Source organism: Vibrio sp. 10N.286.51.E5, assembly GCF_041469125.1.
GTDB classification, from domain to species: domain Bacteria; phylum Pseudomonadota; class Gammaproteobacteria; order Enterobacterales; family Vibrionaceae; genus Vibrio; species Vibrio crassostreae_C.
Map to the genome: position 1 here is coordinate 43,355 of NZ_JBFRJZ010000018.1, position 57,671 is coordinate 101,025.

Annotated in this window: 49 protein-coding genes; 24 read left to right on the forward strand and 25 right to left on the reverse strand. The window is 44.8% G+C overall.

Going from position 1 to position 57,671, the window contains the following annotated elements:
- Nucleotides 1-167: 167 nt before the first annotated feature.
- The 3 genes from AB4161_RS05965 to AB4161_RS05975 all read right to left on the reverse strand — a co-directional run bounded on the left by AB4161_RS05965 (nucleotide 168) and on the right by AB4161_RS05975 (nucleotide 4,217).
- On the reverse strand, nucleotides 168-1,379 hold the full coding sequence (locus AB4161_RS05965) for a tetratricopeptide repeat protein (RefSeq protein ID WP_372083028.1): 1,212 nt from the start codon (nucleotides 1,377-1,379) through the stop codon (nucleotides 168-170).
- 352 nt (nucleotides 1,380-1,731) lie between these two features.
- On the reverse strand, nucleotides 1,732-2,334 hold the full coding sequence (locus AB4161_RS05970; protein WP_048609831.1) for a response regulator transcription factor: 603 nt from the start codon (nucleotides 2,332-2,334) through the stop codon (nucleotides 1,732-1,734).
- An 11-nt stretch (nucleotides 2,335-2,345) separates the two neighbouring features.
- Nucleotides 2,346-4,217, reverse strand: coding sequence for a PhnD/SsuA/transferrin family substrate-binding protein (locus AB4161_RS05975; protein WP_372083003.1), 1,872 nt, complete (start codon nucleotides 4,215-4,217; stop codon nucleotides 2,346-2,348).
- A gap of 221 nt (nucleotides 4,218-4,438) precedes the next feature.
- Here AB4161_RS05975 and dsrO point away from each other — a divergent pair, with 221 nt between their 5' ends.
- From dsrO to AB4161_RS06000, 5 genes are all read left to right on the forward strand, one after another.
- Nucleotides 4,439-5,245: a sulfate reduction electron transfer complex DsrMKJOP subunit DsrO gene (gene dsrO, locus AB4161_RS05980; RefSeq protein ID WP_372083004.1), complete on the forward strand. Its 807-nt coding sequence runs from the start codon at nucleotides 4,439-4,441 to the stop codon at nucleotides 5,243-5,245.
- Nucleotides 5,242-6,390: an NrfD/PsrC family molybdoenzyme membrane anchor subunit gene (nrfD, locus tag AB4161_RS05985; RefSeq protein WP_372083005.1), complete on the forward strand. Its 1,149-nt coding sequence runs from the start codon at nucleotides 5,242-5,244 to the stop codon at nucleotides 6,388-6,390. Before dsrO ends, nrfD begins: the two co-directional genes overlap by 4 nt.
- A gap of 14 nt (nucleotides 6,391-6,404) precedes the next feature.
- Nucleotides 6,405-9,497, forward strand: coding sequence for a tetrathionate reductase subunit A (locus AB4161_RS05990; protein WP_372083006.1), 3,093 nt, complete (start codon nucleotides 6,405-6,407; stop codon nucleotides 9,495-9,497).
- Nucleotides 9,498-10,023: 526 nt separating this feature from the next.
- Nucleotides 10,024-10,665, forward strand: coding sequence for a cytochrome c (locus AB4161_RS05995; RefSeq protein WP_372083007.1), 642 nt, complete (start codon nucleotides 10,024-10,026; stop codon nucleotides 10,663-10,665).
- A gap of 9 nt (nucleotides 10,666-10,674) precedes the next feature.
- Complete coding sequence (locus tag AB4161_RS06000; protein WP_372083008.1) at nucleotides 10,675-11,736, forward strand: c-type cytochrome; 1,062 nt, start codon at nucleotides 10,675-10,677, stop codon at nucleotides 11,734-11,736.
- Between the two features lie 143 nt (nucleotides 11,737-11,879).
- On the opposite strand, the gene AB4161_RS06005 is transcribed toward AB4161_RS06000, so the two are convergent.
- Nucleotides 11,880-12,809, reverse strand: coding sequence for a LysR family transcriptional regulator (locus tag AB4161_RS06005; RefSeq protein WP_017070613.1), 930 nt, complete (start codon nucleotides 12,807-12,809; stop codon nucleotides 11,880-11,882).
- Nucleotides 12,810-12,835: 26 nt separating this feature from the next.
- Nucleotides 12,836-13,276 (reverse strand): Lrp/AsnC family transcriptional regulator, encoded by a 441-nt coding sequence (locus AB4161_RS06010; protein ID WP_009845852.1) that lies wholly within the window; start codon nucleotides 13,274-13,276, stop codon nucleotides 12,836-12,838.
- Nucleotides 13,277-13,416: 140 nt separating this feature from the next.
- Here AB4161_RS06010 and AB4161_RS06015 point away from each other — a divergent pair, with 140 nt between their 5' ends.
- Complete coding sequence (locus AB4161_RS06015) at nucleotides 13,417-14,001, forward strand: LysE family translocator (RefSeq protein WP_017058847.1); 585 nt, start codon at nucleotides 13,417-13,419, stop codon at nucleotides 13,999-14,001.
- A 52-nt stretch (nucleotides 14,002-14,053) separates the two neighbouring features.
- Here AB4161_RS06015 and AB4161_RS06020 read toward each other — a convergent pair whose 3' ends face one another.
- Nucleotides 14,054-14,443 (reverse strand): DUF1294 domain-containing protein, encoded by a 390-nt coding sequence (locus AB4161_RS06020; protein WP_136979052.1) that lies wholly within the window; start codon nucleotides 14,441-14,443, stop codon nucleotides 14,054-14,056.
- Between the two features lie 156 nt (nucleotides 14,444-14,599).
- Here AB4161_RS06020 and AB4161_RS06025 point away from each other — a divergent pair, with 156 nt between their 5' ends.
- The 3 genes from AB4161_RS06025 (at nucleotide 14,600) to AB4161_RS06035 (ending at nucleotide 21,186) form a co-directional block, all read left to right on the forward strand.
- A complete protein-coding gene (locus AB4161_RS06025; protein ID WP_102394258.1) occupies nucleotides 14,600-16,372 on the forward strand; it encodes an alpha-amylase family glycosyl hydrolase in 1,773 nt (590 codons plus the stop codon).
- Nucleotides 16,373-16,725: 353 nt separating this feature from the next.
- Entirely contained in the window at nucleotides 16,726-20,424 is a 3,699-nt protein-coding gene (pulA, locus tag AB4161_RS06030; protein WP_102398417.1) for a pullulanase-type alpha-1,6-glucosidase, read from the forward strand.
- A gap of 432 nt (nucleotides 20,425-20,856) precedes the next feature.
- A complete protein-coding gene (locus tag AB4161_RS06035; RefSeq protein ID WP_017058851.1) occupies nucleotides 20,857-21,186 on the forward strand; it encodes a hypothetical protein in 330 nt (109 codons plus the stop codon).
- A gap of 102 nt (nucleotides 21,187-21,288) precedes the next feature.
- On the opposite strand, the gene AB4161_RS06040 is transcribed toward AB4161_RS06035, so the two are convergent.
- Both AB4161_RS06040 and lamB read right to left on the reverse strand, forming a co-directional pair.
- Nucleotides 21,289-22,116, reverse strand: coding sequence for a MalM family protein (locus AB4161_RS06040; RefSeq protein WP_017058852.1), 828 nt, complete (start codon nucleotides 22,114-22,116; stop codon nucleotides 21,289-21,291).
- Between the two features lie 165 nt (nucleotides 22,117-22,281).
- A complete protein-coding gene (gene lamB / locus AB4161_RS06045; protein ID WP_017058853.1) occupies nucleotides 22,282-23,502 on the reverse strand; it encodes a maltoporin LamB in 1,221 nt (406 codons plus the stop codon).
- Nucleotides 23,503-23,936: 434 nt separating this feature from the next.
- Between lamB and glgX the strand changes: the two genes are divergently transcribed.
- From glgX to AB4161_RS06060, 3 genes are all read left to right on the forward strand, one after another.
- Nucleotides 23,937-25,931 (forward strand): glycogen debranching protein GlgX, encoded by a 1,995-nt coding sequence (gene glgX, locus AB4161_RS06050; RefSeq protein ID WP_372083009.1) that lies wholly within the window; start codon nucleotides 23,937-23,939, stop codon nucleotides 25,929-25,931.
- A gap of 231 nt (nucleotides 25,932-26,162) precedes the next feature.
- Nucleotides 26,163-27,905 carry a diguanylate cyclase gene (locus AB4161_RS06055; RefSeq protein ID WP_372083010.1) on the forward strand — a complete coding sequence of 581 codons (1,743 nt, stop codon included), beginning with the start codon at nucleotides 26,163-26,165 and terminating at the stop codon, nucleotides 27,903-27,905.
- 131 nt (nucleotides 27,906-28,036) lie between these two features.
- Nucleotides 28,037-28,765 carry a tRNA (adenine(22)-N(1))-methyltransferase TrmK gene (locus tag AB4161_RS06060; protein WP_017072289.1) on the forward strand — a complete coding sequence of 243 codons (729 nt, stop codon included), beginning with the start codon at nucleotides 28,037-28,039 and terminating at the stop codon, nucleotides 28,763-28,765.
- Between the two features lie 105 nt (nucleotides 28,766-28,870).
- Here AB4161_RS06060 and AB4161_RS06065 read toward each other — a convergent pair whose 3' ends face one another.
- The gene (locus AB4161_RS06065) at nucleotides 28,871-29,815 is read right to left on the reverse strand and encodes an acyltransferase (RefSeq protein ID WP_017063993.1); all 945 of its coding nucleotides are present in this window, start codon (nucleotides 29,813-29,815) and stop codon (nucleotides 28,871-28,873) included.
- Nucleotides 29,816-30,146: 331 nt separating this feature from the next.
- Here AB4161_RS06065 and AB4161_RS06070 point away from each other — a divergent pair, with 331 nt between their 5' ends.
- Nucleotides 30,147-30,947, forward strand: a complete 801-nt coding sequence (locus AB4161_RS06070; RefSeq protein ID WP_017058858.1) for a ferredoxin--NADP reductase — start codon at nucleotides 30,147-30,149, stop codon at nucleotides 30,945-30,947.
- Between the two features lie 612 nt (nucleotides 30,948-31,559).
- Nucleotides 31,560-32,552, forward strand: a complete 993-nt coding sequence (locus AB4161_RS06075; protein ID WP_102398419.1) for a 2-hydroxyacid dehydrogenase — start codon at nucleotides 31,560-31,562, stop codon at nucleotides 32,550-32,552.
- Nucleotides 32,553-32,672: 120 nt separating this feature from the next.
- Here the strand turns inward: AB4161_RS06075 and AB4161_RS06080 are convergent, their stop codons facing one another.
- The 3 genes from AB4161_RS06080 to AB4161_RS06090 all read right to left on the reverse strand — a co-directional run bounded on the left by AB4161_RS06080 (nucleotide 32,673) and on the right by AB4161_RS06090 (nucleotide 36,673).
- Nucleotides 32,673-33,545: a patatin family protein gene (locus AB4161_RS06080; RefSeq protein WP_065583767.1), complete on the reverse strand. Its 873-nt coding sequence runs from the start codon at nucleotides 33,543-33,545 to the stop codon at nucleotides 32,673-32,675.
- A 217-nt stretch (nucleotides 33,546-33,762) separates the two neighbouring features.
- Entirely contained in the window at nucleotides 33,763-35,214 is a 1,452-nt protein-coding gene (locus tag AB4161_RS06085) for a catalase (RefSeq protein WP_372083011.1), read from the reverse strand.
- A 286-nt stretch (nucleotides 35,215-35,500) separates the two neighbouring features.
- Nucleotides 35,501-36,673, reverse strand: coding sequence for a glycerate kinase (locus tag AB4161_RS06090; protein WP_372083012.1), 1,173 nt, complete (start codon nucleotides 36,671-36,673; stop codon nucleotides 35,501-35,503).
- A gap of 293 nt (nucleotides 36,674-36,966) precedes the next feature.
- Between AB4161_RS06090 and AB4161_RS06095 the strand changes: the two genes are divergently transcribed.
- Nucleotides 36,967-37,176, forward strand: a complete 210-nt coding sequence (locus AB4161_RS06095) for a hypothetical protein (protein ID WP_009845895.1) — start codon at nucleotides 36,967-36,969, stop codon at nucleotides 37,174-37,176.
- Nucleotides 37,177-37,339: 163 nt separating this feature from the next.
- On the opposite strand, the gene AB4161_RS06100 is transcribed toward AB4161_RS06095, so the two are convergent.
- The 6 genes from AB4161_RS06100 to AB4161_RS06125 all read right to left on the reverse strand — a co-directional run bounded on the left by AB4161_RS06100 (nucleotide 37,340) and on the right by AB4161_RS06125 (nucleotide 42,893).
- Entirely contained in the window at nucleotides 37,340-38,221 is an 882-nt protein-coding gene (locus AB4161_RS06100; protein WP_372083013.1) for an L-ribulose-5-phosphate 3-epimerase, read from the reverse strand.
- Between the two features lie 8 nt (nucleotides 38,222-38,229).
- Nucleotides 38,230-38,877, reverse strand: coding sequence for a 3-keto-L-gulonate-6-phosphate decarboxylase UlaD (locus AB4161_RS06105; protein WP_017064001.1), 648 nt, complete (start codon nucleotides 38,875-38,877; stop codon nucleotides 38,230-38,232).
- 4 nt (nucleotides 38,878-38,881) lie between these two features.
- Nucleotides 38,882-39,703, reverse strand: coding sequence for a pyridoxal phosphatase (locus AB4161_RS06110; RefSeq protein WP_017064002.1), 822 nt, complete (start codon nucleotides 39,701-39,703; stop codon nucleotides 38,882-38,884).
- Nucleotides 39,704-39,811: 108 nt separating this feature from the next.
- Nucleotides 39,812-40,510 carry an L-ribulose-5-phosphate 4-epimerase gene (locus tag AB4161_RS06115; RefSeq protein WP_017064003.1) on the reverse strand — a complete coding sequence of 233 codons (699 nt, stop codon included), beginning with the start codon at nucleotides 40,508-40,510 and terminating at the stop codon, nucleotides 39,812-39,814.
- 10 nt (nucleotides 40,511-40,520) lie between these two features.
- Nucleotides 40,521-40,988: a PTS sugar transporter subunit IIA gene (locus tag AB4161_RS06120; RefSeq protein ID WP_017064004.1), complete on the reverse strand. Its 468-nt coding sequence runs from the start codon at nucleotides 40,986-40,988 to the stop codon at nucleotides 40,521-40,523.
- A gap of 66 nt (nucleotides 40,989-41,054) precedes the next feature.
- Nucleotides 41,055-42,893: a PTS ascorbate-specific subunit IIBC gene (locus tag AB4161_RS06125; RefSeq protein WP_372083014.1), complete on the reverse strand. Its 1,839-nt coding sequence runs from the start codon at nucleotides 42,891-42,893 to the stop codon at nucleotides 41,055-41,057.
- 339 nt (nucleotides 42,894-43,232) lie between these two features.
- Here AB4161_RS06125 and ulaR point away from each other — a divergent pair, with 339 nt between their 5' ends.
- The 4 genes from ulaR (at nucleotide 43,233) to AB4161_RS06145 (ending at nucleotide 46,152) form a co-directional block, all read left to right on the forward strand.
- Nucleotides 43,233-43,988 (forward strand): HTH-type transcriptional regulator UlaR, encoded by a 756-nt coding sequence (gene ulaR / locus AB4161_RS06130; RefSeq protein WP_017064005.1) that lies wholly within the window; start codon nucleotides 43,233-43,235, stop codon nucleotides 43,986-43,988.
- A 120-nt stretch (nucleotides 43,989-44,108) separates the two neighbouring features.
- The gene (ulaG, locus tag AB4161_RS06135; RefSeq protein WP_102394249.1) at nucleotides 44,109-45,176 is read left to right on the forward strand and encodes an L-ascorbate 6-phosphate lactonase; all 1,068 of its coding nucleotides are present in this window, start codon (nucleotides 44,109-44,111) and stop codon (nucleotides 45,174-45,176) included.
- Between the two features lie 67 nt (nucleotides 45,177-45,243).
- Entirely contained in the window at nucleotides 45,244-45,486 is a 243-nt protein-coding gene (locus AB4161_RS06140) for a hypothetical protein (protein ID WP_017064006.1), read from the forward strand.
- A 204-nt stretch (nucleotides 45,487-45,690) separates the two neighbouring features.
- Nucleotides 45,691-46,152: a hypothetical protein gene (locus AB4161_RS06145; RefSeq protein WP_017069722.1), complete on the forward strand. Its 462-nt coding sequence runs from the start codon at nucleotides 45,691-45,693 to the stop codon at nucleotides 46,150-46,152.
- A gap of 43 nt (nucleotides 46,153-46,195) precedes the next feature.
- Here the strand turns inward: AB4161_RS06145 and AB4161_RS06150 are convergent, their stop codons facing one another.
- The 4 genes from AB4161_RS06150 to AB4161_RS06165 form a co-directional block, all read right to left on the reverse strand.
- Nucleotides 46,196-48,427: a hypothetical protein gene (locus AB4161_RS06150; protein ID WP_372083015.1), complete on the reverse strand. Its 2,232-nt coding sequence runs from the start codon at nucleotides 48,425-48,427 to the stop codon at nucleotides 46,196-46,198.
- 431 nt (nucleotides 48,428-48,858) lie between these two features.
- A complete protein-coding gene (locus AB4161_RS06155; RefSeq protein ID WP_372083016.1) occupies nucleotides 48,859-49,197 on the reverse strand; it encodes a Fis family transcriptional regulator in 339 nt (112 codons plus the stop codon).
- A gap of 199 nt (nucleotides 49,198-49,396) precedes the next feature.
- Nucleotides 49,397-50,371, reverse strand: a complete 975-nt coding sequence (locus tag AB4161_RS06160) for a Gfo/Idh/MocA family protein (RefSeq protein WP_102394247.1) — start codon at nucleotides 50,369-50,371, stop codon at nucleotides 49,397-49,399.
- A gap of 3 nt (nucleotides 50,372-50,374) precedes the next feature.
- The gene (locus tag AB4161_RS06165) at nucleotides 50,375-50,698 is read right to left on the reverse strand and encodes a putative quinol monooxygenase (protein WP_102320689.1); all 324 of its coding nucleotides are present in this window, start codon (nucleotides 50,696-50,698) and stop codon (nucleotides 50,375-50,377) included.
- Nucleotides 50,699-50,804: 106 nt separating this feature from the next.
- On the opposite strand from AB4161_RS06165, the gene AB4161_RS06170 reads away from it, so the two are divergent.
- Nucleotides 50,805-51,662, forward strand: a complete 858-nt coding sequence (locus AB4161_RS06170; protein WP_017069718.1) for a LysR substrate-binding domain-containing protein — start codon at nucleotides 50,805-50,807, stop codon at nucleotides 51,660-51,662.
- Nucleotides 51,663-51,690: 28 nt separating this feature from the next.
- On the opposite strand, the gene AB4161_RS06175 is transcribed toward AB4161_RS06170, so the two are convergent.
- From AB4161_RS06175 to AB4161_RS06185, 3 genes are all read right to left on the reverse strand, one after another.
- Entirely contained in the window at nucleotides 51,691-52,899 is a 1,209-nt protein-coding gene (locus AB4161_RS06175; RefSeq protein ID WP_372083017.1) for a winged helix-turn-helix domain-containing protein, read from the reverse strand.
- A gap of 34 nt (nucleotides 52,900-52,933) precedes the next feature.
- Nucleotides 52,934-53,581, reverse strand: coding sequence for a DsbA family oxidoreductase (locus AB4161_RS06180; RefSeq protein WP_017060931.1), 648 nt, complete (start codon nucleotides 53,579-53,581; stop codon nucleotides 52,934-52,936).
- A 180-nt stretch (nucleotides 53,582-53,761) separates the two neighbouring features.
- On the reverse strand, nucleotides 53,762-54,559 hold the full coding sequence (locus tag AB4161_RS06185; protein ID WP_372083019.1) for a Cof-type HAD-IIB family hydrolase: 798 nt from the start codon (nucleotides 54,557-54,559) through the stop codon (nucleotides 53,762-53,764).
- Between the two features lie 262 nt (nucleotides 54,560-54,821).
- Here AB4161_RS06185 and AB4161_RS06190 point away from each other — a divergent pair, with 262 nt between their 5' ends.
- The 4 genes from AB4161_RS06190 (at nucleotide 54,822) to AB4161_RS06205 (ending at nucleotide 57,617) form a co-directional block, all read left to right on the forward strand.
- Nucleotides 54,822-55,985, forward strand: a complete 1,164-nt coding sequence (locus AB4161_RS06190) for a glycosyltransferase family 2 protein (RefSeq protein ID WP_017064013.1) — start codon at nucleotides 54,822-54,824, stop codon at nucleotides 55,983-55,985.
- Nucleotides 55,982-56,644: an START domain-containing protein gene (locus tag AB4161_RS06195; RefSeq protein WP_017069715.1), complete on the forward strand. Its 663-nt coding sequence runs from the start codon at nucleotides 55,982-55,984 to the stop codon at nucleotides 56,642-56,644. Before AB4161_RS06190 ends, AB4161_RS06195 begins: the two co-directional genes overlap by 4 nt.
- Before the next feature lie 31 nt (nucleotides 56,645-56,675).
- Entirely contained in the window at nucleotides 56,676-57,083 is a 408-nt protein-coding gene (locus AB4161_RS06200) for a glycine zipper family protein (protein ID WP_029235181.1), read from the forward strand.
- A gap of 192 nt (nucleotides 57,084-57,275) precedes the next feature.
- Entirely contained in the window at nucleotides 57,276-57,617 is a 342-nt protein-coding gene (locus AB4161_RS06205) for a helix-turn-helix transcriptional regulator (protein ID WP_017064015.1), read from the forward strand.
- Nucleotides 57,618-57,671: the final 54 nt, after the last annotated feature.

Here is a 57,671-nt window from a genome sequence, read left to right on the forward strand (position 1 = left end):
TCTAAGCTCTAAGCTCTAAAAGCAAATAGCACACAAATAAAAAGGGAAGCATTCGCTTCCCTTTTTTGTTGTCTTGATTTTCTAGATTACGGTTAGAAGCTATATAGATTTATAGATTTATAGCTTCAGTCATTTTTGTCTAACTCATCAAAGCTAACCAACACGTTTTAGTGGTTGCTTTTCCAGCTTGGATCCACGGCTGCCTGACTGAAGTCTAGAGGGTCACTATTTGGGGTCGCTTGTCTCTCTGTTGATGCTTGCTCGGAATTAGGTTGTTGGCTGTAATCAACATTCGTATCTTGAGCACTCGCCGTTTGAGTATCTAGATGGCTCGCATCTACTTTTAATGCCTCACCTTCTTCATCAGACGCTTCTTTCACTTTCTTAGGGATCGGTATATTGCGCTTGTAGAGCTTATTGAGCGCTTTAATGATTGAATGCTTAGTGATCGCTTCTTGAGTCAGCTTGGTCATGATCGGTTTAGTCAGTGCTTGTAAGCCCACAACCGCATCGACACCTAGCTCACCGCCCACTTTATCTCTCTGCTGCTTAGCTTCTGAGTAGCCAAAATGAGCAGATAGGAATAGCCAGATATAAGCAATTGCATTACCGTGTTCACCATGGTCGATCCACGCTTCACCCGCTCTAAACATTGCCTCTGCACTGTTCTTTTCTGCTGCTGTCTCAAACCAGTACACAGCCTCACCATGGTTCGGCTCTACGCCAACACCATTTAAGTAACTCATACCCAGTTTGATCTTGCCGTCTAGGTTGTTTTTCTCTGCCGCTTTGCGATACCAATCAACAGAGCTTTCTGCAGAGTAGTCTGGATTTTCTTTGTCTAGGCACCAGTCACCCATGAATAGCATCGCTTCGGTATTACCACCAGCGGCAGACTCTTCAATATAGGTGTAGCCTTTGGGGATGTTCTTCACGGTCCCACGTCCATGAATCAGGGCTTTACCCATCTCAAATTTCGCCGACATATCGTTATCTAAGGCAGAGATCGCAAGCTGCCAAAAGTTGGCTTGTTCTCTCAAGATCAGATCTTCTTTGCGCTTCATACTTAAGCGAACAATGCCGTACATGCCGTTGACGTTATCCAAATGCGCCGCTTTATCGTACCAATATAACGCTTCCTTGATATTGTTACGTTCAGCCTCTTTCGCTAAATATAGAATCGACGGGACATGCCCTGTTTCTGCTTTAAAGTGACGCTCTTTTTGCTCTTGTATGCGCGCTTTTTCAATCGCTTTTCGGTAAGCGACAGCACGAGCCTTACGTTCTTGTTCCAAGCGCTGCTTTCTTAGTGATAAAGAGATCAGCCACACGGCGACAAGTATTAACGAAAGAGCCGTCGCACCAATTGCGATTCCCATTGTACTCATAAAATATTTAACCTAACTCGGCAGATACAAGACTCGACGTTGAGAGTGTGTTCTACCCATAGTGAATGTTATGTTTCGAATTACAGGGAAAAGTGCAGTTACTGGCACGTTCCGCCTTAAAATGAACTTAGTTCAGTATCTCAGGATTACATTGCGATAAGAAGCCTAGGAGGTTCAATCCGTATGCAGTCCATAGACGGTGTGATCTTGCTTCAATATAGATAAATTATGAAGGCTGCCTTTCATCAGGAAAGTCCTAAAGCTTGGTGACTAAATTGATGTTTTTCCCATCAACAATTTCGTGCAACTGCCGTACAACTCTCTTACAGGAATAGCTCTATACCTAGGTCAATTGACCGTATATGTAAGCCAACTCGGCAACCGTCTTCGCTGAGAATTTCTTCATCAAGCTTGCTCGGTGTACTTCCACTGTTCTCATGGCAATGCACAATTCATCGGCTATTTTCTGGTTACGCTTACCGTCGATAATTTGTTTGAGGATGTCTATCTCACGCTCGGTTAACGACGCGTACGCTTGGCGATACACATTCATGTGTAAGTGCTTTTCTGAAGCGTCCAAACCTTGCTTGATCGCCTCAGCTAACTCATTGCCTTTAACTGGCTTTTGAAAGAAATTCACCGCGCCGGCTTGTAAGGCTTCAACTGCCATTGGCACATCACCGTGCCCCGTCAGGTAAATCACCGACAGTGGGCTCTGCGCTTTTACCATCAACTCATGAACTTGCTGCCCTCTCATCTCTGGCATTCGGCTGTCTAAAACCACACAACCCGGCGCACTCAAGTCCACTGAGTCTAAAAAACTGGGGCCATCTTCAAAAGCTGACACAGTGAAATCATGCTCTTCTAATAAGAACACCAACGAATCGCGCATCGACTCATCGTCATCAACCACATAGACAGGAAGCCTTTGATGAAGTTCAGACATAACAAGATTCCTTATGAATCATTTGAAAGAGAGAAAGGCAGTGTCACCGCAACATGACATCCATGTGGGGTGAGTGACGTGATCGTCATTTGACCACTGTGATCTTCAATAACATCTTGGCAAATCGCGAGCCCAAGCCCCAAGCCATTTTCTTTGCTGCTCACAAAGGCTTGAGTCACTTCTTGTTCAGTGAAATCTAAGCCCGTTCCGTTATCGATAATCGACAACATTATTTTATCCGGTTGATACTCGGTAATCACTTTAATTGTCGATGGTTCGTTGTTTTTGTTACCAATATCAGACGTAGCGCTTTGTTCGCGATGCATCTGAGCATTACACGCGTCCGTCGCATTGTTGATCAAATTTACAACCACCTGCTGCAATCCGACGGGGTCAACATGTAGCGTGATAGGTTTACCCACGACATAACGTTCAATGGTTATCTTGTGTTTCTGTAATCGAAATTGCAGTAGCTCGATGGTATCTGTAAGAAGAGCTTCTATATCAGTTTGAGATTTATCTGATGAGCGTTTTTTGATCATGTTTCTTAAGCGCTGGATGATCGCATCAGCACGGTCCACTTGCGACTGGATCTTCTCAAATACAGGCTCTATGTCAGTCAGCGGTTTGTTCTTCGAAATCCGCAGTAAACCACCTTCGCTATAATTCCGAATAGCTGCCAAAGGCTGATTAATCTCGTGTGCCAAGCTACTTCCCAGTTCACCAACTACCGCGATTCGTTGTGAGTGCTCTAGCTGTTCACTCTTACTTTTCAGCTTATAAAGCGTCGCTTCTAGTTGCTTTTTGCTGCGACTGAATTTGTATTCTAGCCAGAAGTGGTAAGCATTCAGAGACACGACAAGAATAAAGAACGCCCATGCCCACTGTTGATTGTACTTGAGCCAGATTAACGCTTCTTTCCACCAAGGTTGTTGCAGTGGATGCATGTCGAGTTGTTGATATAGCTTGTCGATCGCCAGCAAGCTTGTCGGTGACGTCCAACCCGATGCATTCGCTGCAATGGCCGGTGCGCTGCTCTTAGGCATCGCAAATAATACCTGACTCATCTGTTTGGCCAGTGCCGAAGAAGCCCGCTCTGTTTTGGCGAACGACCAGTTGGGGTACAACGGCGTAGACACTTGGCATCGGAATCCTTCTGGCGCTTGATTCTCGATAATTCGATATTGCCCCGCCACCAGCAAACCTTCACTGATCATGTTCTCAACTAAACAGCTTGGTACGACAGCCGCTTCAATGTGCCCTTCACGTAGTTGATACAAGCTGGCGTCGATCGGGAAACCTAAAAATTGGGTGTTAGAGAAAAAGTGGTTGGGATTAAGCCCTTGTTGCATCACTTGGTAACGCATAGTGAGGTAACCACCAAAAGCATTTTCAGATACTGCCGCAATCGGCTTACCGCTGAGTTGTTCGAGAGAGATATAAGGCGACATTCTTCTCACCACTAAGGCGGAACCAATGCTGCGTGTATTACTGGTGCCATGAGCTTCAAAGTTATGACTGGTCATGGTTGCCATCCAAGAAAGCGCGTATTGACGTCCTAAACGCACTGCTTGGCCGGGATTGGTGACAACAAAATCGACCGTGACATCTTTCACCGCTTCCGCCATCTCTTCCAAATTAAAAGGCTTGAGAACAAAGTGCTTACCCGGAATGCGCTCCGACAACCAATCCATTGTCGGCTGCCAACGCTGTTGAGCGGAAAGCTTACCTCGAGTCGCCAACACGCCAACCTCTATGATTTGCTCAGACTCAACAGTGCTTGTCGTTGCAATCTCTTGCTCCGATTGAGCGGCTAAACAGATTCCTGCAGTTAGACTCAACCAACAAAGGCTAACGATTGATATTAGGTTTCGGACTGTCACTAAAATCTCTTTCTCCACACTGATGGCATGTTCACACTCGAATAACGCATTGACGACACGTTAAATAGAGCCTTTAAACAAAGCATAACAGCTAGATTGGTAAAACCACATTTGTTCTAGATCAACTTTGATCTGGGTATGTGGAAATCCACAATACCTCGTGAACGGTCAAAAACTGACAATGAGCCTAACAGATCGAATACCCATTTATAGGTACCTCTATGGACTCATTGAAAAGACGGTTTCTCAGCCAATTCGGTAAAGTTTCCGCCGGCGCTGCGCTCATTCCCATTGCCGGAATCAACACCGCAGTCGCCAGCACAGCCATTCGCAATAACAACCAGCCTGACCGCAAGGGCGAAGTAGGTAAACGCTACGCCATGGCGATTGATTTGCGTAAGTGCGTTGGCTGTCAGGCATGCACTGTTGGCTGCAGCGTTGAAAACCAAGCACCAATTGGCCAATTCAGAACCACCGTAAAACAGTATGAAGTCTCCCTTGATGATGGTTCGACTGCTCAACAAGACGTGAAATCTTTCATGTTACCTCGTCTCTGTAATCACTGTGACAACGCTCCCTGCATCAAGGTTTGTCCAGTTCAAGCGACCTTCCAACGCGAAGACGGTATTGTCATGGTCGACAACGAACGCTGCGTAGCCTGTGCTTACTGTGTTCAAGCTTGTCCTTACGATGCTCGTTTCATTAATAACGACACCCTTACCGCAGACAAATGCACCTTCTGTGCACACCGCCTTGAAGACGGCTTACTGCCTGCTTGTTTAGAAACCTGTGTCGGTGGCGCGCGTGTCATTGGCGACCTTAAAGATCCAAACAGCGAGATCAACCGTCTGCTCAATGAAAACCAAGACGACATCAAGGTGCTTAAGCCAGAGCAGAATACCAACCCCCATGTTTTCTATATCGGCATGAACGAGCGATTCGTTAGTCACATTGAAGGCCAACCTGCGATTTATGATCCAGCCGCCATCGATAACTCATCCTCTAGCAAACAAGGAGAGACAGCATGAATATCACTGAGGTGTTAGTTCCCGCTCAAGAGATCGCTTGGCTACCGTGGGCGGTTCAATATTTCTTCTACATTGGTTCGGCTTACGCGGCCGCTATTCTGTTTTTGATTGCACTGATATTCAAGAACTCAACCAGCCACCAATTTCGTTCTGCCCTTGTGCTTGTGATGGCCATCGGCGCGATTGTTGGGCCATTAGCACTTACTGGTGACTTGCATCAACCCGGACGTGCGTGGCACTTCTATGCTCACATCACACCTTGGTCATGGATGTCATTGGGCTCTCTGTTTCTACCTTTGTTTTCTGGTCTGGCTGTTGCGACTGCTTGGGTTTACCTGCGTGATGACATCGCACAGCTCAAAGAGAGTGAAAACCCACTTCTAAAACGTTTGTCTTGGCTGACGCTAGGTAAATGGCAAATATCATCAAAGCTGATGATTGCACTCGCTGCTGTGACGGCTATTTCGGGCCTAAGCATCGCGCTTTATACAGGCGCAGAGATTGCGATTTTGGCGAGCCGACCGCTTTGGCATCAACCGGCTTCTCCACTACTTTGGTTCACGACCGCATTCTTTGCTGCTACAGGTTTAACGCTGTTGATTTGGGCTCTGCTGCCTTCAAGCAAACCAAGCTTAAAACCAACAGACCTAGCTCTGATACAAAGAACCATTACCTTAACTGGTGGCCTTGCCATCATTCTCACGTCGATTTGGGCATCTAACCATGGTCACTTCAGCCTGTATGAGAACGACGCTTGGGGCATCAATTTAGGCATCATGACCACCAGCATTTTGCTGTGCATGATCTTGGTTCTACCACTGCAACGCCTATCGCAAAGTAAGCTAGAAATTATCTGTGTTGCGCTTGCGACCATAGTTTCTGCATGGGCGGTACGTTGGGTCACCATGATGGAAGTTCAAACCATTCCACGTTTCGATGTTGGCCCATTCCCTTATGAACTGCCGATGGGTAGCGCAGGATTACTCGGCATTGTTGGTATGTGTGGTCTTTGGTTAGCACTTGCGTTGTTCGCCTCTGAGATCGTGTCTACTGGTTCTACACGAACAACTGGTTCTGCACCAAAGACAACATCGAAGCCAAACCAAAATACACCTTCACCACTTAACCGCTCACATAGCTTGTAGTCTGAGGAATCATCATGGATAACAAACGTCGTCAATTTTTGAAAACAGGCCTTGCTGCCGGTGGTGTTGGAGCTTTTGCTGCAGGTTATGCGACAACCACAAAACACATGGTTCACGGTGCTCTTGATGGCACCGCGGGTAAGAAAACCAACCACATCCACCACGGTAATTCGTTAGAGACGGAATACAGTGTCGATGAACAAGATAAGATCTCGCCGAATCCAAATCAGCGCGTAGCACCATCAATGTGTTTCGGTTGTTGGACACTGTGTGGCTTGCGTGTACGTATCGATAATCGCAATGACGAAATTTTGCGTATCTCGGGCAATCCCTACCATCCGCTATCAAGTGATCAGCAAATCCCGTTCAAAACACCGGTAAAAGACGCCTACATTGGCTTGTCTGGAGAATCCGGTATCAATAATCGTTCGACAGCCTGCGCCCGTGGTAATGGCATGTTAGAGATTCAAAACAGCCCATACCGAATCACTCAACCGTTAAAACGTGTTGGTAAACGAGGTGAAGGCAAGTGGGAGCCGATCAGCTACGAACAACTTATCTCTGAGATCACCGAGGGTGGTGACTTATTCGGTGAAGGTAAAGTTGAGGGCTTACGATCGATTCGTGACATCGAAACACCACTCGATCCAAACAACCCTGAATACGGACCAAAAGCCAACCAACTGCTTGTGACCAATGCCGGTAATGAAGGCCGTGACGACATCTTGAAGCGCTTTGCATTTAACAGCTACGGCACACGCAACTTCGGTCACCACGGCTCTTACTGTGGTTACGCGTTCCGTGCGGGTTCAGGTGCGATCATGAACGATCTAGACAAGTTCTCGCACTTAAAACCAGATTTCAACAACGCAGAGTTCATTCTTTTCATCGGTATGTCTCCGGCTCAAGCGGGTAACCCGTTCAAGCGTCAAGCAAGACAATTGGCTGAGGCTCGTACTAACGGAAAACTGAGCTACACCATAGTGACGCCTAGCCTTCCTGCAGGTTCTTCAAGCCTTGCGGCAGGCGATCGCAACAACTGGCTACCGATCAAACCGGGCACCGATTCAGCATTAGTTCTGGGCATGATCCAATGGATCATCGACAACCAGCGCTACAATCACGACTTCTTGTCTCGCCCAAGTGCGCAAGCGATGAAGCAAGCAGGCACCACACACTGGTGTAATGCATCTCACCTTGTGATCAGTGACGAGTCGCACCCACAAAATGGGCGTATGCTTCGTGCATCGGATATAGGGTTGCTAGAAACAGGCGAACCGATGTCTGACGATGACGGATTTATTGCACTTGATGTGACAACGTCACTATTAGCATCACATCTTCAGGTGAATGAAGCGGCTCTGTTCGTCGATCAAGACGTAGAAGTTGATGGTCAGACTGTTCGTGTTAAGTCTTCTCTACAAAGATTGAAGGAAGAAGCCTTCAAATATGACCTTGCATACTACAGTGAGCAGTGTGAGATCCCGCAGGACCAAATTATTGCGCTAGCGAAACGCTTTACCAGTTACGGGACGAAAGCAGTCGTGGATACTCACGGTGGCAACATGCACACCAACGGCTTCTACAACTCGTTCTCTATTCTGATGCTGAACGCGCTGATCGGTAACATCAACGCGAAAGGCGGTGCGATGGCGAAAGCGGGTGGCTACCCGACTTCGGTTGCAGGTCCTCGTTACGACTTTACAAAGTTTAAAGGCAAGACCAAGCCACAGGGCGTGTTCTTATCTCGCAGCAAATTCCCATATCACAAGACCAGCGAATACAAACGTCGCGTTGCGGCAGGTGAATCACCTTACCCAACACGCGCGCCTTGGTACCCAATCTCTGCACCGCTGTTAACCGAGCATTTATCAGCGGCGATTGATGGCTACCCTTACCGCGCGAAAGCGTGGATCAACCACATGGCGAATCCACTTTATGGCGTTCCGGGGTTAGACAATCTATTAGGCGAGAAACTTAAGAATCCCAAACAGCTGGGTTTGATCGTCTCTATCGATGCGTTCATCAATGAAACAACAGCACTCTCCGATTACCTTGTGCCAGACACAGTAACCTACGAGAGCTGGGGTATGGCAACACCTTGGCATGGCGTTGCAACTAAGGCGATCACTGCTCGTTGGCCGATTGTTGAACCTAAAACCTCACGCACTCAAAACGGGCGCGCTATTAACTTAGAGAACTTCTTTATTGATCTAGCGAAGACGCTTGGTCTAGGTGGCTTCGGCGACAACGTAATCAAAGACAATCAAGGTAACTGGCACGGTATTCATAGCGCTGAAGACTTCTACCTGCGCTCGGCTGCTAACTTAGCGTTCGTAAAAGGTGGCGTGCCGAATGTCGATGCGGAAGATATTGTTTGGTCTGGTCTAGAACGCCTAGTCCCTGTGATGAACAAAACGCTCAAGCCTGAAGAGATGCTCAAAGTAGCGTATATCTTTGCGCGTGGCGGCCGTTTTGAAGACGCAACCAATGCGTATACCAATGAAACCATGAAGTACAAATGGACCAAACCACTGGCAATCTGGAATGAAAAGCTCGGTACTTCTCGCAACACCATCAGTGGTGAGCAGTACATGGGTTGCCCGACATGGTATCCACAAAAGCTTGCAGACGGCACACCTTTGGCAGAGCAGTTCCCAGCAAAAGAGTGGCCGTTCACCCTAACCAACTTTAAGTCCAACATTCACAGTGCGGTATCGAATTTGTCACCACGCTTGGAATCTATTAAAGGAGTAAACCCTGTTTACATCCACCCGCAAGACGCCTCTTCTGCGGGTATCAAAACAGGTGACGTATTTGCGATTGAAACACCGAGCTCAACCACACACGCGTTGGCGATGGTGATTGATGGCATCAAACAAGGAACATTAGGCTTTGAACATGGATTTGGCCACAAAGAACTCGGTGAACGTGCACACTGGATTGGTGACACACAACAACCGGTGAAAATGAAATCAAACGATGGCGTTAACATCAATGATATTGGCTTGATTGATCCGACGAGAGAAGGAAAAGGCGTGATGTTGGATTGGGTTGTGGGCGCAGCAGCCAGACAAGCGCTTCCGGCTAAGATCTACAAGGTCTAGCTTAAACTCAGCAAGCTATAACTTAATCACTGAGGCAAAACACTTCTTTATCTGATTTGCAGATGTGAACACAACAGGGCAACTTCGTCATTCGAGGTTACCCTGTTTTTTCGTCCCCTTGATCTAGAAAAGCACCCTATTTGGATAAACGTCCAATCTACATAAAGTACCCAATCTACATAAAGCATCCGCTCTAGATAGAGTAATCAACCCAAAACCATTAGGTAATCTTCATTTCACCACAACTTTTTTAGCCCGCATCCATAAAGCAGCTATGCTTATACAATCGGTGCCATAAAAGAGCCTTAACAAGCAGTTATACCGAGGCGAACATGGCAGTTCCCTTGCATTTCATAAACGGCAGTTGGATCAACCTATAGAAGTTCACATCAATACCATTATGGTAACTGAGGTTATTAATGTGAGACTCACCTCAAGTTCCAAGTGAATTAATGTGGAAATCCACAATAGCGCGAACAACCAATTATGTCGAAAATGCGTGCATTACAACCAATAGCGACGCCTCATGACTAAGCTGACAATTAAAACTCAAACTGTAACGCTTTGCATCGCTGCTCTAGGAAGCCTTTCTTTATCCGCTTTTGCACAAGCAGCACCCAATCCAATGCCAGAAGCCGCAGAAACTTGTAGTGGCTGCCATCAAGCCGACGGTAAAGGCATGCCCAACATTGCCCCTATGCTTGCAGGGCTCAATGCTGACTATCTAGAGCATCAACTGGTTCTGTTCTCAAGTGGTGAGCGTCAAAGCGCGATCATGAAGGGAATGGCTGACGGTGTATCTGATCCCGCTGTTCGTCGTGAGGTCGCAGAATACTTTGCATCACTACCTTCATACGAATTTACCGATTTAGAGCAGCGCGGCTCACAGGCTGATATCGATAACCCCTATCGTAAACTTGTATTCCAAGGCGATTGGGATAGAAACATTCCAGCCTGTGCAACCTGTCATGGGCCAAGCGGTATGGGCGTGGACAAATTCCCGCGCCTAGCAAGCCAGCATGCCGACTACATTCAGACTCAGCTCAATGCTTGGAAAAACGGCACTCGTAAGGGTGATGATTTAAACATGATGGGCAATATCGCCGGCAAGTTGACCGACGATGAGATCAAAAACCTCTCTTACTATTTCGCATCTTTCCGATACTAAAGGGCTCGCATGAAAACATTACTTCTAATTACCGCAACCCTTGCCTCTGGAATCGCTTATGCCGAAGGTGAGTTGCCCGATCGCCAAACCGAACTGCCCGCCGTTGAGAAGCCTCAAGATAACAAATATCTGGTGCCACGAGACTTGGTTGATATCCCTGCTGGGGAATTTGGCGACAAAGTAAAACTGGGCTATTCCCTGTTTGTCGATTCACAACAGATGCGTGGTACGTTCGTCGGCAATGAACAAAACTGTGTCAACTGCCACATGCAAGCGGGCATGAAGCCTAACGCTGCCCCTCTTTGGGGTGCGTACATGGCCTACCCTGCGTATCGTTCTAAGAATGACAAGGTAAACAGCTACGCAGAACGTATCCAAGGTTGCTTCACCTACTCAATGAATGGTCTGCCACCGGCTGAGGGTTCAAAAGAGATGGTCGCACTGACGGCGTATTCATACTGGCTGGCGATGGGCGGCATCTTAGACAAGAACGGCATGCAAGATACACCCGTTCCTGAGATTAGCGATGCCGACTTACAAGTCGGTGGTAAAGCGGAAAGCTTCCCTCTCCCTGAAGAGCTGTTAAGCAAATACCCAATCGATGGCCGCAGTAAGTTGGCAGGGCGTGGCTATCCTAAGATTGATAATCCTGAACAAGAGCCCTCGATAGCGCGTGGTGAAAAGGTTTACCAAACCAACTGCCAAACCTGTCATGGTCAAAATGGTGAAGGTATTAAAGGGGCTGACGGACGTTCATACTTTCCACCATTGTGGGGCGAAAACGCGTATAACTGGGGCGCGGGTATGCACCGGGTGAACACCGCTGCCTATTTCATCTATGAAAACATGCCGCTTGGAAAGAGCCAGCAACTTTCGATTCAAGATGCATGGGATGTGGCTACATTTGTGAATAGTCATGAACGCCCACAAGATCCTCGATACAAGGGTGATGTTGCTAGCAATGCTAAGCGCTACCACAATCACCAAGGTTACTATGGCAAAGAAGTTGATGGTCATGTACTAGGTACCAAAGCTTATCCGAGTGGTAAAGAAGTGATTCATGAGCATTAATAGGTATTAGTGAATATGAGCCGTTCACGCCAGCTATAGCTAAGCTTTACATTGTAAATCAGTGATAGCCGGAACAATTAAAAAGGAGCCAGATCGTGTGACGATCTGGCTCCTTTTTTATGTTTGAACGATTAGAGATCCAGCTAACCTTGCTGCATCTTCTCCCAAATCGTCGGAGAGCCAATATAGTCTTGAACCGTAGTGATGAATTCTTTGACTAGTTTGGTTTGCTTACGGTGCGGATAGACAGCGTAGATTGCGGTATCAATCGTAGAGATCGGATAATCCGGCAGTAAAGTGACCAAGCCAAGTTCTTTCATTGAGGCATACAGGTTTGATTGATCAAGGAAGCCATAACCTAGACCATCTTTCACACAAGACACCATAGTACGAACATCACTCACCTTATAGTTGCCACGAATCGTTAGGCTCTGGAAGGTATTACCTCCCGGCTCTTCACTAATGCGCAGATGGTCGACCGTCATATCACCATTGGTATAAATCACCGCAGGTAGAGCGAGTAGATCTTGTGGCGTTTTCGGTTCACCGTGCTGCTTCACAAAATCGTTTGACGCGACCAACATGAAATTACTGTCGGCAATCTTCTTCGCAATCAAATTCGATTCAACAAGCTTACTGAAGCGAAACGCGATATCAAACTGCCCTGCAATGATGTTGGCGATCTTATCGTCTAGTGAAAGTACGATCTGAACATCTGGGTACTTTCTCATGAACTGAGTGATGATAGGTTGCAGATATTGCTGCCCAAAATAGATCGGTGAAGTAATTCGTAGCACGCCTTTTGGCTCTGACTGGTATGAATCTGCAATGCCTTGAATCTGATTGATGGTGTCTTTCAGTACATAGGTTTGTGCGAGAATATCTTCCCCTGCCGACGTCAACGAAAACGAGCGTGTAGAGCGGTTCAGCAGCTGAACACCTAAATCTTGCTCGAGCTTTTTGATCTGTTTAGAGAGTGATGAGTTGTCCATATCATGTAAGGTTGCCGCTTTGGTAAACGACCCTTGTTGAACCACATCTAAGAACAATAACAACTGATTAGTATTTGGCACTGCGCCTCTCCTGAAATAAAACTCGACTAGCGTTCGTCTTTAGGGGTGTCCATCACAACCATAGTCGTAATAGATTGCACCTGAGCACATTCCCCAAGCACATCGGCATGAAACTTCTTATAGCCCGGTAGGTCTTTGGTTTCTACCCTTAGCAAGTACTCGTTGGCACCGGTAATGTTGTGACACTCCACCACCTCTTTTTCCATACTGACGTGCTGTTCAAACTCCAGCTGAGCCGCTTTGCTGTGGCTTGATAAACCAATCGAAACATAAGCAATAAAACCTACCCCCATCAGCCCATTATCTAGAACCGCACGGTAACCTTGAATGATACCTTTACGCTCAAGATCCTGGACGCGCCTTAAGGTCGCAGAAGCCGACAAGCCAATCCGTTCTGAAAGCTCAATGTTGGAGATTCTGCCGTCCAATTTAAGCTCTTGCAATATCCTTTCGTCAAATCTATCCATAAGTACTTATTATTGTGCATTTAGTGATAATAGAGGAAATAAAAGCACATAATTGCCTCACTTTCCACCTACTATGTTTCTCAACACGTGAAAGTCATGACCGGTCAGTCACTTCGTTCATTTTTTGCTGGAGAACCATAATGCCTTTAGAACAACTTAGCGCACTTGCCTTGTTTGCGTTCGTCTCGACCTTCACACCAGGTCCAAATAACATCATGCTCATGACATCAGGAGCAAATGTTGGCTTTGCCCGTACTATTCCGCACATGCTTGGCATTGCTCTAGGGTTTGCAGCCATGTTGCTGCTAGTTGGCTTCGGTTTAATGGGCATTTTCAACGCTTATCCGGTTACTCACCAAATCTTGAAATACCTAAGCCTTGCTTACCTCGTGTACCTTGCAATTAAGATAGCATTGAGCGGCAAAGCGAAAAGCACCGAGGCTTATAAGCCAATGACCTTCATCGGCGCGGCAAGTTTTCAGTGGGTGAACCCGAAAGGTTGGTCGATGGCGCTGACGGCAATTTCAGTCTATAGCAGCGGCAGTTCATGGTGGGAGCTTGCGATCATCGCAGGTATCTTCACGCTCGCCAACTTACCATCCGTGACATTCTGGACAGCGGCAGGTAAACAACTGCAACACTGGTTAACAACACCAGTCCGTATCAAAAGCTTCAACTACGGTATGGCAGGCTTGCTGTTAGCCTCAACGATTCCGATGTTATAACAAAATAGCTTTCCTATGATGGTTAGTAAGTGATTACTAGCCATCAATTTCATTACAAGTATCCAATAACCTCGCTAAGCCAACGTCCAAACGTCGCCTGCCCGCTCGGGGTTAACGTCCACGCAAACGCCGCAACATTCACTGCCACTGTCACCCAATATATGGCTCTGAACGGCTGCTTCTGCGTTTTATGACGCAGCTTATCTTGAGCAATCAACGCCCCTAGCCAGCCACCAGCAACAGAAAAAATATGCAGAGTTTTCTCTGGCACACGCCAATTGCCATTGATCGCTGCTCGCTTGTCCTTCGCGTACACAAAAAACGTCACGAAACCGATAACCAAATACCACACCAACAGCGCTTTAGAACTTTCCGCAAACAACACAGACACCGCCACCAGAACCAAATAGGAGATAACGATTTGAATAGATGAAGACAACATGACTCCTTTTGAGCAACAGCTCACATACTGTAGCAATTACGCCCTGTAGATTTTGATAAGGATGAGTAAGGCATATTGTAATTCGGTTAGCCTGCAAAGAATAAACAAGCCCTTTCATCCCTACATAACATGATGGAAGTTAAAGGAATTATAAATATGTACAACCAAAAGTACGCCATCTACCAAGTTTTTACGCGTTTATTTGGCAATAAAAACACCCAACATGTTCCATGGGGCACAATCGAGCAAAATGGCGTCGGTAAGTTCAGTGATTTTACCGACAAAGCGCTGTCTGAAATCCGCAAACTCGGTATGACTCATATTTGGTATACCGGAGTGCCACATCATGCGCTCATCAATGACTACAAGCACCTTGGTATTTCAGACGATCACCCTAGCGTGGTAAAAGGCCGTGCGGGATCACCATATGCCGTCAAAGACTACTATTCCGTAAACCCAGATCTCGCAGACAACCCTGAATGCCGACTAGAGGAGTTCGAGGCACTAATCAAAAGAAGTCACGACAATGGTTTAAAAGTGATTATCGATATCGTACCGAATCACGTTGCGCGTCATTATAAAGGCTTAAACAACCCAGAAGGTGTCAGTGACTTCGGCGCTCAAGATGACACAACGCTGGAATACCACAAAGACAATAACTTCTACTACATTCCCAACAGCACCTTTGAATTGCCAGACATAGAGCCCGCCTTTACGCCGCTAGGTGGTGAACAGCATCCCAACCTAAACTCCCCGTTTATAGAGACGCCCGCCAAATGGACAGGTAACGGCTCACGTTTAGCCAAGCCTAGTTTCGATGATTGGTATGAAACGGTGAAAATCAATTATGGCATGCGACCAGACGGTTCAAAAGACTTCCCTGAACTACCGAGTGACTATGCTCAACGCAATTACATGGATCATTTCCGTTTCTGGGAATCTGTTTATGTGCCTAACTCTTGGGCTAAATTCCGAGATATCGCCTTGTTTTGGTTGAATAAAGGTGTTGATGGGTTTCGCTACGATATGGCTGAGATGGTTCCAGTCGAATTTTGGAGCTACCTTAATTCATCTATAAAGATGAAAAACCAAGATGCCTTTTTAATGGCTGAGGTGTACCAACCGGACTTATATCGCGACTATATCCACTTAGGCAAAATGGACTACCTCTATGACAAAGTAGATCTGTACGACGGTCTAAAAGACATCATGCTAGGCAATACTTCCACGGCTATCATCCCCAAAATCCAACATCAAATGATGGATATTGAACATCACATGCTGCACTTCTTGGATAACCATGATGAACAACGCATCGCGTCTCCTGAATTTGTAGGTGACCCAAATATAGCGAAGCCTGCAATGCTAGTCAGCGCGTTATTGAGTAGTTCTCCAACCATGATCTACTTTGGGCAAGAAGTCGGCGAACCGGGCGCGGAGAATGCAGGCTTTGGACAGCCCTCACGAACTTCCATATTTGACTACATCGGAGTCCCACAACACCAAAAGTGGATGAACCACGGCGCATTCGATGGCGGGCTATTAGACGAAAACGAAAAGCAGCTGCGTCACTTCTATCAAAAGGTAATGAACTTTTCGCTAGAGCACTCATCGATAACCGGTGATTACCAAGACTTACACCAGTGCTGTAACTTAAGTGATTCAGTCTACGCATTTCTGCGCTCTGACCACCAAGAGCTAACCATTGTTGCAGCTAATTTCAGCCAACATACCACTGAAAATATTCACTTTAAGATTCCAAGTGATGTAATCCAAAAACTCAAATTAGTTGATGGTCGTTACATACTCAATGAATATATTGAAGGCATAGCGCAACAAGTGCTCGACATTGAGAACAGTGTTGGCAGTTTTAATATTGAATTGAAACCGCTGGCGTCTTTGGCTTGGGTGTTATCCTTAAATGGATGATATACCTATCAATATAAATTACCGAACAGCTCGCTTTTAGCTAATTGATAAATAACTTAATTCCCACATTAAATTAACGTCACCTCAATTCGATACCTTCCTCACATTAATAAGGATGAGCTCTCATCCTTATTATCTACTCCCGTCCTCTACGCCTTCTACTATTGATATTAAAAATATGAGTCATTGATCCAATAAATTTAACTTAAACCAAATACAAAGCGTGATATTGACACTAGGTTTCCTATTTTTATATATTAAAAATAACTTTATACATAGCCATCACAAATAGTTGACCATCGTTAAGACTAGGATATTCATCTTCATAAAAAGTGAAATATGGATATTAAAACGTGAACAACATAAATATTAATAAAATTATCTCTCTACGAAATACCTTCAACAATACCAAAAAGAAGAGCTTCAAACGCTCTACATTGGCCAAAGCAATGTTACCGCTCTTCACCGCTACTTTGATCGCGGGTTGTGGTAGTGATAATGATAGCGACAACGGTACAGCCCCTGGCAACAGTGGTTTATACCCTGCAGCTGAAAACGAAGTCGTTATTTACTACAAACGCGATGTTGCCGCTGCCAGCTCATCTGGCTCTACTTACGACGGTTGGGGACTTCACCTGTGGAATGGCGAAGGCTGTACTAGCACAGACTTAGTCGGCATGGGGTTGAGTGAAACCGGAACCGATTGGAACAGCCCTTACGAATACGATGGTATCAGCGATACTTACGGTGCCTATTATGTGTTGAAAGTTGACCCAGATGCCTCTGACCCACACAAATGCATGAACTTCATCTTGCACAATGGTGATGAGAAAGCATTTGGCAGTGCGAACTCAAAAGTCGAGTTAACTAAGCTTGGCGATTCACAAGGCGTATTTGGTTTCCATGGCAGCAGCGAGTTGTACTACGACCCAATTTCAGAGCGCCCAGTCAATATTGATGGTCAAAAAGCACACTGGCTAGATGCAACCACAATTGGTTGGGAAGCGGCTAGCAATGCAGACTCTGTGAAGCTTTTCTATGCACTAGACAACAGCATCACAATGAACGATGACAAAGAGATTGTCGGTGGAACTGCAATTGAACTAAGCAAAGACGGAGAACTATCTTCTGAATTGAAAGAGCGTTTCCGACACCTTGCAAGCTTACCTGCCCTAGCTATCGATGTTGACGACAGCACACTTCGCACTATTTTAAAATCTCAGATAATTTTTGTTGCCTACAATGCCAATGGCGATGTTATCTCTTCAACTGAGGTTCAAAAACCTGGTGTGCTTGATGCGGTATTTGCTAGCGAAGATGCTGGTAATGCAATGGCTGAAGAACTAGGCGCAATTGTTGAAGGCAGTGCGGCGACCTTCAAGCTTTGGGCACCAACCGCGCAAGATGTAGAACTCGTTCTATACAGTGAAGATCTGCTAAGTTCACAAGTAATCCCGATGACGGAAAACACTGAGACAGGCATTTGGGCGACTGATGCCGTGTCTAATGCAGTGAACAGTTATTACCGTTACCAAGTGAAGGTTTATCACCCAACCACAGGCAATATCGAAACTCGCCTTGTGACAGACCCATACTCTCTCAGTTTGTCAAAGAACTCAGCATACTCTCAAGTGATTGACCTGAATGATTCAACCTTGAAACCAGCGAACTGGGACAACTACCAACGACCAACCGTAGAGAAAGACGAAGACCACGTACTTTACGAATCACACCTACGTGACTTTAGTTTCAGCGATAAGCTCGGCACAGCTAGCCTAAATGGCAAGTACCTCGCTCTTACAGAAGCCGATCGTGAGTCGGTCAAACACCTACAAGCTCTCCAAGAAGCAGGTTTAACTACGCTGCATATCTTACCAGCATTTGATATCGCTACCGTCGATGAAGATGCCGCGAGCCGTGTTGATATCACCGACACCGTAGGAAAACTGTGTGATGTAAAACCGACAGCTACCTTATGTGGAAGCGAAGACGAAAACAAAGTCATCGAAGACGTACTCGATGGTTATGACCCTTCAACGGGTGACGCACAAGCATTAATGAATGACCTTCGTATGCTTGATAGCTTCAACTGGGGCTACGACCCATTCCATTACACAGTTCCTGAGGGAAGTTACGCGACCGATCCTAATGGTTCTCAGCGTATTCTCGAATTCCGTCAGATGGTCAAAGCTACGCACGACATGGATCTTAAGCTGATCATGGACGTGGTATACAACCACACCAATGCGTCTGGTGTGAACGATAAGTCGGTACTGGATAAGATTGTCCCTGGGTACTACCACCGTCTTAACGTCAACACTGGTGGCGTAGAAAACTCGACTTGTTGTGACAACACTGCGACCGAAAACCTGATGATGGGTAAATTGATGGTCGACTCACTTAAGGTGTGGGCTGACGACTACAAAGTGGATGGTTTCCGTTTTGACTTGATGGGCCACCAGCCAAAAGATGTAATGGTCGAAGCATTGGAAGAAGTGCGCAAAATCGACCCGAATACTCTGTTCTACGGGGAAGGCTGGGACTTTGGTGAAGTCGCCAACAACGCCCGCTTCGATCAAGCGAACCAAATCAACATGGCAGGTACAGAAATCGGTACCTTCTCAGACCGTTTGCGTGACGCCGTTCGTGGTGGTAGCCCATTCGATGGTGGTGTCGACTCAGAAGGGAACCACCCACTTCGCTTTAACCAAGGCTTTGGTAACGCAGCGATTGCCAACGAAGAAACCAAAGTTGATCAAGATTCGATCAATGGTCGTTTACATAACCAAGACCTTGTTCGTTTAGGTATGGCAGGTAACCTCGCAGAATACGTACTGATTGATTACAAAGGCGATACCAAACTGGGTAAAAACGTTGATTACAACGGCGCGCCAGCTGGTTACACCAAGATGCCTTCCGAGAACATCTCTTACGTTTCCAAACACGATAACCAAACACTTTGGGATAACAACGCTTACAAGATCGCCACTGGTACTAGCTCTGCAGAGCGTGCGCGTATGCAGTCTGTATCGCTTTCTACCGTGATGCTAGGCCAAGGCATACCATTCATCCATATGGGTTCTGAACTGCTACGATCTAAGTCTATGCAGCGCGATTCTTACGATTCTGGTGACTGGTACAACCGCGTCATGTTTGATGGGACGGACAACAACTGGAATGTTGGCTTACCTCGTGAAGATAAAGATGGTGCAAACTGGGATCTGATCAAAACAATCATTGCTGACAGCGCGGCTAAACCAGACTCAGACGACATTGAGCTGACTAAGCAGCAATTCCTAGAGCTATTAAAGATCCGTAGCTCAAGCGAACTGTTCCGCTTAGATACAGCTGACGAAGTTATGAAGCGTGTCGACTTCCGTAACGTTGGCGAAGATCAAGTCGAAGGCCTGATTGTGATGTCTATTGACGACGGTACGTCAGCGGGTGCAGATCTAGATACAAACTACGACGCCATCGTCGCAGTAGTGAACTCAACAGCAGAAGAGAAATCTTTCAAAATTGAGGGCACGACGGGTTTCGAACTGCATTACGTTCAGAAGAACTCGGCTGACATGACCGTTAAGAGCGCAAGCTTCTCCGGTGAGACTTTCACGGTTCCGGCACTTACAACAGCGGTATTTGTACAACCTCAAGGTAACGCACAAGGTGCTGGTCTGCCTGTTGATAACTCTGGCAAGGATGTATCGAGCATTCCGCCATACGGCCAAAAAACCGTGTATGTTCGTGGGGATATGAATGGTTGGAACCCTGTTGATGCTTGGGCAATGAACTTTGTTGCTAATGGAGTGTACTCTGTAACAGGCAATTTGGAAGCAGGTAACTATGGCTTCAAGTTTGCAGATGCTGATTGGAAAACACCTAACTTTGGTTGCGATTCTGTAGAGCTTGCAAGCGGGTCAATCGATATTGGCACAGGTGGCAATTGCCAATTGAGCGTAACGGAAGCGGGCAGCTACACCTTCACCTTGAATGCCATTCACGAGCTTGACGACAATGTAGACAAAGCTGTGGTATCTGTCACTAAGAATTAAGCTCCAAGCTTAGGTTCAAGTAACAGATAATAAAACAAGCGAAAGCTAGCCTTTGGGAGACGTCAGTCTCCCTTTTTTACAACTATTGAACCCAGCAGATTTAAGCAAATAATAAACAATTGCATCGCCCATTAAAATTCGGGGCATTTCCAACCATACTTTATAGCCCCTACATTCGATTACATGGCTGAAAACTTAGAACTAAAGGGAAAGGATATTCCTTAGAACCGTTAAAACCAAATCTTAACGATATATCATAGTAGGAATGCCGCTCTCCCTTAAGTGAACAGAATTAATCCTGGCAGCCTTTTTTGAAGGGTTACGCCCTACAATTACGATTAAAATACATTCAATTCTCGATGTAATATTCTATCAACAGCAAAACACCGCAGTTGTTTGCGGTGTCGTTAAATTTTGATTAGGAAAACTTCCATGAACCGTAAACATATCATCAAAACCATCCAAATGGGCATCGTGACTACAGCATTGATGGGCGGGATGGCTTTGGCTAATACCACTGATCTTGTAGAATCTACCGACGCTGCTCGCGCCCTGGCACATACTCCTAGCACTGCAACAACACAACAAATACAAGCTGAAAATGCCGCGCACAAACAGGCACTGCAAACACTTGAAAGCAACGGTAATGTTGATCAATATATGGAAACGGATAAAGCAGGGGAAACGACTACTGGTCACGTATCAAAATGCGAAAATACAGAAGTCCCTTTAGGCGAGAAAGTTGCTGAACATTGCAAATAAAAAGCATATACATTAAAGCGGTATTCGATAGGGTTCCTTAGAAGATGCTAACCGATGCTTAACTTACAAGCATTGCACTTTTAAAGGAACCCTTTATCTATATTACTTGGCGTTGACGGCTCGCACAAAGGCTTCTTGTGCACCTTCAATACCAAGGGCTTTTGCTTCATCTAATAAGCTAAGTGCTTTGGGAATATTGTCTGCGTCTACTGCTGCTTGAATGGCATTATGGTAGTAAGTTTGTGTTTCTGGTTGAATAGTCTCAACCTTAGCTGCTGCCGCTGGTTTAGCGTTAGATTCACTGCTAGAGCCAAATGAGAAGAAGCCCACTCTATCAATAGTCACTTCAATCTTACCGACATTCGCGTTTGGAACGGGGATGTCTTCTACTTCTGGCAGGTAGTTACCGCGGCCTTCCGCATCTAAACGTGCAGGGTGAATGACATCAGTAAAACCACCAAGATCTTCTTGCTCTGTATAGATAACTAAGTAAACAGATTCAGCAGTTGTCGGTGGGTAAAAATCATTTTCTGCAACAAGACGGTTGCCCAAATGCAACCTAGGCTTCGCGTATTCGAAGCTCTCTTTGCCATAACGCTCTAACTCGCGACCGTTTTTATCGTAAATCACGGCATTCGGCACAAATGCTGTATCACCGATCATGCTGGTGATCTTAATAGAGTATTCACCGCGATCCGCTGGTAGCTCGATCGCTACTACAGGGCTGTTTATACCCTGATAGTTTAAAATTTGACTGTCTGGTGTTACATCGAAAATTGCCGAGCTTGGAAGCTTCATCGGGGCAAATTGAAGACCAGCAATAGAGTTAACTTGTTCAGCCTGTGCCACTTGCACTTGCTCGACTACTTGTGCAGATTGACAACCGGCCAACGCAACACAACCACTCAACATTAGAGCTTTAAAATACATAACCCTTCCTTCTTGTTATTTTTTTAAGAAATTTACTAACTTTAATTACCACAAAGAGAACTATTCACCTAGGGAACGATCAACTTAATCGTACATTCCTTAAAAAAATAGCCGACGCGAGCCGGCTATGAATTAGGACAGTTTAGGATTGGTTAAGCTAAGTGTTTACCACCAAGCTTCAGCTTGGATACCGAACACGTACTCAGTATCGTCACCGTTGAATGCATCTTTGTTTTCAGTATCTAGGATGTAAGAACCGTAAACACGAATTTCAGGACGAGCCCAGAAGCTGTCACCCATAGCCCAAGCTTGAGCTACTGTGAACTTAGCGTTACCGAAATCTTCTTTAGCTAAACCGCTGTCTGAAATTTTCTCACCAGCATTGTAACCTGCTTCGAAGATAGTACGCATAGTATCGTTCCACTTGAACATTGGACGAGCAACTACAGAGTACTGGTCGATATCAAAGTTTTTGTTTGTGTAAACGCCTGCAGCTTGACCACCGATGTCGCTACCAGATAGGTATGCTAGTTGGTGACCCATTTCCCAAGATTCGCCTAGGTTCATTACACCCCAGTTGATCAAACGGAAACCAGATGCATCGTTGAATGCTTCAGTACCACGAGCGTAGTATGTACCTGAACCCCAGAAGTTAGCCGCCTGAACACCGTAACCGTTAGTACCGTATTGAAGGATAGTTTGGTGGAAACCGTTATCCATACCTTGGTGAATGATCGCAGAAGCTAGTAGGCCATCATCCGCTTCTTCACTCTTATCATCAGAGTCAGTTGCAAAGTTGTACGCTAATGCTAGCTCTAGAGATGCATCTTGCCATAGGCCAATGTTCGCTAGACGAGCATCAAAAATGTAACCTGTAGACTCGTCGTGGTCACCGTCTTGAATCAGCGCAACAGAAAGCTTCTGGTCACCAATAGATAAGTTTTCAATACCACCACCGGTACCTGACGTGTTTAGGAAGTAAAAGTCAGTGATGTGGATATCTTTACGTTGGTAGTATGTTTTACCAGCCCAAAGCGTTGCTTCTTTGTCTGAAGCGATCACGCCTTTAGCTTTAACAGCAAATTGTGCAACGTTGAAATCACCGTCTTCCCAACCATTAGAACCGTTGTTGCCTTGAGCAATCATAGATTCTACGCGCCACGTTTGCTCGCCAGTTTTTAGTTCTTCAGCTAGACCAAACTCGTAGTAGTTGTCATTTTCGTTACCTAGACGACCAATACCGTTTTTATTTACTGATACGTCGCCGTTACCGTTACCGCTAATACCAGTACCAGCACGCATGTAGCCATTAAAATCTACAGCGAACGCAGAGCCAGCAGCTAATGTAGTTGCCACTGCAACAGCAATCAAACTTACTTTTTTCATTCTTAACTCCATTAAGGACGATTTATTTTAGGTTTTTATATTTTTGCTCTCTTGCGGCAACCAAAGGCAGTAATGGTAGTCGTAAGATAGAGAGGTTTAGGGTTTCCCCTGATTCGTTTCAACGGGGTCAATATTAAGAGGGGATGACAAGTTTGACTTCCTCCGCCCCTAAGTTAATTAAGGGGGACTAGAGGGGAGTAGAAAATATACAGAATGGTGTTTTAAAGAGGTAGATCACTTAATATAGGAGGAGTAGACAGCACACAGATCTAATTATTCAACATAAGTGAGATCTAGCTCAAATATATAATTTGAACTTCATCGATGAATTATTTTTTTTACCGTAATTAATCTGTGAAGTTGCTTGACCTTACTGTGACAAAGCCTTTTACTAATAGTTCACTGATGTTGATAAACGAACAAGAAATCAAGCAATGACTAGAACGCTCGCTCGCCCTTATCCGCTAGGCGCAACGCTAGGTAACACTGGCTGCAACTTCTCTATTTATTCTCCTGACTGTAAATCTCTTTCACTCGCTCTTTTTGACGAGAACGACGAATTCACCACTTATAAATTGGAAAATGAATACGCTGATATCAGATATGTCTTTATTGATGGTATTAAAGCGGGGCAAAAATACGGCTTCATTGCCGAAACGGACAATGGCCCTATCCTGCTTTCAGACCCGTATGCCAAAGCAATAAGCGAACCGCTCGATTACGTCACGCCATATACCAATGAAAAAAGCTTTGCTATGGCGAAATGTGTCGTTGTTGATGACACCTTCGATTGGCAAGATGTAGAAAAGCCACGCATTAGCCGCGAAGATACCGTTCTTTTTGAAACGCATGTAAAAGGTCTATCTCAACTGCACCCAGAAGTGGCTGCCAATACTAAAGGACGCTACTTAGGGTTAGTGAGCCCTGAAATACTTGCGTTCTACAAACAGCAAAATATCAACTCTCTACAGCTTTTGCCCATTGCCGCATGCATGCATGAACCACACCTATTAGACATGGGTAAAGTGAACTATTGGGGTTACAACCCATACTTGTTTATGGTGCCTGACCCTCGCTACGCAGAGAAAGATGCCGTAAACGAGTTAAAGACTGCGATTCGCGAACTGCACCGCAATGGCATCGAAGTCATTCTAGACGTGGTGTACAACCACACAGCAGAAGGTGGGGAAGGCGGAACCACCTTCAACCTAAAAGCACTCGATAGCCGCTACTACATTAAACATGGCTGCCATTACGCGAACTTCACTGGCTGTGGAAACACCGTCGACCTTACCCACCAACCTGCACTCAACTTAGTGATGGATACACTTCGGTACTGGGTGAGTGAATTCCAAGTCGACGGCTTCCGTTTTGACTTGGCAGCGACACTGGGGCGCGAAGGTGACAACTACAACCCTGAGGCTGCTTTCTTTAAAGCCGTAGCTCAAGACCCTGTACTTAAAGAAACTAAGTTAATCGCAGAGCCGTGGGATATTGGTCCTAATGGTTATCAAGTGGGTAATTTCCCGCTTGGTTGGAATGAATGCAATGACAAGCTGAGAGACATCACACGTAGCTTCTGGCGCGGTGATCAGGGTTACCTAAAAGAGTTTGCTACACGCCTAATGGGCTCTCGTGATATCTACAGTGCAGCGCACTGGCCTTACAAACTCACCGTCAACTACATCACTTACCATGATGGCTTCACCATGCAGGACCTTGTCTCGTACAAGCACAAGCACAATGAAGAAAATGGTGAGAATAACCGCGATGGGCATGGTGATAACCGTTCTGAAAACTACGGTGTTGAAGGTGAAACCGAAAACCTGTTAGTTATCGCAACACGTGAAAAGCAGAAACGCAACTTCATGGCGAGCCTGCTGTTTGCTTTTGGTATTCCACATATTCTGACAGCTGATGTGTTATCTCACACTCAAAAAGGCAACAACAACGCTTACTGTCAAGATAGTGTAACTAGCTGGATTAACTGGGAAGATTCTGAGCGAAAAACTTATTTCAAGACTTGGTTAGCTGAAATGATCTCTGCACGTCAACAATATATGGTGCCTTTTATTAAGGCGTTCAGCGGAGAAAAACGCAACTCGAACCGCATCTTCTGGAGCCGTGTCGATGGCACACTCATGGAGCATGATGATTGGAATCGTTTAAGCTCTGTTGCGCTGCACTTAGGTATTGGCAAAGACGGTGACGAATTGATTTATTTGATAAACCAAACCAACGCACCCGCTCGATTCTCGTTACCGACTGATCGCGACCAAAACTGGGTCACCATCTGTGATACCAACTTACGAAATGTAAAACCCGGTCATGCAGAAGGTGAAATGCTGCTATCGCCGACTTCGATGGCAATTTTGCACTACTCGCCAGATAACACTGATTTGATTAAAGTAAAAGCTAAGCTAGCTTAATAAAACGCCAAAAACCATAAAAGCCAGTTATATTTATAGCTGGTTTTTTTATTAGCTGAATACCACATAAATCATTCTTTTATATGGAATCATTTGCATTGATGTGATGGATGAAACTGTTTAGTATTGCCGTACTATAAAAATGAATCTATAACGTCTTTGGATATCATGGCTTTACCTAAAACATTAATTCGGCTTTTTAAACCATACATTATTTTATTAACTGGAGGGATGCTCTATCTTGCTATGACTCAGCTTGAAAAAGTAGAAACAGCAGCAACAGAACAATCATCATCAAACATTCGTATCGCAAGCTCTACCATTCGTTCCAACATCGAAGCCACATTCGGCAAACTCTATTTTTTAGAAACCAGTCTAGGCTTGCCTAAAACGGCTCCAATCGGTGATAAAAAATTCAGAGAATTGAGTGATAATATTCTAAGAAGAACACCAAATTTCTCCGATATCGTTCGATACCAACCTAACTCCCAACATTATGTCTCCACTCGTGGCCTTCCTCTTTCCAATGAACAAATCGCCACAATACAATGGCATTCAATAGACGGTGTTGTAGAAGATTTTTACATCTCTTCCGTTTACCAAAAAGCCGATGGACGATGGGTTTTCGCCGTTAAACACACTGCAGAAAAGCTCAATGAAGAAATATGGATTGAGTTTGATTTAATGCATACCACGCAAGGTTTAAGAGATTTAAAAACGCTTAATAATGGCTATGTATTTGTTGTAGACAGAGCAACAGAGCGACTGGTATTCCACCCGGATCCACAGCGTATCGGTTCTAAATCCATCAGCTTCCATGCAGGGATCAGCCACCAACTCTCACAAGGTGAAACCGTTGGTAAGCACGAATATTACTATCAAGATAACTTCAAAATATCGGTATTTGACGCAGACAACAGCTTAAATTGGGTGTTCATTGCGGGCACTGACCGCCATGACATCTTAACCAGCTCACATCAATTTACGTTGACGGGCTTAGTACTGGGCTCACTCCTGCTATTGTGGATTGGTGCCAACTATCTGGCTTATCGTTTGAACGTGTCCTTGTCGCAACTGAATAAAGTCGATGACCTTGTAAGCTTTAAGCGAGAGTTAAAATCCATACTGGATAGTTTCACCTACCAAAAAGGCATTCAATTCTGTCTCTATCAGCTTGAGAACCACGCATTCAGTACCATCGACTATCACGGAAACAAATCCACGGTACATTGTGACAAAGCCCTTGCAGAGCGATTTACACCGGACACTATGGCTTACCGAAGTGGTAAGTACGCCGATCCACTGGCGTATAAACTCAAAATACACCAACGTCATTACTGTATTCCTTTGCACTCTCGTCAGCAGTTGATCGCAGTGTTGTACGTAAACGTAAACTTACCGATCAGCCAGAGTATTCTACGAATGATCCGTGATTACACTGAAGTCTCTTTGTCTAACTTACTGCTTCAACATCAATTGAGCAGCAAAGATCTGATGACGCAGTTAGACAATAAGAGCAGTTTCAGCATCGCCATCGAAAACTACGTGAGCGAGCCCGATACCTATGTCGCTCTGCTTGATATCGATAACTTCGACCACGTAAACCGAGCCTACGGTGAAGCGGTTGGCGACAAGATGATCAAGCTGACTGCAGAATCGATACGCAGTTACTTCCCCAAGCCAAAGGGACTTTGCTTGGCTCGTGTTGGAGGAAAGGAGTTCGCAGTATTATTCAAAGCCAATGATGTGAAAGATGCCAAATTCCAGCTAGACCAGTGCAGAGTCGCAATCGCGGAGAAAACCATCGTCACTCCAGATATCACCTTATCGCTAGGGGTTAGCGTGGGATACTCGCAAATAGAGGGTGAAACAGACTCAGCTTTAGCGCTGGCGGAACAAGCGAAACTTATCGCGCAACAACTTGGTAAGAACCGAGTGGAAGGCCATATCAGAGCCGTTGCCAAAGCATCGTAAACCTATACTTACATTTCTGTAGCCACTACAAAGCACCTAGGATTCACACCCTAGGTGCTTTTGTTTTTCTAGAAAGTCATTACAATGCGCCTTCGATAAGACAACACCCCTTTTCTAACGACGCGAACCTTATGAAGCTAAGTAACCGACTGCAAACTCTCCACTCCCTTGTCAGCAATGACTATCAGCATATTTGGGACTGTTGCTGTGATCATGGCTTTTTGGGTGTTCAACTGTTATCGGATAATAAAGCGCCTCAGATTCACTTTGTCGACATTGTCCCGTCTCTGATGAGTGAGCTTGAAGGCAAGCTAGCGCGCTACTTTCCGCAAGATAACAGAGCCGAACAAACGGTTAGCAGCCAATGGCAAGTCTACTGCATGGATGTCGCCGCTATTCCGCTTGAGAAACATACAGGCAAACACCTAGTTATTATTGCGGGTGTCGGTGGCGATCTTACTCAAAAGCTCGTCGATGATATTCATCGTCAACACCCAGACAAAGCGATCGATTTCTTGCTTTGTCCGGTGCATCAGCAATTCGAGTTGAGAAGCCATTTAAAGGCGATCCATTTTGGTCTTATTGATGAAGTGTTGATTGAAGAGAACCGTCGTTACTACGAGATTTTATTGGTGAGTAATAGTCGCGGTGATTCAGAAAAGAGCCAAACCGTTAGCGAGATATCAAACGTCGGTGACAAGATCTGGACACCAAGTTGTGATGAACAAGTGAAGGTATCACAGCAATACAAAGCCAAAACATTGCAGCACTACTTACGTATCCATCAAGGACAAGAGAAGCAAGGAAAACCTAGCCAAGTAAAGCATATTATTGATGCTTACCAGGCGGTTAAGCCATAGTAAGTACTAACTTAATGGTTTGAATATTAAGAAAGTCAAATTAATAAAAAAGCCGATAGTTCAATGAGCTATCGGCTTTATTAATGCTATCGATTCAGTTTTAGCTTACTGTTCTTGTTTCTTATAAGCCACATCAGGCTCGTCAACTGTCTCTACCTCAGAAGGCTTATCAACCCCATAAACCGTATCAAGGTAGACGTCTTTCTCTTTCCACGTGCTGTTCAACCAATTGTGGAAGCGACGTTTAAAAGCCTTATCTTCAAAGTAATTACCGTTCACGTTCTCATCCATTGGATGCAATTTAATACGCACAACGACCTTAGTCATTTTGCCCTTCAGCATATCTTCAAACGGAGAGGTTTGGTTTTCAGGGTAAGCTAAGGTCACATCCACGATGCCATCCAAAATTGGGCCCATTGCAGATAAAGCAAATGCCACGCCCCCAGTTTTCGGCTTCAATAAGTGGCGATAAGGGGTCTTTGCTGACGCCAGTTTCTCGTGGTTTGCACGAGTCCCTTCAACAAAATTAACCAATGTTGTCGGTGCTAATTTGAACTTAGTACACGCTTTATTGATTGCATTAAAATCATCATTACGGCGTTCTGGGTTGCGTAATAGAAACTCACGAGAGTGGCGTCTCATGAATGGCATATCTAAGCCCCAGCAGGCCAAGCCAACAAATGGTACGTACAACAATTCATGTTTCAAGAAGTACTTCGTCATCGGCATTTTGTCTTTTAGGATTGAAGACAAAATCACAATATCTGCCCAGCTTAGGTGGTTGGACATCATCAAATACCATTGCTTGGTCGAAATATCTTCCCCCCCTTCCACTTGCCATTCGATATCGTTATTGGCGTTCAACATCCATAAATTAAGAGAAGCCCAACACCAGAATGTGAAGTTAGCTAAGCGAGTGCATGATTTTTGAACGACAGAAATTGGCAAAATAAGTTTGATTAGGGCAAACAGGCTCACAGCCAATGCGGTGAATGCAGTATTAATGGTCACGAACAATACGTTCAAGGCCATACGAAGATTATCAAGCATAAAACACAGTTATATTGAGAACGAAAGCCGCCATTATACGCATCTATAAATTATTCTCTTCAGTAATTGGTTGAATATCCTAGGGGTCAAACCACTCAACCTATGTTAACGATGTTCAACCAGCTAAAGTCTATTAAAACGAAACCAAAACACATGCGCGAGTCATTTGGACTCAAATAGTATATTGTCTTTTTGACAACATTCGACCCAATAATTAACCTTTAATAAGTATTGATAAGCATTCTCATTATTGGCGTGGTACATGCAACTCTAAAGTGTAAATAGTTGAGTATCCTTAATGAGATAACTTCTCTTCTTAAAGGTGGATGATATGACAGATATTCCTCATGGTTTAGTTACAGGCAAAGTCCTAAACAAAACAGAATGGACAGATCAATTGTTCTCACTCCAGGTTAGTGCACCTGTCTCTTCTTATCAGGCAGGTCAGTTCACGAAACTTGGCTTACTTAACAGTGAGGATGAGTTCGTAAGACGCGCCTATTCGATGGTGAACGCGCCAGAGCACGAACAAGGTCATCAACATCTGGAATTTTTGATTATTAAAGATCAGAACGGTCAGCTTTCACCTCAACTTCATGAGTTGAAGATGGGCGATGACATCTTTGTCGGCAAAGACCCAAGTGGCTTTATGACCTTAGATGAGATCCCAGAGATCGCCGACGATCTATGGATGCTTTCAACCGGAACCGCGGTAGGCCCATTTATCTCAATACTTGAGAGCATGCAGATACAGCAAAATGAGTTGGCTTCAGACAAAGCCTCTTCATTCAAGAATCTGGTTCTAGTGCATGCTGTAAGAACAGAGCAAGACCTGACTTATCGAGATCGTATCACTCAACTCGTTAATCACTTTCAAGGGAGACTTAAATATGTGCCAATTATTTCTAGAGAATCAGTTACCGGAACTTTGCGCGGACGAATCCCAAATTTGTTACTTGGAGGCGACCTCGAGCAAGCCGCGTCTGTCGCTTTCAATCAAACCCGCAGTTTTTTCTACCTTTGCGGCAATCCGCAAATGGTTCGTGACACAAGCGAAGCGCTAACTAGCTTAGGTTTCGAAAAGCACTTACGCAGAAAACCCGGTCAATTCAGCAGTGAGAACTACTGGTAAATAACAACCGCCACTCGTTAGACAGAAGCACAACTTTCAAAGAACAGTTAGAGAAGAGGTTTTATATGAGTCATTTACGTATTCCGTCACACTGGAAAATTCAACGTTCCACACCCGAAAGTAAGATTCATTCAATATTGATGAACTTATAAGCAAGCAACCTCGTAATGTGATTTTTAATGTTCAATAAGTGAAGACAAAAGATCAAATAACCATAGCAATTACAATGACTAATGGTGATAGACAAGAGAAAAAAACTCTAGCACACTGAACAGAGTTGTAGGGCATGTTGACCTATCGAGCTGATTTTTGCAGCCGTTTGTGGGTTATTTATACAAGGCAGAGAATTCGACGTGTAGCTCGCCTACATGAGAATTCGATAACGCTGTAGAAAGGAACCACAAACACTGCCCGAAGGGTTCGGCTAAAATCGTTTTACTCTTTGTTGAGAGGGTTTTGCTTAGAATGACTAGGCGGCAAACCTCTCGTCGCGATTAAAACGATTTTATCTCGAACAAAACTTAACCGCGAAAGGTCAACATGCCCTTGTTTTAATCACGTTTCAGAGAATGAATTAGTGGGTTATTTATATTTTAGGTAAGAGAGGAAGCCATGCTCAACATTGCTTTTTTTAGCTCAAAATCATACGACGAAAAATCATTCGAACTGGCAAAAGGCGAACTCAACGCTGAGTTTCATTTTCACGATTTTCGACTCACCACAACAACAGCAAAAATGGCGCACGACAACGAAGTGGTTTGTGCGTTTGTAAACGATGACCTATCGCGAGACGTGTTAGAGATTCTTGCTCAAGGCCGCACCAAGTTAATCGCGATGCGCTGTGCGGGCTTTGACAAGGTCGACCTAGACGCAGCCAAAGAGTTTGGTCTGCAAGTGGTTCGCGTTCCGGCTTACTCACCAGAATCGGTAGCAGAACACACGGTTGGCATGATGATGTGTTTGAACCGTAAACTACACAAGGCATACCAACGCACTCGTGATGCGAACTTCTCTCTTGAGGGGTTAGTTGGCTTTAACTTCCACGGTAAAACGGTCGGTATGATTGGCTCGGGTAAGATTGGCCTAGCGACGATGCGAATTCTGAAGGGTTTAGGCATGAATATCCTATGCTATGACCCATATCCAAACCCGTTAGCTGTTGAGTTAGGCGCTAAATACGTTGAACTCGACGAACTTTACCAAGAGTCTGATGTGATTTCTCTACACTGCCCAATGAGTAAAGAGAACTACCACCTATTAGATGCGACTGCGTTTGAGAAGATGAAAGACGGCGTGATGATTGTCAACACCAGCCGTGGTGAACTACTGGATTCCACAGCTGCTATCGAAGCGCTTAAACAGAGTAAGATTGGCGCACTTGGTCTTGATGTGTATGACAACGAGAAAGAGCTGTTCTTCCAAGACAAATCAAACGACGTGATTGTCGATGATGTGTTCCGCCGTCTATCTGCTTGTCACAACGTGCTGTTCACAGGTCACCAAGCTTTCTTAACCAAAGATGCTCTGTTCAATATCGCGAACACAACACTCACCAGTGTTGATGCTTTCTTTGCTGGCAACACCAGCGGCAACGAACTCGTTTAATAACAGATTGAGTTAACAGCAGGCTGAGTTAAAAACAAACTAGGTCTACAGATACAAAGCCACGCTATTCTGAAGTGAACAGCGTGGCTTCGTCGTTTATTCAGTATTCTAAAACCGTTCCTAGACGCAGAAATGACAATCTTCAGTGTCTAAACCATAAACGCCTTTTCTAATAGCAAGGTGCTCTTCACCGGCTTTGACGCCCATCTCGTAACCTGTATTAAGAGTACTTTGATCCATAGTTAAACGCTTTACTGCGAACGCTTCTGGCGGCGCTATCACTTTAATGGTCGCATCTTTGGGTGGGTTACGAATGAACTCCAGAGACTGGTTGTAGTTTTCAGCACGCACCGCCATCGATTCAGCAATATTTGGGAATTTCTTTAATAGTTTCTTCAGCATCCATTGGTGCTTTTGAGGCTTCATTCGGTAGCTCAATGGGTGAGACAGAATCACGGTAATATCGCGTGCGCCACGGCGATATGCTTCACGAACCGGAATCGAATCGGCTACACCGCCATCGGTATAACAGCCACCAGAGAAACACGGAGTTTCACGGTAAGCGATAGGTAAAGCCGTTGTTGCTTCAACAACATTAGAAAGGTTTTCTGGCTTAATATGGTAGTAGTCTGCACTGCCCGTATCGACATTTGTGACAGCAGCAATGAGTGGGATACTTGAAAACAACTCACCACAATCGAGCGGATAACGTTGATTGGATTCGTTCCATAACCATTTAACATCTACCAAGTTACCGCCTTTGGCAAAGCGAGCAGGATTAAAGAAAGTTTTATCCGTCGCCATCGTGGTGATCACATCATAACTGCGTTTTGGTGCATGAGATAAGTAGCCAACCAGATTCGACACACCTGCAGATACGCCGATGGCAAAATCATAAGGACGGAAATCGTCTTGCATGAAGGCGTCTAAAACTCCAGCAGCAAAAATACCTCTCATTGCTCCACCTTCAACGATTAATGCGCTCTTATTCATCTCAAACTCCTCTACTTTCTAAACTGATAGTCGTAGAATAATCCCATCACTCTTACAAAGATAATGGGATAGATTTATCAATTCGATAGGTAAAAACTATCAATGTGGATTATTAAATTTTTCAATGATTTAGGGTTGCTTAATAAACAGCGAGATCAAAAAAGGCCGTTGAGTGATTCACTCAACGGCCTTTCAATTAACGAATCAAGATGATTGATTACGACTTAAATTCGCTCACGTCGATTTCAAGCAGTTTACCAATGCCTTCACCGTATGCAGGGTCAGCTTTGTAACAGTGTCTTAGGTGACGCAATTGAATCTCTTTTGGCACGCCGCCTAGGTTGCGAGCAGTGTTATCAAAAAGAATCGCTTGCTTCTCTGGTGTCATTAGGCGGAACAAGTCACCCGGTTGCGAGAAGTAATCTTCATCTTCGCGGTGATCCCAGTGTGCTGCTGCGCCATCTAGGTTCAGTGCTGGTTCAGCGAAATCTGGTTGCTCAGCCCATTGACCTTCGTTGTTTGGCTCATAACCTAATGTGCCACCGAAGTTACCATCGACACGCATCGCGCCATCACGGTGGTAGCTGTGTACTGGGCAACGAGGCGCATTCACTGGAATGTGCTGATGGTTTACACCCAAACGGTAACGTTGTGCATCACCGTAAGCAAACAGACGACCTTGCAGCATCTTGTCTGGCGAGAAGCTGATACCTGGAACTACGTTCGCTGGGTTGAATGCTGACTGCTCTACTTCTGCGAAGAAGTTTTGCGGGTTACGATTTAGCTCAAATTCGCCCACTTCGATCAACGGGTAATCTGCATGAGGCCAGATCTTAGTCAAATCGAACGGGTTGTATGGAACCTTCGCTGCATCCGCTTCTGGCATCACTTGTACTTTCAACGTCCATTTCGGGAAATCTTGGTTATCGATGCTGTCTAGCAAATCACGTTGGTGGCTTTCGCGATCATCACCGATCACTTGTGCCGCTTCTGCGTCAGACAAGTTCTTAATACCTTGCTGAGATTTGAAGTGGAATTTAACCCAGAAACGTTCGTTGTCAGCATTGATGAAGCTGAACGTGTGACTGCCGAAACCATGCATGTGGCGGTAAGTCGCAGGGATACCGCGATCACTCATCACGATAGTAATTTGGTGAAGTGCTTCAGGTAAAGAAGTCCAGAAATCCCAGTTGTTCTTCGCGCTACGCATGTTAGTGCGAGGGTCACGTTTAACGGCGTGGTTTAAGTCTGGGAACTTAAGAGGATCACGAAGGAAGAATACTGGCGTGTTGTTACCCACCATATCCCAGTTGCCTTCTTCAGTATAAAACTTCAACGCGAAACCGCGAATATCACGCTCCGCGTCCGCTGCGCCACGTTCGCCAGCTACCGTTGTAAATCGTGCAAACAGATCCGTCTTTTTACCGATTTCAGAGAATAGTTTAGCTTTGGTGTATTGAGTAATATCGTGAGTCACAGTGAAAGTGCCGTAAGCCCCTGAACCTTTCGCGTGCATACGACGCTCTGGAATCACCTCACGATCAAAATGCGCCATTTTTTCTAAAAACCAAACATCTTGAAGAAGTTGAGGACCGCGTTTATCCGCAGTTTGAACATTCTGGTTATGAGCAACAGGACAACCCGCAGCTGTAGTTAATTTTTTACTCATCATCTATTCCTTATTACCTTTTAGATGCACCATCTTTGTTGCATCTTTACTTCTGAATGGTGGCTATTCATCACACAAAACCACGCAGTAATTAAGGATATAGAATACGCCTGGGCTAAAGTAAAATATAATCGTTTGTATTTATCGTTATCATGGATAAAACCTATCAAATTAATGATCTAAATCATAATCATTCAATATTGACAATAATATTTACAATATAATAATCATGAACTTACAACACGCAGAAAACCAAAGCTAGGCGCAGCCTACCTCGTAGAAGCCACTATTTTTGAGATATTTTGTGACCTAACCGTAAAGTCGCTGCGATATTTCTTGCCGTTCTTGTTAAGTTAAGCTCCGCCTCTTGTAATACTTTTTCTAAAGTTTGTGGCGATCTTACAGTTCCAAACAAGCTGCTCATTTCGCCGTAAAGCGCTTCTACTTCGGTGCCTAAAGATCCGGCAATTCCTATGGTTGGAATGCCCTGTAAGCTCGCACGTTTGGCAATGCCATAAGGTGTTTTTCCTTGCAGAGTTTGATTGTCCATCTGCCCTTCACCGGTAATCACAAGGTCGGCACCTTTCAACACATCATCGGCTTGCAAAACGTCCAGTACCATCTCGATACCGGGTTTAATTTGCATGTTGAATAGCAAACCAAGTCCCATCGGCGAGCCACCAGCCGCACCATAACCCATACGCTTTTGAACGGATTCACCGCCGTCTACACAACCTTGCGTTTCTGCGACTTGAGCAAAATTCGCAAGCGCCTTATCAAGCATTAAGACTTGTTCAGGTGTCGCTCCTTTTTGCGGACCAAATACATGGCTGGCACCGTTATCCCCACACAATGGATTATCAACATCGCATGCCACAATCAACTCGATATCAGCATAGCGTGAATCTAAACCAGTAAGATCAATCGATGATAAATCAGCTAGTGCAACGCCACCTCGGTTAAGCTCTTGCCCTGCATTATCTAACAGTGTCCCACCTAATGCTTGAACAATACCTGCACCGCCATCATTAGTTGCACTGCCACCCAATCCAAGAATAATCGTTTGAGCGCCCTGCTCTATCGCCTCCAAAATCAATTGCCCCGTTCCGAATGAAGAAGCAATCAATGGATCACGCTGCTCTGGTTTCAACAAGTCCAAACCAGAGGCAGCGGCGATCTCAATTAAAGCCGTTTTCTTAGGATTCTGATCCGACGGTTCTAGCATTGCCCATTCTGCATTGACTGGTTGCCCTAACGGCCCTTCGACTTGGCTATGTCGCTTTTCACCAAAAAGCCCTTGGAGCAATACATCCACAGTCCCTTCACCGCCATCGGCCAAAGGCAAGGTCACATAGTCAGCGTCAGGGAAGATTTCACGAAAGCCCTTTTCGATACACGCTGCCACCGATAAGGCAGATAAAGACTCTTTAAACGAGTCTGGTGCAATAACAATTTTCATACTGAGAGATCCAAAAGATTAGTAATTTTGATGAGTGCCCGATCCAAAAATGCCCCTATTGAAGATCAGCAAGCTAATCACTTAATAGGGGCAGTATATAAAGTAAATACTAAGCACATAACGTCACCCTCACATTGAGGTTATTGATACCCGCAATTTGTGAGTTAGATCTACTACTTACATATTGGAATCATAGATTGAGAGCATCGACCGAAATTTTAGGATAGGCAGAGTAGAGTTGCATAAATTGAAGATGGTATAGTCCACGAAAATCAAACATCTTGGACATCATCATGCATTCTAGCGACATCATCAAATTGGCAAATTTAGGCGTTAATATCGAAATTTCAAAAGACTCTTCATTGCATCCCTCTGATGCGTTAGAAGTGGTAAAGATTGTTGCTGAAATCGGTAGCCAAATCGTCATCAAAAAGAAGTACCACACAGACTACCTGATTCAGATGGCTGAAGTGGGCCGTGATCATGTGACTATTGCTGTTTAAGAACAGCCACTATTTCGAAATTGACATAACCTCAGCTTCAACAGTTTAGAGCGACATGTTGATATAAAAATGCAGCATATTGGGGGGCAATATGCTGCATTTTCTCTTTTCGTTAGGAGCACCGAGAACGCAAAGAGAAACTAGTTAATAATTCTAAGTAGAGTTAGTGGTCAAACAACATCGGAACACCCGTTTGCACACAAACATCATTCAGTCGTTTTTGTGCCGTAAGTATATTCTCTTTCCAACGTTCATCTTGAGCCCACATCTCAATCACGAGTGGTACGACGCACTCAGTCTCTTTCAACGTTTCAAAAATGGCATTAAAGTCGACTTCACCATCACCAATCACTAAGTCTCGAAATTGACCTTTGTATTCGTTAGTCACTTTATAAGTGTCTTTGAGGTGGATCTGAGTGATATGAGGCTTGCTCAACTTTAGTTCCGTCACTATGTCGTAATTCCAACCGGAGATATTACCCACATCTGGATACGCCGTGAAATACGGTGAATTGACTTCACGACTCAGCACTTCAAACTTGCTCAAAGAGTTCAAGTAATCGGTATCCATGATCTCCACAGCGAGCATAACGCCCGACCTTTCCGCCAACTGCGCAGAAAGCTTCATGCCTTCAATGAACCTCTGGTGAGTAACCTTATCCGCAGGCTCGTAGTAAACGTCATACCCAGCCAATTGGATGGTACGAATACCCAATTTGTAAGCGAGTGAGATCGCTTTTTCCATATGGATAGCCGCTTGTTCACGAATCACCGGATCTGCAGATCCAAATGGGAACTTGCGATGCGCGCTTAAACACATGGATTGCAGCGGTACACCATGCTTTTCACACAGGCGACGTAAGACATACACTTCATCGTCATTCCAATCCAAACGGCTACGGCGCTCGTCTGATTCATCTACCGATATCTCAAGAAAATCAAAGCCGAGCTCTTTGGTTGTTGCCAGTTTGTCTTCCCAGCTGAGTTCGTTAGGTAGGGCCTTCTCATAAAGCCCTACTCGGTGGCGTAATAAGTTTTGGTACATAACGCCTCCTAATTCCAGTAACGGTCGATCTGAGCTTTTAGTGCTTCTGCTGTTTCTTTACCTTTTTCACCCGCAAGTGCGCGACCTGCAATAAAGGTTTTCGCTTTAATGCCTTCAAATAGGTAAAGGTCTTCAGGCACGATGCCACCTGTGATAGAAAGCTCGATGCCCATTTCAGACAATGCACGCATCTTCACAAGATCTTCTTCAGTCCAGCCCACACCAGCTAATTCAGCGTCACGAGAACGGTGATAGATAGCTTGAGAGATACCTAGGTCGACCCAAGATTGAGCATCGTCCATTGTCCAATTGCCGTAAATTTCGATTTGTATTTCACCGTTAAATTCGTCAGCGACTTTCTTACACGCACCAATGGTTGCGATGTGTGCAGCCGCAGAAACGGTTATCCAATCAGCACCCGCTTCGAATGCCATTCGAGCCAAAATTGCGCCGCCATCGGTGGTTTTCATATCGCACACAAGGATATGGTCTGGGTGGTTTTTACGAAGGGTAGAAACCGCTGTCATACCTTCAGCAAAAGCCAAAATAGTGCCCACTTCAATCACATCAACAAAGCTTTCAACGTTGTTTGCCACTTCAATTGCGGCAGGAAGATTTGTTTGGTCTAGGGCGATCTGAATCATTGGTTTAGTCATGTTGTTATCCTTTAATTTGTTCACGTATTAGACGGGCTAAGCCATCATGGTTGTTATCTGTTGAGCACACGCGTTGAACGTGTGATTTGACGATGTCATCAGCATTGAGCATCGCTACACCGAATCCGGCGTACTTAATCATGGATATGTCGTTGTGGTTATCACCGACGGCAATGACGTCATCGGCGTGATAACCGAGTTCTGCGATGTATTCAGCAAGGCGTAGGCCCTTACTGTTACCTTTTGCAGCAAAGTCGATTCGGTTTGACCAAGAACGCTCACCGTTGAAGTTCTCTCCTATCCATGGGTGTTGCATCAAACGGTCGACGGAATCTTGGCTCCCCTCTACCACAAACTTCCAAACGTGTTCAGCTTGTTGAGCTGTTTCTATGAATGATTCCACTTGGTAAATTTGTGGGCGATGTTGCTCTGGTGCCGTTTCAGCCCAGCTTTCCAATGCCAACATGTAGGCAAATGGGTTGTACTGTGAGTACGTCATGGCATGAGTTATATACATCACCATTTTGAGCTGAAACTCGTCAGCCATGTTAATGAAAGTAAGTGCCTTATCTTTCTCTATGGCGTTTTGAGTCAATACCGTTTCAGTTTGATAGTCATAAACATAAGTGCCGTTACAGCAGATGATTGGAGTATCTAGCCCCAATTCGTAATAGTAAGGTCGTGCTGCTGTGTGGTGTCGGCCAGTAACAATCATGACGTGACAACTTTGTTTGGCTTCTTGAATCGCCTTTTTTACTTCTGGATGAATCGTGTGATCATCCTTTAACACGGTTCCATCGAGATCTAACGCCAGCACTTTATACATAGAGTCCTCTACTTATTCCCTGAAGTCGGGCCTAATCAATATTGAAACTACTTAGAGTCGAAGCTCGTAACGGCTTACTTAAACGGCTTATTTAAACAAAAAGCCGATTTACTGTTGGCCGTAATAAGCATTTTCACCGTGCTTACGTAAGTAGTGTTTGTCGGATAGTTCTGGCTGAATTTTGATGCCGCTATTCAAGGTGCGCGTTGCCAACGCCATTGCCGACACTTCTTCTAATACCACCGCGTTATGAACGGCGTCGTTGGCATCTTTGCCCCAAGAGAACGGCGCATGTCCTGCAACAATCACACTTGGAACGGCCATTGGATCGATTCGACGTTGCTTGAACTCTTCAATAATCACCAAGCCAGTATTTTTCTCGTACTCTTCAGAAATTTCAGAGTGAGACAATCGACGTGTACATGGGATGTCACCGTAGAAATAATCAGCGTGAGTGGTGCCTAAGGCTGGGATGTCGATACCCGCTTGTGCCCAAATGGTGGCACTGCGTGAATGCGTGTGAACAATGCCACTCACTTCAGGGAAAGCTTTATAGAGCTCTAAGTGCGTTGCGGTATCGCTTGAAGGATTGAGTTTCCCTTCAACAACCTTGCCTTCGAGATCGACGACCACCATGTCTTCAGCCGTCATATCACTGTATTCGACACCTGATGGTTTAATCGCTATCACTCCGTTAACACGGTCAAACTCAGAGACATTACCCCAAGTAAATGTCACCAAACCGTATTTCGGAAGTTGCAAATTGGCTTCTAAAACACGTTGTTTCAATTGGCTATATTTAGACATCGTTGCCTCCTTACGCCGCTTCCGCTTGAAGCAATGCAGCATCAATTAAACGCGCCACTTCTTCTGGGCTTTTGCACGCGCGAAGTTTTGAGAAGTCTTCATCGAATTCAATCAAGTTCGCCACTTGCATGGTGCCTTCGATGTGCTCTTCTGAGTCCTTACCCGCTAGTGTTATCAGCACATCTACAGGCTCATCAACACCTTCAAACGTAATTGGCGTTTCAAGCACGGTTAGCGCAAACCCAGTACGAATAACACCGTCTTCAGGGCGGCAATGTGGCAGTGCGAACGCATCGTGAATACAGATATAAGGGCCTTCTTCACCAATCGCTTTGGTAATCGCGTCGTAGTAACGCTCTTCTGCAATACCCGCTTTCACCAATGCATCAGTCCCAAGCTTGATCGCCGCTTTCCAGTCAGCTGCTTTTGCGTTCAGTAGGATAGAGTTATTCTTGATAAGAGATTCTTTTAAGTTCATGTTATTGCTCACTTATATAATTGTTTTTATTGGCTCAGCAGTGCGACACCACTGAGCCGTTTTTAATTATTTATGGAAGTTGTTCTCGATGATGGAAACAAGTTCGTCGCCGAAAGTTTTCACCATAATCATGTTCTTAACCGCTAACTGTTGCTTACCTTCCGGCAGACCCGTGATCTTCGCTGCAAGAGCAACCGAAGTAACGATGATGTCGAATGAACCAAGGTGTGATTTGTAATCAGTGATGGCGCTGTTAAAGGTCGAGCTTGGGATGCCTTTCTTGTCCAAATACTCTTTGATTTTCTTAGAGCACATCATTGAAGAACCTTGTCCTGAGCCACAGCACACTAAGACACGAACCGGTTTCTGGTCAGCGGCTGGTGAGATTCGAGTTTCTGATGTTGTAGAAACTGCCGTTGTTGAAACAGATGGTGCTTCAGCGGTTGCTGTCGATTGTTGTGGAACCGCGACTTCAACCTCAATACCTTCAGGCGTTACTGCGGTCATTGTTTCAGCAGCAGCTTCTGCGTCTTCTTCAGCTCGTAGTTGCTTAGAAGCGAAGTACATGTAGATGCCAGCCAAAGCCAAAATCACAAAGAAGAACATGCTAGAGCTTGAGATACCATGCATGATTGGTGGGAATACCAGAGCCCAGTCAGCCATGCCCATCCAGCCATTAAACTCAGTACCTGATTGAGCGAAGATATGGATTGCCCACGCAGAGCCAACCACTTCGATGATGCCCATCACGAAACAGATCTTCATCACCGCTTTCCAGCCACCAAAGTGGTTAGCAAACACACCGATAGTGGCGTTCGAGAAGAACATTGGGATAAAGCCAGGAATGATCATGATTGGTGCGTCAAACGCTAGCATTGCAAGAACAGCGGTGAATTGACCCACTGCGCCCCACATGAAACCAAATACCATTGCGTTAGGAGAGTAGGCGTAAATAGCAGCACAATCGATTGCTAAAACAGCGTTAGGAATAAGGCGTTGAGAAATACCGTTAAATGCCTCGGACAGTTCCGCAACGAACATGCGAACACCAGTAACGATGACTTGAATGGCAACAGCGAATTTCAAACCAGTTTCAAAAATGTAGATAAACCAGTGCGTTTTACCTGCCATGTCCTGAAGGTTATCAAGACCGAACGAAAGAAGAATAATGCCGAAGAAGCCAGTCATTACTAACGTTGTTGCAGCGATACTGTCGTGGAAAATGTGTAACCACTTAGGCAGTTTGATGTGGTCAACACTGTCGTTCTTGTCGCCAAGCTTCGGTGCAACCTTGGTGGCTACCCATGAAGCAAACTGTTGTTGGTGACCAATCGAGAAACCCGCACCACCAGTGACTTCTTGAGTCGGCTTGAACATGATGTTTGAGGAGATACCCCAGTACAACGCCATCAATATTGCTGAATAAATAATGGTTTCCCACATACCTGCACCAAGCACGAAGTAGAAAACAGCAATGAGGCCAGCTTGCTGGAACATGATATGCCCAGTCAGCATGATGGTTCTGATACCCGTAATACGTCGGAAGGCAACAAGTAGAATGTTTAGCCCAAGAGCCAGTAATACTGCATACCCAACCCAAGAGTAGTTGTCGCCCATGGTTTCCATGGTGGACATCATGGAGGTGTACGGGTCAATTACCGATCCCGTTAATCCATGTATTTCACTCATTTTTTCAATAACCGGTTTAAAACCCGCTACCAATGTTCCTGCACCTACCTGCACTATCATGAAACCAACGATGGTTTTAATAGAGCCGGAGATAACAGTTGTTGCGTCACGTTTTAGAAGGATGTAGCCGAGACAAGTAACAAGACCGAGTAGCAACGGTGCTTTGGTCATTACCTGACTGTAAAAAATATAGAAAATATCGTATAAGAATTCCATATCTTTACCCCTGATTGATTTTTAATTTTAATGATTTGTAGGATGTGATGATTCTAGTTTTGCTCACGAACTAGACTTTACCAATCAAAAGTAATCATTCAATGCTCACTTGTGATTACTTTGATTTATATCAATTAACCACACCCAGAATGTGCTTAATTGAGCTTTAGATCACACGCAAAAATAATAAATACAATAAAATCAACCACTTATAAAACATTGTGATTAATGTCTGGTTTTTATAGCGATGTGGTTTGACAATCATGATGGTGATTATTAGAATCAAAACAAATCAAAAGTAATCATTAAATTGTCACAACGACAAAAAGAGTGATAAATATGAATGAAGTACAAAGACATAACGGCATCTTGTCGCTGTTAGAAGATATGCAGACAATCAACGTCTCTCATATTATTGATAAATTTAGCGTTTCTCCTGCTACTGCTAGGCGCGATATCGCTAAGTTAGATGAAGTTGGCCGACTTAGAAAAATTCGAAATGGTGCGGAACGAGTAGAAACTCAGAAGAGAAAGTGGTCACCACTGAATATCAACAGCACTGAGTTCTATGAAGAGAAATCAGAGATTGCTCAAGCAGCTGCAGGGCTTTGTCAGGCTGGCGATACAGTCGTGATCAACTGTGGTTCGACGGCTTTCCTACTCGGTCAGCAATTATGTGGCGATGACGTTCAAATCGTAACGAACTACTTTCCACTCGCAAGCTACTTGATCAACGAAGATCATGACGATGTCATCATCATTGGTGGTCAATACAACAAAGCGCAGAACATCTTTCTAAACCCTGCCCCTAATTCATTAGGCGGCTATGCGGGAAACTGGATGTTCACCTCAGGTAAAGGCTTAACCGATGCCGGGCTGTACAAAGCCGACATGTTAACGGCCGTAGCCGAACAACAAATGCTCGAACAGGTCGATAAGCTTGTCGTCGTGGTCGATAGCTCAAAAGTTGGACAACGTACCGGAATGCTCTTTTGCAGCACCAAGCAAATAGACATTGTCATCACCGGTAAAGACGCCAATCCCGAAGTCGTAAAACTGATTGAAGCTCAAGGGACGCAAGTCATCCTAGTTTAAATCGCAGGGCTAACTAGCCCACCAATAATAATAAATTTAGCTCAGTGCCTTAATCCAAATTAAGGCGCTCGGCTCCCTACATCCAAAATTAATCAAATTATTGAAATAAAAGGTATTATCATGAGCAATGTAAACGAAATCACTCGCGAGTCTTGGATCCTAAATACATTCCCTGAGTGGGGCACATGGTTAAATGAAGAGATTGAACAAACAGTTGTGCAACCGGGTACGTTTTCTATGTGGTGGCTGGGTTGTACAGGTATTTGGCTAAAATCAGAAGAAGGTGCAAACCTATCAATGGACTTCTGGTGTGGTACTGGTAAAAAAACACAAGCCGTTCAAAAAATGAAAAACCAGCACCAAATGATGCGTATGGGCGGTGTGGAAGCACTTCAACCAAACCTACGTACCGCGATCTTCCCATTGGACCCTTTCGCTATCAAAGAGATCGATGCAATTATGGCATCTCATGACCACGGCGACCACATTGATATCAACGTTGCAGCGGCAGTTCTACAAAACTGCGGCGACCACGTTAAATTCATTGGCCCTAAAGCGTGTGTTGATTTATGGATGAAATGGGGTGTGCCAGAAGATCGGTGTGTTATTGCTAAAGTTGGCGACGAGATCAAAATCAAAGACGTGAACATCAAGGTTCTTGACGCATTCGACCGTACAGCTCTAGTGACACTTCCTGAAGGAACATCTTCCCTAGACAAAGAAATTCTAGACGGAATGGACGACCGTGCAGTGAACTACCTAGTAGAAACAACAGGCGGTTCAGTTTACCACTCTGGTGATTCTCACTACTCAAACTACTATGCTAAACACGGTAATGACCACAAGATCGACGTTGCACTGCTTTCTTACGGTGAGAACCCACGTGGCGTAACAGACAAAATGACATCTTCAGACATTCTTCGTGCTGCTGAGTCTTTGAACTGTGAAGTAGTTGTTCCGTTCCACCACGACATTTGGGCTAACTTCCAAAATGACCCGCGTGAAATCGAAATGCTGTGGAACATGAAGAAAGAACGTCTTCAATACGGCTTCGCACCTTTCTTCTGGCAAGTTGGTGGTAAATACACATACCCAACAGATAAAGGCCGCATGCACTACCAGCACTTCCGTGGCTTTGCAGACATCTTCACAAATGACCCAGAACTGCCATACCGCGCATTCTTGTAAACATTAAGAAAAGCACTAACTAGGGAGCAATGCGCTCCCTTTTTTATCATCGAATAAGGATGTTGATATGGTATTACGTGAGTTCAAAAAACATTTCAGTCGTGGCGACCTGAAAGCAGCAATTGGTGTCGTGTCCCCTGGAGCTAATGGTTATTACTTAATGGTCAAAAGTCATAAGTGGGGAGTAAACAGCTTTCTTGAATCCGACAGAAAAATGCAACCCAGGGTATTCAAGACTCAACAAGCTTTGTTGAACGCCGCTAAAGCAATCGGTTTTTCCTACCACTCGATTGATATCCAACATTTATAATCAAGATGGTTAGATATTGGGTTGATTCTGTTATCGGTGTCGCTTCGTAAAATAACCAAACATTCAGAGCCTGAATACCACAACTCCAAAATCATCTATTTATCCACTCGATAAAAATAATTCTTACAATTAAGCGTGTTTATTCGTTAATAATATTGTTACTCAACGGCATAATAGTCATGAATCCATTCAAAGAGTTAGGTTATGTTCTACAAGCGTCTTTTGGTATTGGCTTTACCGCTTACTTTTGTGTTTTCCACCCATGCTGAAACGTTTGGTGAACGAATGGCGCGCATCGAACAAGAGAATGTACTGGCGAAAACCATGAGTGAAGAACAAGTTGAATTGATACAAAAAGTCGTACAGACCAACCACTGCGCTAAAGTGGCGTTAACCCATCACCAACGCATTTTGGGCCAATATAAGGTTGAGACATCTTCTTCTGAGTTATTCGTAAAATGGCGTCAACTCGGTAAGCAGTTAGACGCTCAATACGAGATGGATTACCCCGGCTACCCTAAGCACGCTTTTCAAGAATATCCTGCGGCTTCAGGCAAAGTCGATGGCTACCTTTTTGCTCTAATCGACAATGGTTTAAACGAGCAATCGTGGATCGCCAAAGAATTTAAGCAGTGTAAAAAGAATAAGCTCATATCCCGAACCTAAGCTCTAGTCTGCTCTGGTTCGAGAGTGCTCACTCGCATTAGTTCTAATAAAGTAAGAACAGCCCTTCATAACCGCCAATTTCTATTTCACTCACATAGTCACCAACGTTACCGTTAGCATCAACAGGTTTCATTGGAACATCCAGCGCGATGGTGAGTTTTGCCGCGTCATAAAAGCTCGGATTCTTACCGTGGAAATCCGTGCGATACAACACACGACCATTGCTGAACTCTCTCGCTAACACCATGTCCTCAGGGCCACCAGCAACCACCTGATTTTCAGATTGATACATAAAGTACGTGAACGTCGGTAGAACGTGAGTGATACCATTGGGCAGATCAGCATGCACCATTTCGTTCATCGAGGAATCGCCAACGATGGTGTAGTCAGCAGGCTGAGGTGTCGTTGTCGAAAGCTTCAAAGGAATCGGCGCAAAGCCATGTGGGATTTGATGACTCGGCTCTCCCAAGTCAACGGCCAATAACGAACTGGGTTGGTAGGCGATGTTTTTAGGGACACCACTTTGCCAGAAAGTGTCAGCCGTCGTATTGCCACTTCCATAGACGTAACCATTGTTCCACTGATTAAAGTAGCTATGTTGAGCGTGTCGATTGAGGTGGTAGATCGCTAGGGTCGAGTATTGGTCTTGCTTCCAATTATCTTCACTATTTCCAAGATACTGAACTCGCCCATAACGCGTTGTCGCCTGAAAAATAACACTTTGCCCATTGTAGGCGAGCGCAGAATTATCCCAGAATTTTGAGATCCCCGAGTAACCACTAAACCCAGTAGACGGAAAAATGTAGTGCTCGCGTAAATACAGAGAGCCCGCCTCGCTAAGATGAGACTGTCCATTTCGACCCAGTAAGTTCGCGGTTCCGATATTCAACCCAATCGACGCATCACTTTCTAAAGCAGAAAGATTTTTGAGAAACGCTGAAAATTGTTGCTTGTAGAGATCATCCGCTTGATTCGAACCCGCAACAGCTCCTAACTCTTGAACATGCCCGCCAGAGTGAACATAGAACTGGTTCGAGCCAATGAGTTTATTTGTGTCGTCGTTGTACGCACCATTCAAACCTTGTCTTGCCCAGCTTTGCTTGTAGTAGCGATGAATAGCAGATAGATAATCCGCGTTTGCGACGTTCGTTAGCGACCAAGATGAGTTAGCGCTCCACATTCGACCAAATGGCACCACTCTTGATTCCCAACGAAAACGTGCTGTCGCGTTCTTATTGGTTCGATTTCGATACTCGCTTGGCGACAAGTAGTTATCACCATCTAGGTCTGCAGACACATCAAAACCACGGATTTTTCGCCATTGGCTGATAGCATTGCCGTCCGGGGTTGAAGTCGGAGCATCGGTTAACTTGACGGTTGGAAAACTGTTTTTGAGTTTTACTTCTTTTAAACGCGGCCTGTCGTCGGCATTCTCACTTTGCCAACGAACTCTCACAACGTATAAGCACCCACCATCTCTCAAAAAGGTTGAACCAAAATACTGGCCGCCGCCATAACTCGCACCGCTCCCATCATGAGTTGTAGCTCTTAACCAGTTATCCGGAAGGTTCCAGATCACCGATTGGTTTTTGGTCATATTGAGCGTTTTGTCTTTCTTTACATCAAGCCTTTCCCATTGTGAAACCCTACCCTGAGAATCAATAGCAGTTGGGTATTCAATCCAAAATTCACCGCTGCCAGCAAACTGTGAGAACTTAAAGGTCAGCCGTTCGAACTGTTCAGCATGATAGACATACAAAGCCCCACCCTGTTCGAAATTCTCAAACACATCGGCATCCCACGGAGGCTCTTGATACAACCAAAAACCAGCATGGTCTTCACTGGCTGTATAACCCAAGATCATAGGTTTTCGGTTTAAAAGGGTCTTTTCGCCATGAGTTTTATCAACTTCGGCAATGACAGTATCTTCAGAAAAGTGCAGGAAATAGTCTTCGAAATTGAGGCCTTCTAACTCAGCTTGGTTACGGAGATCGTTCTCCAACCAACCCGAGTTCATCGCCATGACTTGGTTGTACATATAACCAATTGTCGTGGCCCGCTCATTGTCGGCTTTGTCGGCATAAGCTCCGAACACAATATCACTGTTGGAAATTTCCCAATCAATGACGGCATTCGTAGATAGTGGGGAGCCCAAAAGATCAACACCAACTTCATGTTGCCCTGGCAGCACAACCGCTGTACCAACAGCAAAAGCGTAACCAGCGATTAAACATGACGGTATGAGTGCGAGCAGCCCAGAAATGTAGGTTTTCATGATTCAAATTTCCTAATCGATACTGTCATGCCTTAAATCACAAAACGAAAAGTCAGCCAACTTACGTGTCAATTTAGGAATCAAAATACGAAAAAAGTATCGACTACATGGCTCTATTGTTCAAGTGCTCGTCTGTCTTGTTTCATCGGTGGCAAGTAAAACGAGCAAATGCCGATTCAAAATCAATGCATTAAGGAAAATATAAGTTTTTGTGATTTTAATTTTATTTGGAAACCAAGTATCTCCGGCTAACGAGAAATCAGCTCAGATTTTCTCAAAATGAGAATAATACGGTTTGGAAGATGAGAAGTTATCAGAGCCTAGAACTCAGAATAGGACTTGGATTTGCTGTATCGAATCTCAGTTTGAGCGCCACACTATTGAAACTCAATTTGGATAGGCTGTCTAAACAAGAACGATGACAACGCTCCTTAAAGCCTCTTGTTCCACTTCCCTTGATGGTCGCGATCGCAATTTTCTTGCGTATCGTAGCTAACATGCTTATCGATATTCTTCAGTTGAATTCCAACTTGATTGAACGCTTGTTGAATAGCCCCTGAGACACTCTGTTGACCTTCGCCACTTAAGAAGTTCGTTCTATCCTGATTGGTATCGAATACACAGACAATTTTCAAACTTTGCGGAAAAGAGGACAAGTTGACCGAGTGAGTCACCCACAAAAAACCATCGAAGCCTTTCAGCGTGTCTTCACAAACGTCAGTTAACACGTCTCTGATTTGATTCTCGATTTTCTTATCTGATTTACGCATGCGGCAAAGGTCCTATTTAACACCTTAAAAAATAAGGTTTTTCGGTCAGTTTCGTACTACCTGATATTGGACACTGTGGCGGTTTCAAATGCAAAGTATTTATTGGGGAGAGTCGACTGGAAGATATAGAGGAAACGCCTCATGTTTGATAGCTTACGAGGCGATCAAACATGAGACGAGTATAGAATTTACTAAAACATTAGCTCGCCGCTTGTTCCCAATCAGTTAATAACTTCATGATTACGCGAGAGTCTTGGTGGGTTGCCATTGGCGCAGCAAGTTGTGTATCACCTTGCTCAACCGCTTGGCGGATATTGCGCACTTGATAATGGAAACCATCACCTTGCGCTTCGACTTTCACTTCACGTGTCGACGTTTCATAGATCTCTACCGTAAACGTGTTTTCTGCCGTCGGTAGCCATGGATTAGTATCTAGCGTGATACAGCCTTTGCTGCCTAGGATCGTAAAACCATGCTTTAAACCGTGGTCTTCAGCAGTGTGGATTTGTGCGGTAAAACGGTCGTTGAAATGCATCATCGCCGACGATTCACAGATATTGCCATCTTCGCCTCGTCGACCGATTGCTGAGATCTGCACGTCATCGAACACGCTCTCACCAAATTGCTGCTGCGCAACAGAATGAACCAGCGACATTGGATAACAACCTAGGTTGTACAACGCGCCTTTGCTTGCTGGGTTCACGAACTGATCAATCGCCGCAACGTAGGAACCTTGAATTGAGCGCACTTCGCCGATCTCACCAGTTGCCAGTTCTTGATGAAGCTTGGTGATAAGTGGATGGTTTAAATACATCAGACCTTCAGCAAAGAATACGCCCGCTTCTTTCACGGCTTGTAAAGCTTGCTCGGTTTTTTCCATATCAACCGATAACGATTTTTCACACAAGATCGCTTTGCCTTTTTGAGCCGCTTTAATCACATACTCATGATGAACATGGTTTGGCAGAGCAATATAGATAATGTCGACCGACTCATCTTCAATCAAGGCTTCATAGCTGTTGAAGGTTTGTGTTGGTTGGTATTGGGCAGCAAACTCGTTAAGTGTTTTTTCAGTGCGACCAGCAACGGCATACAGCTCGCTTTGAGCATCGCCTTTAATTGCATCCGCCATTACACCTGAGATAAAACTGGTTCCTAGAATTCCCCATTTCATGTCTTAGCTCTCCTGCTCTTGTGCTTTGATAGGCCCACGTTGCGTTTCGAATGCTTGAACCAACTCGGTAATATCACGCTCAATAAACGCTTGGGTATGAGGCATCACAAAGTGCTGATTGATCGCCTCGCGGTTTGCGTATTGCTCAAGCAAGATCACACGATCGCTTTGGCTTTGATCATAGGTTGCAATTGCTTGGAGGCAGCCCGGTTCGCTTTGCATGTCTAAACAAAACTGTTCGATAGCTTCGAGCGCAGCTGCTCGTTCTATGTTGGTTTTGATCTTAAGTTCGGCAGTAACAAAGATAGTTTCATTCGTTTGAGGCATTGCACGCTCTTATTTTAGTTAATTATCGGTTTGCCATTAATATAATTAACCCCTAATAATTGATAAACTCACGTTTTGTTTATTGTTTATCAACCAAAAGTGTTCAATGGATAAGTTAACCAGCATGAAAGTCTTCGTCTATGTGGTGGAACAAGGTAGCTTTCGCAGCGCCGCAAACCACTTCAACCTGTCGGCGACCATGATAAGCAAACATGTCCATTCCTTAGAAGCCAGTTTGAAGTCTCAGCTGATCCACCGCACCACGCGTAAGCAATCGTTAACCGATTCAGGACAACTTTACTATCGTGAGTGTAAGCGAATTCTCGAAGACATCAGCAATGCAGAGAACCTGATTCAAACCTTGGAAAATCAACCACAAGGCACGGTAAAAATAAACTGCCCTGTCACCTATGGAAACAAGGTACTCGCCCCTATCGTAGCTAAGTTTCTCGCGCATCACCCAACCATCAACGTTGAGCTGATGTTGAATAATGACCTTGTCGACCCTTATTCATCCGACATTGACCTGATTGTGCGAATTGGCGACCTGTCCGATTCAAGCTTGGTCGCAAGGTATTTAGGGGATTATGAGATGTGTTATTGCGCGGCGCCCGCTTACCTAAACCAACATGCTGAAATCAGAGTATTAGAAGACTTGGCACAACACCCATCGCTTGGATTCAGTTACAGCAGCCAAGCTCCTCACGCCACACCGAATAAAGAACGTGTGCGCTTGATGTCGAATAATGGTGATGTGTTGCGGTATGCCGCCCTGCAGGGTGTGGGCGTGTTGTTGCAACCGACTATCTTAGTCGCAGAAGAGATTGATCGTGGAGCGCTGTTGGAAATCCTACCCGGCATGGCGCCGTTACCAAAGCCGATTCACTTGCTCTACAAAACCAAGCAACTGTCGTTGAAGAACAGAACCTTTGTCGAGTTCTTGTTAGCTGCGTTTGCTGAGTAACTAAGCGCTTTCTAAACAACAAAGACCGCTAGACTGTTTGCCATTGGCTCATCAAGCGCTTGCCAAGATCAAAGGGCGTGGTGTTATGGACGATCATCTCATCACATTGGTTGAACACCATGAAGTGTTTTAGTTCATCGCATAAAGCATGAACCAACAACTCATGGTTTTTAATTCGCTCTTCCACAACCAAGTTACGGATATTGAGCAAACCACTCTTCCTGTCGACCTTGCAATCCATTCGTGCCACCAGCTCACCTTGCCACAGAATCGGTAAGCTAAAATAACCAAACTGACGCTTGGCCTCTGGAACATAGCATTCTAGGAGGTAATCAAAGTTGAACAATGATTGCATTCGCTTTCGTTGAATCAGCAGGTTATCAAACGGAGACAGTATCTTAAGCTTGGTTCTGGAAAGAGGTTGATTCAGCAGTTCAAAAGCACCTGGCAGGACATAGTAATCAGAGCCTTGAATATCTACTTTCAGAACCTGCTTATCTTCAAGCATCTGTTGGAGTGCTCTCTGAATCAAAGGCTTTGTGTTCTTGAGTAGGTAGCTCATTTCCGACGCTATTCCAACTCCGTTAGCCTCTAAGTAACGCTTTATGAGATGCTCGATGTACTCTTGTTCTGTCGGCTCAGAGGTATCAATTCCGCTCGGTAAAACTCGCTCGGTTAGGTCATACACCTTATGAAAGTTAACTCGGCTTGGCACCATTAAGTCGCCTTGCATGAACAATGTTTCTAATGCTTGCTTGGCCGGTTTACCGCCCCAACCGCCGGGGTTTGGCCTATCCCCTTCAAAATCTTTCGCCATCAACGGCCCTTCATTCTCAATACGTTTGAGAACATGAGCCATCAGTGCGTCATCCTTTTTATACCAATGCTTGAGCTTACCGCTCGCAAAGCCATTCTTGCGGTGTAGGCTGAATCGGAAGTCACGCATGGGTAAATACGCGGCGGCATGCGACCAATACTCAAATACTTCTCGACGCTCTAACAGCTTATCAAGATGGTTCAGTTGGTAATCTTGATTGCGATTCCAAAGCGTGTGGTGGTGAGCTCGCTGAATCACAGAGATGGTATCAATTTGCACATAGCCAAGGTTTTCAATCGCAGACAACGTGTTCGCCAAAGCGCCCCCATTGCGTTGCTTTTTAGGTGGCAACTTCTTAGGCGGCAGCTTTTGCGAAAGCAATACCAGTTTTTGAGCTTGAGCGAGTGACAGTGATTCCATGAAATTCAGACTCTAATTGATAGCAATGATCCGTTTATGATTCAGCAATAAGCTCTTGAAGAATCTGCTTGTAGGTTTCTACCGTCTGCGCGCCCGTTACTGCACTCTTACGGTTGAACACCACAGTAGGAACCGCAGAGATCCCCATGCGTTGCCATTCAAACTCTTGCGCTTCAATTTGCTTCAAGTTGTCGGTGTTCTTTAGGCGCTTCAGTGCCTTCGTTGAGTCTAAGCCAACCGCTTCAAGCTCTTGTGCAATGACTTCAAGATCGGACAGGTCTTTTTGCTCTGTGAAGTGAGCAGCAAAGAAGCGTAGCTTTAACTCAGTCTGTTTGCCGTGCGCTAGTGCAAAATCGAGAAGCACATGCAGGTGACGGGAATTGACCATTCTCATACTGTCATAGAAATTGAAATCGAAACCAACCGCTTGGCCGCGAGCCGAAAGCTGTTCTCGTGAACGTTGGCTCTCTTCTGCGCTAGAACCGTATTTTCTCATGATATGGGCACGCAGGTTTTCGCCCTCTTGCGGCATGTCAGGGTTAAGCTCAAACGGCTGCCATTCAAGTTCAATCTGGTCTTCTAAACCAAGTTCCGCAACGGCTAGCTCTAAGTTTTTGTAACCGACTACGCACCACGGGCACATTACGTCAGAAATAATATCAAGTTGAAGTTTCTTGCTCATAATCATTCCAAATATCGTTACTAAGGCGTATCCAATTCAAAGTGAATACCCATCTTTCTGGTTAGACTACAACAAGCTGAACACTCGTTCAAATTTAACTCAATACAACAGCAGCCAACAAAAAAGCCAACTCATTTTCACGAGTTGGCTTTGATAAAAATCGAATCTAGCTTAAGAGCGTTACGCTAGCAACTTCTCAAGTACTTGGAACACACCCGCGTCAACGTTACTTGGCGCACCAAAACGTGCGATCTCTTTCAGCTTAGGATGTGCGTTTTCCATTGCGTAAGAGTGGTAGCTCTCTTTAAGCATTTCCAAGTCATTCAGGTAGTCACCAAAGCTCATGGTCTGCTCGTAAGTGAAACCTAATGTGTTTTGCAGATGCTTGAGCGCCGCACCTTTTGACGCTTCAGCGTTCATCACATCCAACCAAATTTTTGCGCTCACAACCACTTGGTAATTCTCACCAAACTTAGCGTCGATGCTTGGGTTTACTTTCTCTTGTGAACCATCAAAGTGGCAAATAGCAACCTTGATGAAATCGTCTTCTACCGCCAGCAAGTCTTCTACTTGCTCACGGCGATGGTAGTACTTAGAGATCTCCGCCAGAGCACGCTCATCTTTGGTTTCGATGTATGCCGATTTCTTACCGCATAGCACCACATGCGCGCCTTCAATAGCTCGAGCTTCTTTAATGATCTCTTTAATGGCATCGGTATCAAGCAAGCAGCTGTAAAGTTCTTGGCCTTTGTGCATCACTAATGTGCCGTTTTCAGCAATAAACATCATGCGATCTTTAAGCGGGGAAAATGTTTCTAGCAAGCTGTAATACTGGCGGCCAGACGCGGCAGCAAAAATAATATCTTGCGCTTCTAAGCGCTCATAAAGATTGAAAAACTCAGGGTCGAGCTTTCCATGCTCATCGAGTAAGGTGCCATCCATATCAGTCGCGATAAATTTGATGTTTTGTTGGGGCATGTCGGGCGTACCTATTATTGGATTATGATCATTCGTTATCTTGAGTAACGGTTCTGGGTTCGATTATATCGCTAGAGTCGCTGGTGAATACAATGCTTATTTTACCGCCTGTCAGTCACTGTTTCACATCTTTCCAAGGCAAACGCTAACAGAAGCGCATTCCAGTTTGAAGGGTTAAGTCCTACATACAAGATGTGCGCTAGGTCACACTCCACTATATTCTTTCCTGTCTCTCCATCACTTTATTCCGACCACAGTCATTATGATTTTAGCTATTATTACGACCTTGCTTTGCATCGTTACCGTCAAGTTTCTAATCACACTTGCGAACTTAGAGCGCCATCGTATTCACATTGAACCTAAAATATCGTTCAAAAGAACTGAGTGGCCGACTGTTTCCGTCATTATTCCTGCGCGAAATGAAGAAGACAATATTGAAATCAGCCTTGGCTCTCTATTGAAGCAGAGCTACCCAAAAGACAAGTTTGAAGTCATTGTTGTTGATGACTTTTCTACTGACTCAACCCGTGCAAAAGTAGAAGCATTGATCAGTAAGTTCGACGTTAACGCGCGCTGTATTTCAGGTAGAACGTTACCGACCGGATGGCTTGGTAAGAGCAATGCATGTATGGCTGGCGCACTCAACGCGAGCGGTGAATATGTGTATTTCATTGATGCAGATACCGATTCAGCACCCGCGATGCTACAGAGCGTTATCGACTTTGCTATCCAACAAAAAACTGATCTCTTATCGTTTAATCCAAAACAAACTTTTGCGTCTGTGGCAGAAAAAGCGACCTTGCCGGGCATCTTTCTATCGATCGCATCTTATATGAACTTTAAAAACTCGAACGACATGACTAAGGAAGAAGCGATTGCTAACGGTCAGGCGATGTTGTTTACCCGAAAATCCTACGACGCAGTCGGTGGACACGCCGCAGTAGCAAACGCGATATCGGAAGACATCGCCTTTGCAAAAGTCATGAAGGTCAATGGATTTAAGATTTTCTGGGCATTTGCAGACAAACTAATGAGTACGCACATGTATTCAGACTTCAACTCAATCTGGGCTGGCTTTTCCAAAAACATGAATCTTATTGTGAATTGTCAATCGCAAGCACAAGCTTTAAAAGTCTTCATCAAAGCCAACATCATCGCATGGGCGGGACCGCTTTTGATGCTGGTATCGGCGAACGCCTTCATCAGTGACATGTCTGCCATTCATGCTTATTCGCTCATTGTCAGCTCTGTGATGCTCTTGGTGTCGATCGTCACCTACTTCATTTTGGTTAAGGAACTGTTTGTTCCCGCAAAATTTGCGTTAACCGTACCCTTCGGTATTTGTGTTCAAAGCCTACTCGTGCTGAACAGTTACCGCTTATCTAAAACCAATAAAATCAGCTGGAAAGGGCGCTCATTAACATGATGAATAAGATTATTACTTTGCTTCTTCTTGCTTGTTCAGTTTCGGTGTTTGCATCAGACACCGATGGCTGGTCACTGGCACGCGATAAAAAAGGCATCGAGGTTTATAACCGTAAAATTGAAGGCAGTCACTTTAAAGAATTTCGAGCAGAAGGCGACATCAACGCGTCCCTCACTTCTATTATCGCACTCTTTATCGATACCTCTGTTGGCACGCAATGGGTAGAAAACATCGATGACATGGAAGAAATAGAGCATTTTAGTGCGGCGCACACGATCACCAAAACCTATACCAAGGCACCTTGGCCAGTTGCCGATCGTGAAGCTATCGTAGAGAACGTCATCACTCAAGATCCAGAGACGATGGTTGTCACCATTGGTCAGCATGGTAGGCCTGATTACCTGCCAAACAATAATAAAAAAATCATCAGAGTGGCTGAATTAGAGGCGAGTTGGATCCTGACACCAATCGACGAAAACACCACCCATATCTCTTATCGAGTATTGAGTGATCCAGGTGGCGATATTCCGTATTGGCTCATTAACATGGTGGCCGTTTCTCAGCCTTACAACACGCTTCGCGGGTTATCTAAGATGTTGGATTCTGGTGAGTACACCGATCGTCGCCTTGATTTCATCGAGAACTACACGTCACTTTAACAATGCAATGAATACTCTAGAGGTCTATATTGTGAAATTTCCATTCTCTCCAATCGCAGCGATATTGCTTGTAGCATCAAGTTCAGTATTTGCTAATCAAATTATTGTCGATACTAAAGGTGTTGATGAAACACAGTATCACGCCGATCTGTATGAATGTGAGCAATACGCTCAACAAGTGAAGCCTGAAGAGGTCGATTCTCTTGGCAGCGATATTGTCGGTTCAACCGCTAAGGGTGCAGCGCTGGGTGCGGTTGGTGGAGCCGTCTCTGGCGGGAGTGGTCATGATGGTGCAAAAATTGGTGCTGGCATCGGTATTATCAGCGGCGCTTTAAAGCACGGTGCTCAAAAAAGACAATCCGCCGAGCTATCTGAGCAGCAGAAGTTTCAAGTGAATCGTAACTGTATGATCAACCGAGGCTATACCGTTCTTAACTAGCGGATAACCGAGCAAAATGGCGTTTAATCGATGTTCACGCCATTTTGCGTAGCTGAGTCAAAGCAGAGTTCAACCATAGTCCCTGAATCGCCACCTTAAAGTTCGTTCAAATAGACAGTGAGCATTGACCCCTATTTAAAATAGGCTTATCATTAATCGTCTTTTAACGATTAATGATAGTGAGACGTCAATATGAACTCAACTTGCTCGACATCTGGTGGCTGTTCTCTGCCCATCGAACACGGTGATGCTAAAGCAGAAAAGCAAATGGCCGCACTGGCGAAAGCACTCGCTCACCCAGCAAGAATACGTATATTGAGTATCCTTTCCACGTTAGAAAAATCGGGCGGCTGCTTGAACAGTGATCTGGTGAGTGAATTGGGTTTAGCTCAATCAACGGTATCAGAGCACTTAAGAATATTGAAAGCCTCAGGTTTTATTACGGCTGAGTCGATTCCGCCGAAGATGTGTTACCGCATCGACCGCGACAATATTCAACGCTTCGAATCGATATTTAACAGCATTTTAAAATAGAAGTTCACGCTTGAATGATCGGCTTTGATAGCCTTTACTTTTAAGCGTGTTTTT

Bases quoted from the DNA above. Each gene is read 5' to 3' on its own strand.
- AB4161_RS05990 (WP_372083006.1), top strand. From the start codon at position 6,405: ATGGATAACAAACGTCGTCAATTTTTGAAAACAGGCCTTGCTGCCGGT.
- AB4161_RS06165 (WP_102320689.1), bottom strand. From the start codon at position 50,698: ATGCCTCAAACGAATGAAACTATCTTTGTTACTGCCGAACTTAAGATC.
- AB4161_RS06070 (WP_017058858.1), top strand. From the start codon at position 30,147: ATGACAGATATTCCTCATGGTTTAGTTACAGGCAAAGTCCTAAACAAA.
- AB4161_RS06095 (WP_009845895.1), top strand. From the start codon at position 36,967: ATGCATTCTAGCGACATCATCAAATTGGCAAATTTAGGCGTTAATATC.
- AB4161_RS06140 (WP_017064006.1), top strand. From the start codon at position 45,244: ATGGTATTACGTGAGTTCAAAAAACATTTCAGTCGTGGCGACCTGAAA.
- AB4161_RS06195 (WP_017069715.1), top strand. From the start codon at position 55,982: ATGATGAATAAGATTATTACTTTGCTTCTTCTTGCTTGTTCAGTTTCG.
- AB4161_RS06035 (WP_017058851.1), top strand. From the start codon at position 20,857: ATGAACCGTAAACATATCATCAAAACCATCCAAATGGGCATCGTGACT.
- AB4161_RS06060 (WP_017072289.1), top strand. From the start codon at position 28,037: ATGAAGCTAAGTAACCGACTGCAAACTCTCCACTCCCTTGTCAGCAAT.
- AB4161_RS06110 (WP_017064002.1), bottom strand. From the start codon at position 39,703: ATGTATAAAGTGCTGGCGTTAGATCTCGATGGAACCGTGTTAAAGGAT.
- AB4161_RS06120 (WP_017064004.1), bottom strand. From the start codon at position 40,988: ATGAACTTAAAAGAATCTCTTATCAAGAATAACTCTATCCTACTGAAC.
- dsrO (WP_372083004.1), top strand. From the start codon at position 4,439: ATGGACTCATTGAAAAGACGGTTTCTCAGCCAATTCGGTAAAGTTTCC.
- AB4161_RS06090 (WP_372083012.1), bottom strand. From the start codon at position 36,673: ATGAAAATTGTTATTGCACCAGACTCGTTTAAAGAGTCTTTATCTGCC.
- AB4161_RS06150 (WP_372083015.1), bottom strand. From the start codon at position 48,427: ATGAAAACCTACATTTCTGGGCTGCTCGCACTCATACCGTCATGTTTA.
- AB4161_RS05970 (WP_048609831.1), bottom strand. From the start codon at position 2,334: ATGTCTGAACTTCATCAAAGGCTTCCTGTCTATGTGGTTGATGACGAT.
- AB4161_RS05965 (WP_372083028.1), bottom strand. From the start codon at position 1,379: ATGGGAATCGCAATTGGTGCGACGGCTCTTTCGTTAATACTTGTCGCC.
- AB4161_RS06040 (WP_017058852.1), bottom strand. From the start codon at position 22,116: ATGTATTTTAAAGCTCTAATGTTGAGTGGTTGTGTTGCGTTGGCCGGT.
- AB4161_RS06125 (WP_372083014.1), bottom strand. From the start codon at position 42,893: ATGGAATTCTTATACGATATTTTCTATATTTTTTACAGTCAGGTAATG.
- AB4161_RS06080 (WP_065583767.1), bottom strand. From the start codon at position 33,545: ATGAATAAGAGCGCATTAATCGTTGAAGGTGGAGCAATGAGAGGTATT.
- AB4161_RS06180 (WP_017060931.1), bottom strand. From the start codon at position 53,581: ATGAGCAAGAAACTTCAACTTGATATTATTTCTGACGTAATGTGCCCG.
- ulaR (WP_017064005.1), top strand. From the start codon at position 43,233: ATGAATGAAGTACAAAGACATAACGGCATCTTGTCGCTGTTAGAAGAT.
- ulaG (WP_102394249.1), top strand. From the start codon at position 44,109: ATGAGCAATGTAAACGAAATCACTCGCGAGTCTTGGATCCTAAATACA.
- AB4161_RS06155 (WP_372083016.1), bottom strand. From the start codon at position 49,197: ATGCGTAAATCAGATAAGAAAATCGAGAATCAAATCAGAGACGTGTTA.
- AB4161_RS06075 (WP_102398419.1), top strand. From the start codon at position 31,560: ATGCTCAACATTGCTTTTTTTAGCTCAAAATCATACGACGAAAAATCA.
- nrfD (WP_372083005.1), top strand. From the start codon at position 5,242: ATGAATATCACTGAGGTGTTAGTTCCCGCTCAAGAGATCGCTTGGCTA.
- AB4161_RS06025 (WP_102394258.1), top strand. From the start codon at position 14,600: ATGTACAACCAAAAGTACGCCATCTACCAAGTTTTTACGCGTTTATTT.
- AB4161_RS06115 (WP_017064003.1), bottom strand. From the start codon at position 40,510: ATGTCTAAATATAGCCAATTGAAACAACGTGTTTTAGAAGCCAATTTG.
- AB4161_RS06000 (WP_372083008.1), top strand. From the start codon at position 10,675: ATGAAAACATTACTTCTAATTACCGCAACCCTTGCCTCTGGAATCGCT.
- AB4161_RS06085 (WP_372083011.1), bottom strand. From the start codon at position 35,214: ATGAGTAAAAAATTAACTACAGCTGCGGGTTGTCCTGTTGCTCATAAC.
- glgX (WP_372083009.1), top strand. From the start codon at position 23,937: ATGACTAGAACGCTCGCTCGCCCTTATCCGCTAGGCGCAACGCTAGGT.
- AB4161_RS06015 (WP_017058847.1), top strand. From the start codon at position 13,417: ATGCCTTTAGAACAACTTAGCGCACTTGCCTTGTTTGCGTTCGTCTCG.
- AB4161_RS06170 (WP_017069718.1), top strand. From the start codon at position 50,805: ATGGATAAGTTAACCAGCATGAAAGTCTTCGTCTATGTGGTGGAACAA.
- AB4161_RS06055 (WP_372083010.1), top strand. From the start codon at position 26,163: ATGCTCTATCTTGCTATGACTCAGCTTGAAAAAGTAGAAACAGCAGCA.
- AB4161_RS06190 (WP_017064013.1), top strand. From the start codon at position 54,822: ATGATTTTAGCTATTATTACGACCTTGCTTTGCATCGTTACCGTCAAG.
- AB4161_RS06105 (WP_017064001.1), bottom strand. From the start codon at position 38,877: ATGACTAAACCAATGATTCAGATCGCCCTAGACCAAACAAATCTTCCT.
- AB4161_RS06065 (WP_017063993.1), bottom strand. From the start codon at position 29,815: ATGCTTGATAATCTTCGTATGGCCTTGAACGTATTGTTCGTGACCATT.
- AB4161_RS06175 (WP_372083017.1), bottom strand. From the start codon at position 52,899: ATGGAATCACTGTCACTCGCTCAAGCTCAAAAACTGGTATTGCTTTCG.
- lamB (WP_017058853.1), bottom strand. From the start codon at position 23,502: ATGAAAAAAGTAAGTTTGATTGCTGTTGCAGTGGCAACTACATTAGCT.
- AB4161_RS06160 (WP_102394247.1), bottom strand. From the start codon at position 50,371: ATGAAATGGGGAATTCTAGGAACCAGTTTTATCTCAGGTGTAATGGCG.
- AB4161_RS06100 (WP_372083013.1), bottom strand. From the start codon at position 38,221: ATGTACCAAAACTTATTACGCCACCGAGTAGGGCTTTATGAGAAGGCC.
- AB4161_RS06145 (WP_017069722.1), top strand. From the start codon at position 45,691: ATGTTCTACAAGCGTCTTTTGGTATTGGCTTTACCGCTTACTTTTGTG.
- AB4161_RS06185 (WP_372083019.1), bottom strand. From the start codon at position 54,559: ATGCCCCAACAAAACATCAAATTTATCGCGACTGATATGGATGGCACC.
- AB4161_RS06020 (WP_136979052.1), bottom strand. From the start codon at position 14,443: ATGTTGTCTTCATCTATTCAAATCGTTATCTCCTATTTGGTTCTGGTG.
- AB4161_RS06010 (WP_009845852.1), bottom strand. From the start codon at position 13,276: ATGGATAGATTTGACGAAAGGATATTGCAAGAGCTTAAATTGGACGGC.
- AB4161_RS06205 (WP_017064015.1), top strand. From the start codon at position 57,276: ATGAACTCAACTTGCTCGACATCTGGTGGCTGTTCTCTGCCCATCGAA.
- AB4161_RS05995 (WP_372083007.1), top strand. From the start codon at position 10,024: ATGACTAAGCTGACAATTAAAACTCAAACTGTAACGCTTTGCATCGCT.